This is a genomic window from Mesorhizobium sp. WSM4844, assembly GCF_055811775.1.
The window spans coordinates 1-44729 of record NZ_JBVVQB010000052.1 but is presented as its reverse complement, the minus strand read 5'-3'; the positions used below and the strand labels follow the sequence as shown (position 1 = coordinate 44729).

At 58.6% G+C, this 44729-nt stretch carries 28 protein-coding genes and 20 pseudogenes; 18 read left to right on the top strand and 30 right to left on the bottom strand.

The window, feature by feature from the left end:
• The 3 genes and pseudogenes from AC0L2A_RS28815 to AC0L2A_RS28805 all read right to left on the bottom strand — a co-directional run.
• Positions 1–181 (bottom strand): annotated as a pseudogene (locus AC0L2A_RS28815) (transposase); the annotation flags it as partial.
• 147 nt (positions 182–328) lie between these two features.
• Complete coding sequence (locus tag AC0L2A_RS28810; protein WP_473611671.1) at positions 329–946, bottom strand: GNAT family N-acetyltransferase; 618 nt, start codon at positions 944–946, stop codon at positions 329–331.
• A 762-nt stretch (positions 947–1708) separates the two neighbouring features.
• Positions 1709–1893 (bottom strand): annotated as a pseudogene (locus AC0L2A_RS28805) (transposase); the annotation flags it as partial.
• A 536-nt stretch (positions 1894–2429) separates the two neighbouring features.
• Between AC0L2A_RS28805 and AC0L2A_RS28800 the strand changes: the two are divergent.
• Positions 2430–3662, top strand: a complete 1233-nt coding sequence (locus AC0L2A_RS28800; protein WP_473611670.1) for an ATP-grasp domain-containing protein — start codon at positions 2430–2432, stop codon at positions 3660–3662.
• Positions 3663–3960: 298 nt separating this feature from the next.
• On the opposite strand, the gene AC0L2A_RS28795 is transcribed toward AC0L2A_RS28800, so the two are convergent.
• The 3 genes and pseudogenes from AC0L2A_RS28795 to AC0L2A_RS28785 form a co-directional block, all read right to left on the bottom strand.
• Positions 3961–4350, bottom strand: a complete 390-nt coding sequence (locus tag AC0L2A_RS28795; RefSeq protein ID WP_473611669.1) for a transposase — start codon at positions 4348–4350, stop codon at positions 3961–3963.
• Between the two features lie 691 nt (positions 4351–5041).
• Positions 5042–6070: an IS110 family RNA-guided transposase gene (locus tag AC0L2A_RS28790; RefSeq protein WP_473611668.1), complete on the bottom strand. Its 1029-nt coding sequence runs from the start codon at positions 6068–6070 to the stop codon at positions 5042–5044.
• Positions 6071–6155: 85 nt separating this feature from the next.
• A pseudogene (locus AC0L2A_RS28785) lies at positions 6156–6439 on the bottom strand (IS110 family transposase); the annotation flags it as partial.
• Positions 6440–6653: 214 nt separating this feature from the next.
• On the opposite strand from AC0L2A_RS28785, the pseudogene AC0L2A_RS28780 reads away from it, so the two are divergent.
• Positions 6654–7659: pseudogene (locus AC0L2A_RS28780) on the top strand (IS110 family RNA-guided transposase).
• Between the two features lie 226 nt (positions 7660–7885).
• Positions 7886–8415 (top strand): annotated as a pseudogene (locus AC0L2A_RS28775) (transposase family protein); the annotation flags it as partial.
• Positions 8416–8667: 252 nt separating this feature from the next.
• Here AC0L2A_RS28775 and AC0L2A_RS28770 read toward each other — a convergent pair.
• The 3 pseudogenes from AC0L2A_RS28770 to AC0L2A_RS28760 all read right to left on the bottom strand — a co-directional run.
• A pseudogene (locus AC0L2A_RS28770) lies at positions 8668–9108 on the bottom strand (transposase); the annotation flags it as partial.
• Between the two features lie 103 nt (positions 9109–9211).
• A pseudogene (locus tag AC0L2A_RS28765) lies at positions 9212–10315 on the bottom strand (IS3 family transposase).
• 125 nt (positions 10316–10440) lie between these two features.
• Positions 10441–11177: pseudogene (locus AC0L2A_RS28760) on the bottom strand (integrase core domain-containing protein); the annotation flags it as partial.
• 65 nt (positions 11178–11242) lie between these two features.
• Here AC0L2A_RS28760 and AC0L2A_RS28755 point away from each other — a divergent pair.
• Positions 11243–11958, top strand: a pseudogene (locus AC0L2A_RS28755) (IS110 family RNA-guided transposase); the annotation flags it as partial.
• Positions 11959–12035: 77 nt separating this feature from the next.
• Here the strand turns inward: AC0L2A_RS28755 and AC0L2A_RS28750 are convergent.
• The 7 genes from AC0L2A_RS28750 to AC0L2A_RS28720 form a co-directional block, all read right to left on the bottom strand.
• Positions 12036–13400, bottom strand: coding sequence for a CapA family protein (locus AC0L2A_RS28750; protein WP_473611666.1), 1365 nt, complete (start codon positions 13398–13400; stop codon positions 12036–12038).
• A gap of 99 nt (positions 13401–13499) precedes the next feature.
• Positions 13500–14528: an ABC transporter ATP-binding protein gene (locus tag AC0L2A_RS28745; protein ID WP_473611665.1), complete on the bottom strand. Its 1029-nt coding sequence runs from the start codon at positions 14526–14528 to the stop codon at positions 13500–13502.
• Positions 14525–15532, bottom strand: coding sequence for an ABC transporter ATP-binding protein (locus tag AC0L2A_RS28740; RefSeq protein WP_473611664.1), 1008 nt, complete (start codon positions 15530–15532; stop codon positions 14525–14527). The genes AC0L2A_RS28745 and AC0L2A_RS28740 overlap by 4 nt, the downstream gene beginning before the upstream one ends.
• A 1-nt stretch (position 15533) precedes the next feature.
• Positions 15534–16415, bottom strand: a complete 882-nt coding sequence (locus AC0L2A_RS28735) for an ABC transporter permease (protein ID WP_473611662.1) — start codon at positions 16413–16415, stop codon at positions 15534–15536.
• A gap of 1 nt (position 16416) precedes the next feature.
• Complete coding sequence (locus AC0L2A_RS28730) at positions 16417–17358, bottom strand: ABC transporter permease (RefSeq protein WP_473611661.1); 942 nt, start codon at positions 17356–17358, stop codon at positions 16417–16419.
• The gene (locus AC0L2A_RS28725; protein WP_473611673.1) at positions 17358–18962 is read right to left on the bottom strand and encodes an ABC transporter substrate-binding protein; all 1605 of its coding nucleotides are present in this window, start codon (positions 18960–18962) and stop codon (positions 17358–17360) included. The genes AC0L2A_RS28730 and AC0L2A_RS28725 overlap by 1 nt, the downstream gene beginning before the upstream one ends.
• A 275-nt stretch (positions 18963–19237) precedes the next feature.
• Complete coding sequence (locus AC0L2A_RS28720; protein WP_473611660.1) at positions 19238–19366, bottom strand: hypothetical protein; 129 nt, start codon at positions 19364–19366, stop codon at positions 19238–19240.
• A gap of 484 nt (positions 19367–19850) precedes the next feature.
• Between AC0L2A_RS28720 and AC0L2A_RS28715 the strand changes: the two genes are divergently transcribed.
• A complete protein-coding gene (locus AC0L2A_RS28715; protein WP_473611658.1) occupies positions 19851–21023 on the top strand; it encodes an IS110 family RNA-guided transposase in 1173 nt (390 codons plus the stop codon).
• Positions 21024–21653: 630 nt separating this feature from the next.
• On the opposite strand, the gene AC0L2A_RS28710 is transcribed toward AC0L2A_RS28715, so the two are convergent.
• On the bottom strand, positions 21654–22898 hold the full coding sequence (locus AC0L2A_RS28710) for a serine hydrolase domain-containing protein (RefSeq protein ID WP_473611657.1): 1245 nt from the start codon (positions 22896–22898) through the stop codon (positions 21654–21656).
• 405 nt (positions 22899–23303) lie between these two features.
• Here AC0L2A_RS28710 and AC0L2A_RS28705 point away from each other — a divergent pair.
• Positions 23304–23503: pseudogene (locus AC0L2A_RS28705) on the top strand (transposase); the annotation flags it as partial.
• A 351-nt stretch (positions 23504–23854) separates the two neighbouring features.
• Here the strand turns inward: AC0L2A_RS28705 and AC0L2A_RS28700 are convergent.
• A pseudogene (locus tag AC0L2A_RS28700) lies at positions 23855–23971 on the bottom strand (IS110 family transposase); the annotation flags it as partial.
• 304 nt (positions 23972–24275) lie between these two features.
• Between AC0L2A_RS28700 and AC0L2A_RS28695 the strand changes: the two are divergent.
• Both AC0L2A_RS28695 and AC0L2A_RS28690 read left to right on the top strand, forming a co-directional pair.
• A pseudogene (locus AC0L2A_RS28695) lies at positions 24276–25281 on the top strand (IS110 family RNA-guided transposase); the annotation flags it as partial.
• Between the two features lie 393 nt (positions 25282–25674).
• Positions 25675–25794 (top strand): annotated as a pseudogene (locus AC0L2A_RS28690) (IS110 family transposase); the annotation flags it as partial.
• Positions 25795–25804: 10 nt separating this feature from the next.
• On the opposite strand, the pseudogene AC0L2A_RS28685 reads toward AC0L2A_RS28690, so the two are convergent.
• The 6 genes and pseudogenes from AC0L2A_RS28685 to AC0L2A_RS28660 form a co-directional block, all read right to left on the bottom strand.
• Positions 25805–25933: pseudogene (locus tag AC0L2A_RS28685) on the bottom strand (transposase zinc-binding domain-containing protein); the annotation flags it as partial.
• A pseudogene (locus tag AC0L2A_RS28680) lies at positions 25919–26470 on the bottom strand (transposase); the annotation flags it as partial. The pseudogenes AC0L2A_RS28680 and AC0L2A_RS28685, both read right to left, overlap by 15 nt.
• Before the next feature lie 354 nt (positions 26471–26824).
• Positions 26825–27040 (bottom strand): hypothetical protein, encoded by a 216-nt coding sequence (locus AC0L2A_RS28675; RefSeq protein WP_473611656.1) that lies wholly within the window; start codon positions 27038–27040, stop codon positions 26825–26827.
• Positions 27037–27528: an aspartate/glutamate racemase family protein gene (locus AC0L2A_RS28670; protein WP_473611654.1), complete on the bottom strand. Its 492-nt coding sequence runs from the start codon at positions 27526–27528 to the stop codon at positions 27037–27039. Before AC0L2A_RS28670 ends, AC0L2A_RS28675 begins: the two co-directional genes overlap by 4 nt.
• A 176-nt stretch (positions 27529–27704) precedes the next feature.
• The gene (locus AC0L2A_RS28665; RefSeq protein ID WP_473611653.1) at positions 27705–28703 is read right to left on the bottom strand and encodes a succinylglutamate desuccinylase/aspartoacylase family protein; all 999 of its coding nucleotides are present in this window, start codon (positions 28701–28703) and stop codon (positions 27705–27707) included.
• A 251-nt stretch (positions 28704–28954) separates the two neighbouring features.
• A pseudogene (locus AC0L2A_RS28660) lies at positions 28955–29149 on the bottom strand (ISL3 family transposase); the annotation flags it as partial.
• A gap of 521 nt (positions 29150–29670) precedes the next feature.
• Here AC0L2A_RS28660 and AC0L2A_RS28655 point away from each other — a divergent pair.
• Positions 29671–30704: pseudogene (locus AC0L2A_RS28655) on the top strand (IS481 family transposase).
• Positions 30705–30956: 252 nt separating this feature from the next.
• On the opposite strand, the gene AC0L2A_RS28650 reads toward AC0L2A_RS28655, so the two are convergent.
• Together AC0L2A_RS28650 and AC0L2A_RS28645 are read right to left on the bottom strand one after the other, a co-directional pair.
• Positions 30957–31352 carry a transporter substrate-binding domain-containing protein gene (locus AC0L2A_RS28650; protein WP_473611652.1) on the bottom strand — a complete coding sequence of 132 codons (396 nt, stop codon included), beginning with the start codon at positions 31350–31352 and terminating at the stop codon, positions 30957–30959.
• Positions 31294–31521 (bottom strand): hypothetical protein, encoded by a 228-nt coding sequence (locus AC0L2A_RS28645; protein WP_473611651.1) that lies wholly within the window; start codon positions 31519–31521, stop codon positions 31294–31296. Before AC0L2A_RS28645 ends, AC0L2A_RS28650 begins: the two co-directional genes overlap by 59 nt.
• An 878-nt stretch (positions 31522–32399) precedes the next feature.
• Between AC0L2A_RS28645 and AC0L2A_RS28640 the strand changes: the two genes are divergently transcribed.
• Positions 32400–32543 carry a hypothetical protein gene (locus tag AC0L2A_RS28640; RefSeq protein WP_473611649.1) on the top strand — a complete coding sequence of 48 codons (144 nt, stop codon included), beginning with the start codon at positions 32400–32402 and terminating at the stop codon, positions 32541–32543.
• A 268-nt stretch (positions 32544–32811) separates the two neighbouring features.
• Positions 32812–32952 (top strand): hypothetical protein, encoded by a 141-nt coding sequence (locus tag AC0L2A_RS28635; RefSeq protein WP_473611648.1) that lies wholly within the window; start codon positions 32812–32814, stop codon positions 32950–32952.
• Positions 32953–33282: 330 nt separating this feature from the next.
• Here AC0L2A_RS28635 and AC0L2A_RS28630 read toward each other — a convergent pair whose 3' ends face one another.
• On the bottom strand, positions 33283–33567 hold the full coding sequence (locus tag AC0L2A_RS28630; protein WP_473611647.1) for a DUF5372 family protein: 285 nt from the start codon (positions 33565–33567) through the stop codon (positions 33283–33285).
• Between the two features lie 24 nt (positions 33568–33591).
• On the opposite strand from AC0L2A_RS28630, the pseudogene AC0L2A_RS28625 reads away from it, so the two are divergent.
• Together AC0L2A_RS28625 and AC0L2A_RS28620 are read left to right on the top strand one after the other, a co-directional pair.
• Positions 33592–33750, top strand: a pseudogene (locus AC0L2A_RS28625) (integrase core domain-containing protein); the annotation flags it as partial.
• A gap of 167 nt (positions 33751–33917) precedes the next feature.
• Positions 33918–34157, top strand: coding sequence for a hypothetical protein (locus AC0L2A_RS28620; RefSeq protein ID WP_473611645.1), 240 nt, complete (start codon positions 33918–33920; stop codon positions 34155–34157).
• 293 nt (positions 34158–34450) lie between these two features.
• Here the strand turns inward: AC0L2A_RS28620 and AC0L2A_RS28615 are convergent, their stop codons facing one another.
• From AC0L2A_RS28615 to AC0L2A_RS28605, 3 genes and pseudogenes are all read right to left on the bottom strand, one after another.
• Entirely contained in the window at positions 34451–35812 is a 1362-nt protein-coding gene (locus tag AC0L2A_RS28615) for a serine hydrolase domain-containing protein (RefSeq protein WP_473611644.1), read from the bottom strand.
• Between the two features lie 193 nt (positions 35813–36005).
• Positions 36006–37590, bottom strand: a pseudogene (locus AC0L2A_RS28610) (ABC transporter substrate-binding protein).
• A gap of 533 nt (positions 37591–38123) precedes the next feature.
• A complete protein-coding gene (locus AC0L2A_RS28605; protein ID WP_473611643.1) occupies positions 38124–39524 on the bottom strand; it encodes an MmgE/PrpD family protein in 1401 nt (466 codons plus the stop codon).
• Positions 39525–39734: 210 nt separating this feature from the next.
• Here AC0L2A_RS28605 and AC0L2A_RS28600 point away from each other — a divergent pair.
• The 5 genes and pseudogenes from AC0L2A_RS28600 to AC0L2A_RS28580 form a co-directional block, all read left to right on the top strand.
• A pseudogene (locus AC0L2A_RS28600) lies at positions 39735–40502 on the top strand (ISNCY family transposase); the annotation flags it as partial.
• 464 nt (positions 40503–40966) lie between these two features.
• Positions 40967–42295, top strand: a complete 1329-nt coding sequence (locus tag AC0L2A_RS28595; protein ID WP_473611641.1) for an ATP-grasp domain-containing protein — start codon at positions 40967–40969, stop codon at positions 42293–42295.
• 110 nt (positions 42296–42405) lie between these two features.
• Entirely contained in the window at positions 42406–43338 is a 933-nt protein-coding gene (locus tag AC0L2A_RS28590) for a 2-oxoglutarate and iron-dependent oxygenase domain-containing protein (protein WP_473611640.1), read from the top strand.
• Positions 43339–43545: 207 nt separating this feature from the next.
• A complete protein-coding gene (locus AC0L2A_RS28585; RefSeq protein ID WP_473611639.1) occupies positions 43546–43959 on the top strand; it encodes a DUF2267 domain-containing protein in 414 nt (137 codons plus the stop codon).
• A gap of 215 nt (positions 43960–44174) precedes the next feature.
• The coding region (locus AC0L2A_RS28580; protein WP_473611637.1) for a GMC family oxidoreductase N-terminal domain-containing protein at positions 44175–44729 on the top strand (555 nt) is incomplete at its 3' end.

Below are 44729 nucleotides of genomic sequence, written 5' to 3'. Positions count from 1 at the left end.
GCCGACCGCGTCCCACAGAGCCTTGATGGTTTCTCGGCCCTTTGCCGCAGTGGCGCCTTGATTTTGGCGAAGGCGTTCTCAATTGGATTGAAGTCGCGACTGTAGGCGGCAGGTAGAGCAGGCTCGAGCCTGCCGCCTCAATCGCGTCGCGCACGCCGGCGGCCTTGTGGGCGGGCAGGTTGCTGGGGTTGTCTAATCGCCCCGTGGGGACGTCAATTGTCTTCGCTCTTGGGATGCGTTTGCCGGGTATACGGTTGTCTTCGCGATCGACATCGGTTGCCGCATGATGGAGCTTCGCGCTAAGTTCGTCGAGGGGTAAGCAGCGCCCCTAACACTTCGGTTTGGTCGCAGACTCTTGATTTCGAACAGACTTCAGATCTTTGTAATCAAAAACACGTAAATTATCGGCTTTTACAGCCGTCGCCGGAGAAATCTCAAAACACATCATCGCCTTATTTTTGTATATTGTGTCACTTACGTAGTAACAACCGACCTTTATGTTCTTTACAAGCGAACGCACGTTATTTTTAAAAATGAATACATTCACTTTCTCAAGTTTTAACTGCTCGAAAGCAAATTGGACCACTGCCCTGCTGGCCTCGACCCCGATCCCCTTCCCGGAAGCCGCAAGGTGGAGGCAGGTTATGCTTTCCACGTTGTTCGGATTTTCGGGCAAATACGGGTCTCTGCACTTCAATCCAGAGTAGCCAGCGAATTTCCCGCCTTGGCCTTCATCTTTGACGAACACCATCCATAAGCCGAAACGATTCTGCTGCCAATGATTGATGAACTGAAGCAGCTCAGCTTTCGACTGCTCTATCGTCGGATAGACTCCATCCCCGAAAGCGTTTACTACGAACGGATCGCTATGAAGTCCATGCAAAAGAAGCTCATCGCTGTGCGACGGCGGCCTCAGGATTAGACGAGACGTTTCTAGGATGGGCATGAGAAAAGTCCTTTTCTGAGCCGGAGACAATCGAGCGCACCCACAAAAAACGTGGAACTATTATCTACTAAAATGCGCACTCCTTCGGTTAAAGTTCTAAGAAATATCTGCTATAATCTTGTTTCCGGGATGCTGAAGGTTCTTTAAAACCGCAGAGTGGCGTGGCCCTTGGACGCTGAAGATGTTGCTTAAGTGACCTAAGGAGGTCGCATACCTTGCCTGGGTGCGTCGAGAATCACACCCTTGGTGCAGGCCCATAGGCAAGCAGAGTTCTTCCGGGAGCTGACCGGCGACGCGGTTCAGCTCGCGCTGAGGCAAGATCGCTAGGTAGGTCGTCTACATGAAGCGCTTGAACAGGCGGCACCGAGAGAAGCAATTACTTTCCCTTCCACTTGGATACCGTGTCTACCAGCCGTCTGGCCGAGCCCCTAGAAGAAGCCGAATCTGCGGAATACACGCCACACCATGCCGACATAGTTATCCGCTGCGTTGAGGAGGAGTCCGGTAATGCCCCCTATGCCTGGCGATGATCCGCCACCTGCCCCCCCGGACCGGTTTGACGATATCGACCGCATTCCGGTCACCTGGCACGCCTGTTGGCGAGCTGACCTTGAAGGTCTTTAACCCGTCGACCGGCAAGGTGCTGGCAGATTTCCCGACATGAGCGTAGAGAAGACGCGTCGCAGAAGCCGGATGGGCGGCGTTGAACGCCCGCGAGCGCAGCGACATGCTGTGGCCGCTGGCATCGTTGTACGCCGACGACCTCGCCGCGTCGCGCTCGGCCTTCTTCACCCATTCATGCAGCGTCTGCGCCGTGCGGCTGATCTTGGCGGCGATCGACGAGACCGCCGCACAGCGCGAGGCATGCTCGCCTTCGTGATCCAGAACCAGCCGCACCGCACGGTCCTGACCTCCGGAGAGAACTTGTTGGTCGCCTTACCTGTCATGGCTCCGCCTAACCCAGGAGCGGTTTCACGGCGGTCCAGAGAATGGTATCAGAGCAGCGTGAACAGAACTAACTTATGAACCTTACATAAGGCAGCACGTCACGCCTTGGCGGCCCTCAATCGTAACCATCTATCTGAGCAACGTTCCGAGGCATTCGCAAAGATAACGGCGGCTCAAATGCGACTGACGGAAGGAACGCCAGTCGATCAAGACGTTATCGCACTGATTGACGATGCGGCGGCTGGGCTCTCAGAAACGACGCAAGAAACGATAGGCGAGGTAAGCCTCCAATCCAAATCCCTCCCATCCCCGAGCGTTTCTCCGATTTACGGCCTGATCAGCAGGTCGCCAACTTTCTTCACGTGCAACTCCAACCGTTGCAACAGATCCTTCAAATAAATTCACAGGATCTTTGCGGCCGCAAATCGCTGACGATGATACGCTCACGGCAAGGTCGGAGTCAGGCACGGATGAAGAAACAAATACCGATTTAGGCTCGAACCGCCACATAGCACGCAATGTCGGAGTTAAGCCTATGGCAAAAAGAGCGCTCATTATGGTTGGTGGGTCAAGAGGTAATGGTCCGCCACACATCCAAGCGGCCCAGCGTCTTGGTCTTCATCCAATCACCCTGGCGGCGGATCCAACTGAATACGACTATCTTGCGGCAGGAGGGATCGAGGCAAGCCGTATCGATACAGGCAATCTCGATGCGCTGATCCACGAATGTTCCCGGCTGCGTGCGACCTATGACATTGCAGGCATTATCGGGTTTGCGGGCCTCGACGAGTCGATCCCTGCGACAGTTGGCAAGCTCTGCAGGCATTTCGGTCTACCGGGACCGAACTCCGCATCCGTTGAACGGTGCTGCGACAAATTCACTCAACGTCAGCTGCTCGCAGAGGCCGGCATTCCAATGCCTGTTTATCGTTTAGCAGCGAATGCGACGGAGGTGGAAAGCTCTGCCGCAGAGATCGGCCTGCCTGTGGTGGTTAAGCCAGCCATGGGCTGCGGCAGCGTCGGTGTCCGATTGTGCCGCAACGTCGATGAGTTGACCGAACATACGACCTATCTGTTAAGTGGGAAGCATGTGTGGCGCTCTTCGCCCAGGATACTGGTCGAAGAATTCGCAGAAGGCCCCCTTTATGTCGCCAATTTAATGGGAAATGAGCTCATTGGAATTACCGCCTACGAGTTCGGCCCGCCACCGTATTTCGTCGTTCATGAGTGCGCTAGTCCGGCCCCGCTGACTGACGAGGAGCATCAACGTATCGCAGATCTTTCAGTGAGCTGTTTGCGAGCTCTCGGCCTTGGCTGGGGGCCATCGAATATTGAATTCCGGTGGACAAAGCTTGGCCCAGTGGTCATCGAAGTCAATCCGCGTCTTGGCGTTGGGGAACCTGAACTGATCCGATTGGCTTATGGTATCGATCTCGTCGCCGAACACATCAAGATTGTCGTCGGCGAGGAATGGGATTTGCGCAAAAGGCATTCGCAAACTGTGGCCCAACGGAACTTAGTCCCTGATCGCGATGGCATTCTCGATTGGAACGGTGGCGACTGTCGGGCGGCGGCTGTACCAGGTGTCGTCGATGTCAAATTTTATATTGAATCCAAGAGGCCGATAGTCAGGAAAGGCGACGGCGGAGACTCTATGGGATACGTTACCGTCGTTTCACCCAGCCTCGCTCAGAGCAAGGCGATCCTTCAGCGTGCCGTCGACTTAATCAGTTGGTCGATCACACCATTTCCGGGGCTCGGCGAATAGATGTTTGATCCCAGGCTTTGAGGGGGCATTCTTGTCCTTCGAAAAGGATGCGTTATGGGTCAGGTTCTTCATGGGAGCGTCAGGACGACTGAGGCAGTCCCTCGAGCGGCCGGCGCCCGCTGATCAAGGGTTTGTTTCAGCGATGGGATGGTCGCGGGCGCGGTCATGTCTCCGGCCTGTTGCTGGGGTCTTGTTACCGCTGGCCCTGATGGTATCCGCTGATCCTTTGGCCTGATCAAGAGAACGAGCTCGAAGCTCCGACTGTGCTGCAGGCTTTCAGGATCTGTCCACGTTCCCATCACGTCATTGTCACCGCCCTCCATTCCGGTTCGCGGCCTTTGCCGATACTGTTCTTACGCCCGTGGGGCGGCATAGTGTGTTGCGTCGCGCATGAGTGCGAAAACGATACGGGCGAGCTTGTTGGCAGTCGCCACGGCGACAAGCTTGAAGGCTTGGTCTCCAGCAGGCGATCCGCCCAGTTTCTCAACGTATCGCTGGAACGCTTGGGATGGAACAGAACGGCATCAGCGCCGACTACGAGCAGCTTGCGCAAATATCGGTTACCCATCTTGGAGACGCGTCCCAGCCGCTCCTTTCCGCCGGAGGAGTTCTGCCGTGGCGTGAGCCCTAAGAAGGCGGCGAATTCGCGCGACCTGAGAAGACCGAGATATCCTGGATCTCGCCCCAAGCGCGGAGGCAGTAATGGGGCCGATCCTGGGAACGGTCATAAAACGGCGTGCCATTTCATCCGTCTTGGCGAGGACCAGAATAGCCTGATCGCTCCGCCTGATCTCGGCATCGAGTTCGCTCAGTTGGCGCACCAATGGCAACAGTGCCGAACTCACGGTCGCCGGGATCATGTCGTTGCCCTCGATGACGAGGGTAGCCAGGGCGCGTGCGTTGTTCGTCCCTGGGCGGCGATGATCCCGATTTCGGCCAGATGGCTGCGAAGGGCATCGAGCAGTCGGGTGCGTTGGGCCACCAGAAGTTCGCGTAGCTTGGGATGCATGACCGCCGCCTGATCCCCGACCGATCGACAGCAAAACGCATCGAAGGGCGCGTCACCGCCTCGCAGATGGCTGCTGCATCAGCGGCATCGTTCTTCTCTGGTTGCCGCCCTTGATGCAAAAAGCCTTCCAACCTGATGTGCCGGTGATCGAGTGCGTTCTTCTCTCAGGCCTTTCGTTGCGGCCTTTCAAGAAGCCGCGGGCCGGTATGGTGATCTGCGGATCGGGTCCAAATCTTCTGCAAGAGCTTTCAAGCTCGGGAACGACGGCTGGTTTTCCCAATCCAGATCTTTTCGATCATTGTGCCCATTCAGGTCATCGACTTCCTACACCTTCTTCACCGGCGCCAGTTTGAGTGGTGATGCATATGCGTCATGCAGCCACAACTCGCGCCGGATTTCGATAATCCTCTTTCTTTGTCATCATCGCCCAGATCGCCCGCGCCATCTTGTTCGCAAGCGCGATCGCGACCAGCATGAGCGGCTTGCGACGCAGCATCCGTGCCAGCCATGAACCCTCGACGATGGATTTGCGGGCCAGCACTGTCAGGCGTGACATGGCGCCGATGATCAACAAAGACCGGATATCGGTCTGGCCAGCCTTCGACACGCGTCCAAGTCGCTCCTTGCCGCCGGAGGTGTATTGACGTGGCACGAGCCCAAGCCAGGCCGCAAAGTCCCGCCCGCGTTTGAAGCTCTCCATCGGCGGAGCAAAGCCGCTGATCGCCAACGCGGTCTGGGGCCCGACACCAGGCATTGTCTGCAGGCGCCGCGCTGTATCGGTCGCCAGGGAAAGGGCTTTGGCCTTTGCCGTTTTGACGTCGATCCGGGCCGTCTTTTCAGCAATCTGTTCGAGCAGATCAAAGCATTCCTCGCGCACCAGAGCAGGCAGGTCACTGTTCGGCTCCTCCAGGATACTCTCAATCCGCTTGATATGGGCGATCCCTTTCGGAATGATGTGGCCATATTCGTACAGCACCGAACGCAGAGCGTTCACAAGCTCGGTGCGCTGATGGAGGAGGCGCTCCCGACCTCGGAACAACACAGCGCATGCCTGCTGATCTTCCGACTTCGGCTGTACAAAACGCATCTCCGGGCGCTGTGCTGCAACGACGATTGCTTCAGCATCGGCAGCATCGTTTTTCTGCCGTTTGACAAAGGGCCGCACATATTGAGGTGCGATCAGCTTCACCTCGTGGCCAAGCTTGACCATTTCTCGAGCCCAGTAGCTCGCGCTGCCGCATGCTTCCATCACAACCACAGCAGGCGGCTGGCATGCCATGAACTGCCGGAACCGTGACCGCGTCAGCTTCTTACGGAATCTCAGATGCCCCGTCATTGTCGCGCCGTGAAGCTGGAAAACGTTCTTTGCCAGGTCCACCCCGATCATAGTATCTTTCATTTGCCGTCCTCTCCTTCTTGTGGCGTTGAACACCACGACCATGGCACATTGCGATGCCGTCTGGGGAGGGCGGCAACCATCCCATCTTCTGTCGACGCACGTAAGCCTTCACATAGACTGGCGGCATCAGCTGCACGTCATGGCCGAACTTCATGAGTAAGCGAGCCCAGTGATGGGCGGAGCCACAGGCTTCCAAGCCAATGAGGCAGCATGGTCAGGATTCAAAGAATGTCAGAACATCCTTCGTCGCAGCGCCCGGGTCGTGACGACGCGGCCTGCGGCATCGATCGCGTGAACCTGGAAGACATGCTTGGCCAGATCGAGGCCAATAGTAGCAACAGCGCTGAGATCGGTGGTAATATTGCTCATGGACGGTGCTCCTTCAGATGAGTGCTCGACAGCAGCCATCTTGGCACGCCTCTCACGAGGATGATGCCGTTGCGGGGGCCGTCCACATGGGGTAATCGCGGGAGCGAGTCGCCCAGAGAACCAATCATATCCTTGAAGGTGGCTGTTCCCCGATAAGATGGAAATACGGGCTCACGACCTGACGCCGGGCCCAAGCATCTGAGGGAGAACAGCCATGGAAGAATATATCGGTCTCGACGTGTCGATGAAAGAGACAGCGGTTTCCATTCGACGTGAAGGCAAGCGCGTCTGGCGTGGGAGGTGCGCCTCTGATCCAAAGGTCATTGCCGAGCTTGTCCGCAAGCGGGCGCTGGCCGCAAAGCGCGTCGTGTTCGAAACCGGCCCCTTATCCGTGTGGTTCTATCATGCGTTCCGCGCAGAGGGATTGCGTGCGATCTGCATCGATGCGCGCAATGCCAAAGCAGCGCTTGACATGGCTGCGAACAAAACCGACGCGAATGATGCGGACGGTTTAGCGCATCTTGCAGAAGTAGGGTTCTTTCGTGAGGTGCGGGTGAAAGGGTTCGACAGCATGCTGACCCGCACCCTGGTGGCGGCACGCACGCGGCTGGTCAGGATCACCACCGAGCGGGCGCTCATGAAGACATTTGGATTGCTCGTTCCCGCGGGCATGGGAAGCACGTTCGAGAAGAACGTCCGCATCCTCCTTGTCGATCAGGAAGGGCTCGCTCCTATGGTGCTGCCGATCCTGGAAGCTCGGCGCAGCATGCGCATCCGCGCCGCTGAGCTAGGGCGTCAGCTCGTCGCCGGCGCGCGCCAAAGCCAAGCGTATCAGATCCTCATGTCGATCCCCGGCGTCGGCGCGATTCCGCGACTTCGCGACCGCCAATGAGGATCCCGACAACTTCAAGAGGGCCCGCGCCGTCGGTGCCTGGCTTGGCCTGACGACCCGGCGATACCAATCGGGGGAGGTCGACGATGATGGCCACATATCCCGACGGGGCGATCGTCATCTCCGGGGGCTTCTCTACGAAGCCGCGACGGTCATCCTGACCCGCAGGTCGGCCGAAAGCGGCCTGCGGACATAGGGCCTCAAACCCAGGGAGAGAGTTGGCTTCAAGCGAGCTGCCGTTGCCGTAACACGCAATCTGGCGGTGACGATGCACGCGATGCTCGAAACCGGCGCGCTCTTCGATCGGACCGCCGGAGCCACCGAATGATGGCTTGACAATAGCGTTCGGTTTCGAGCGCGCTGAGCCGTCCCTGCCGGGACGTGGGCAGAGCCATTCCGCTTGTTGGGGTGCACCGCTGGCTCAGCAGAGTGCGTCGTCCATATTTGAAGGCTCCTCCCGCGAAGCTCCATCATGCGGCGACCGATGTCGACCGCGAAGACGACCCTGCACCCGGCATACGCGTCTCACAAAGGTGCTTGACTCTGCCACCGCGATTAGACGACCCCATCAAGAGAGCTTGAGGGCGCTGGCCAAACGTTACGGGCAACCAGAAGACGGTCGCCAAATGGCGGGAGCGGACCTCGGTGGCCGATCTGCCGACCGGTCCGAGGGAGCCGAGATCGACAGTGCTCTCGCTTGAGGAGGAGGCCGTCATCGTCGCCTTCCGGCGCAACACTCTGTTGCCACTCGATGACTCCCTCTACGCCTTACAACCCACGATCCCGCTCCTGACGCGTTCGTCATTGCGTCGGTGTCTGCAGCGTCACGGCATCGGTCGCTTGCCGGACATGGAGGGCGACAAACCAGCTAAGAAGGAATTCAAGAGCTGTCCGATCGGCTACTTCCACATCGACGTTGCTGAGGTGCGCACGGAACGGGCAAGTTGCATTTGTTCGTCGCCAACGACCGAAGTTCGCCTTTGTCGAGCTGCATGAGAAGGCCACCACCGCTGTCTCGAGAGACTTCCTGCTGCGCCTGATCGCGGCTGTTCCCTACAAGATCCACGCTGTGCTCACCGACAACGTCCTAAGAGCGGAAGGAAATGGAGCAGACGGTCAACGTCTCTCTGTTCGCCAGCATGCTCTCGCCGCATGACGCTCGTGAAGTTTCATAATCGAACCAGGCGACTTCCACTGGCAAAGGAAAAGGTCTCGTCCATAGCAAACACAGGGTACGCACGATGGCGGCCCTCACCGTCCTCAAAACGAGCTTCTGATCGAGGTCGAAGACCCAAGCATTATCTACAGGGTCATCGAAAGCGATGCCATTGCGGCCCTAGCTGACAGAGGTCCTTCCACCTGGCACCCGCCCTTCGACGAAGGGCCGGTAGACGGAACCGCTCTTAACGACCCCGCGTGTACGACGCGTGCCATCTTGGCGGTAATTGCGGTCATCGCCTTGCGGCGCAGATCTGGATTGTCGCGATCCCGCGCGATGTAGCGTTCGAACTTGTGCTGGAATCCGTTCTCACGCTGTCGGATGGCGACTTGCCCGGCTATCCACAGGGTGTGTCGAGAGGTCCAGCCCGCTGAATGTTAGAAACTGGCGATGATGACCCAAACGGCGAAGATCGCCGGCTTCGGCAATGATGGTCAATGCGTTGATCGGTCCGATGCCCGGGACTTGTCGCAGGAGCTGGTGATCCTGGCTATGCCGCAGCAGATCGTCGGCCTGTGCTTCGATCTCATTGCTTTGCCGGACCAGGCTGCGTACTTCGTGACCTGAGACCCTTGTTCCCTCCATTTCAATGGAGAGTCCGGCGCTTCATTGATCCGATACCATTCTTTGGACCGCCGGAAGGTGGAGTTTTCCGGCTGTTTCACGATGGCGGGCTGACGGCGCCATCGGGATTGATCAACGAGATCGGAACCTTGTGCCCGATTGCGCCATGTGGGCGCACCTCGTTGTAGTATCTGCGCCAATCCTCCAACTTTTCGGCCGCGTCGGCAAGCGTCAGGAACCAGTGGGCGTTCAAACATTCCGCCCTGAAGCGGCCGTTGAAGGCTTCGATGTAAGCGTTGTCCGTTGGCTTTCCCGGTCGCGAGAAGTCGAGCGTGACGCCCCTGGTGTAGGCCCACAGATCGAGGTCGCGGGAGACGAACTCCGAGCCTTGATCGACCCGGATCGTCTTTGGATAGCCGATCTTGGGGCAGACCTGTTCCAGCATCCTGACCACATCCTCGGCTCGGTAACTGAAGGGTGGGTCGAGCACCGGCACGTAGCGTGAGAACGTATCTACGACCGTCAGGACCCGGATCTTCTTGCCCGTCGCGAGCTGGTCGTGAACGAAGTCCATCGCCCAGACGTCGTTGGGTTCGACGGCTGGCTCGGCGATCGTCTCGCAGCTTCGCCTTCACCCGGCGCTTCGGCGTCTTGTTCCTCAGTTGAAGGCCCAAGTCCCTGTAAATGCGATAGGTCCGCTTCATGTTGATGTCCCAGCCCTCCCGCGTGAGCATCACGTGCACGCGCCGGTAGCCATAGCGAACCCGCGTCGCGCAGATGTCTTTGATCCGAGCTTCGAGGCCGGCCTGGTCACGGCGGCGGGACTTGTAGTGATAGGTCGAGGTGTCGAACTCCAGAACACGGCACGCTCGCCGGATCGACACGTTCCAATCAGCACAGGTATCGGCCACCAGCTCGCGTTTGCGACCAGGCCTCACAGTTTTCGGCGGATCACGTCCTGCAGCATCTCCTTGTCCGGCGACAGGTCGGCGACCAGCTTTCTGAGCTTGCCGTTCTCGTCCTCGAGCTGCTTCAGCCGCTTCATCTCTGTCGGCAGCAGCCCGTCATATTTCTTCTTCCAGTTGAAATAGGTCGCCTGGCTGATCCCGGCCCTCCGGCAGATCTCCGCCACAGGAAACCCATCCGCTCCCTGCTTCAGAATGAACGCCTCCTGCGCGTCCGAAAACTTCGATGCTTTCATCGCTTCCGCTCCTCTCCCAGCCGGGAAACTACAGCGGAAAACTCCAATTCTGAACGGTCCAGTTTCTGGGGATCAGATCATCATTTCTGGCCTCATGCGGCCTGTTTTTCCAGCGCCATTTTTATGGCGAATTCGATGGGCGTGATGTTGCCCAGGGCTGAGTGTGGTCTGTTCCGGTTGTAGTCCTCCTTCCATAGATCGATTGCTTCGCGCGCTTGCGAGAGGGTAGAGAACACGAATCCGTTCTGCATCGGCTTTCCGGGTGCGATGTAGTGCCATTCGACGCCGCTCTCCTGGCACCGTTTGAGGATCGCCATCGACGTCAGCTCGGTGCCGGTTTCCGAGACGATCGTGCAGGACCTGCCGCGGCGAGCGATGATGGCATCCAGTTCCCGAGCGACGCGGGCGCCCGACAGCGATGTATCCGCGACCAGCGCCAAGCATTCCCGCCTGAAGTCGTCGACGACGGCCAGAACCCGGAAGCGTCGTCCGTCCGTAAAGGCATCGCTCACGAAGTCCAGGCTCCAGCGCTCGTTCGTCCGGCCCGGCGCGATCATCGCCTTCTCGTTCCCAAGGCCCGCTTGCGGCCGCCACCCTTGCGGACCTGGAGCTACCGCCGCAGCTTCTTCTGGTTCATCACGATCCCTTGTCGTTCAAGGATGATGTGGATGCGCCGGTAGCCAAAGCGGCGGCGCTCGGCAGCCACCGTCTTCATCGCGGCTCGAACGATGGCATCGTCCGGCTGGATGCTTCGAACGCTCGAGCGATCGACGAAAAGAGCCTTGCACGCCCGACGCTGGCTCACCCCATGCTGCTCGCAGGCGTGGGCCACAGCGCATCGCTTGGCATCGGGCGTCACCATTAATGGGATGGTCCGCCCCGTCCTCCCGCAGCATCATCTGGGCAGTCAAACCAAAGCAGGTTGCAATGTCCCCACGCAATGCGCCGCGCCCTGCGGCAGTCTACGGAGTTGTTATCGGCAAGAACATCTTCCACGTCGTCGGCTTGGACAGCGGCGGCGAGCCGATCCAGCGAGTTCGCTTCCAACGGGACACGCTGCTGCAGTTCTTTGACCGAGCAGCGCCGGCGATCGTCGGAATGGAATCGTGCGCAGGGTCACAATGGATCGCAAGGAGATTGCAGGCGCTTGGACACAAGGTTCGCCTGATCCCGGCGCAGTTCGTGAAGCCCTACGTAAAGTCAAATAAGAGTGACATTATCGATGCCGAGGCCATCGCCGAAGCGGCCACTCGGCCGACAATGCGGTTCGCTGCGATCAAGAGCGAGGAACAGGCTGACCTCTAGGCTTGCATCGGGTGCGCGACCAGATGATCGGAACGCGAACTCGTCTCATCAACCAGATGCGGGCGTTTTGCCTGGAATACGGCATTGCATTGAGGACAGGGAGCAGGCCTGTTCAAGCTCGACTTGCCGCAGGTCCTCGAAGATGCGTCGCACGACCTCTCGCCGGCGACGCGTAAACTGCTCACGGATTTGTTCGCAGACCTGCGCCGACTGGAGCAGCGCATCGACGACGTGACGAGGGAGATCGCTGCGGTTGCAGATCGAGAGGATATTGCCCGCCGGCTCATGACGATCCCGGGTCGGTGCACTGGGCGCTACGGCCCTTCTTGCGGCGGAGGCAACGAACGTCACGCGGCTGTGTTGGACGTCGGACGGCCTGTGGCTCGGGCTACTAAGGTTCAATGCATCATCGTCATCATCGCAGCGAGTTGGGCCGCAATCTGATCACACCGACGTCGTTCTCGATGGCGATCTCGGTTCCATATGGCTTCGAGAGTGCCTGTAGACGCACGAGAATGGCTGTTGCTTGCTGCGAGGGTGCGAGAGTTGGAACTCCGCGGTTTGCAAACCTCTTCGAGTGACCGAGTTCGATCGGATATAGCCACAATTCGGCAAGCTGGTTCAGCTCGAATCGGCTGACGGTGACAACGCTTTCATAGAAGAGCGGGTGTGTGAATGTTCCCGCCATCTCGGCGACTTTCACCTCGGCATCCGTGTCGACCCGTGGGTCCTTAGCATATTCGTCGAACATGTCGGCGCCGGACGGGGTCCCGAGGTCGTCCTCGAAGAAGTTACCAAGGCCATAAAAGATCGGTCGGCCCTTGTAGATCTCTATGCCCCGTAACTGGTGCGATCCATGCCCGATATAAGCATCGGCCCCGGCATCGATCATGCGATGCGCAAACAATGGTTCGTAATCAGGGACTACCTGGCGACAATTATCAGGCTCATGCCCGTGGTTCGTTAAAATGCAGAAGTCGGAGAACTGCTTGCCCCGTCGAATGTTTCGTAGAATGTCGGTGATATCATGCTGGTTTGGTTGATAGCTGACTCCGGCGGAGTCGCCCGCTTTGAATGTCGTTCCCTCGATTGCGACCACGTTGGGATCTTCACCACCAGGCCAGTGGCAGGGCAAGATAGCACGTATCTGTCTCAAACTCTCGAGCATCTCGGGAGGAACCACGATGGTTTTCGCCAAACGAAGGGGGTTGAGACCTGGTCTGCCAGGCGCTTCGCCCGCGGGATCGCCCGCACGAGCCATAGGCATGAAGGTTGTAGCACAGGAAACCAACGCCACGCGACCGCGTCCGGTCTCTAAGAACCGAGCGGCGCCGGCTTGTGCACGATTTTCGCCCACGCCGGCATGGATGATCCCACTCTGATCGAGCACCCGGCTCGTTTCGCGCATGCCTTCAACGCCCCAGTCAAGCGAATGGTTGTTAGCGCGACCGACGATGTTGAACCCCATCGCCTTCAAATCAGGACCGACCTCCGGCAGGCTGAGGTGATACGCACCGCCGTATTCAGCCTGCGGGTATCCATTGAACGATCGGATATCGACGATGTTTACTTCCAGGTTGCCAAACGTGACATCAGCATCTTGAAGAATCCGAACGACGGCGCCGAAGCCAGAATCCTTTGATTTGGTCACCGCTCGCGACAAGATGAGATCACCAACTGCTACCATCGTGAAGCCGTCCGCCACGTTCGTTGCAATCGAACCGACTACATCAAAGCCAGCGTCTCGCTGGGCAGGACGACCTTTGTCCTCGTTTTCCATGGACCTTCCCTCATCTCTTCTTTTGCGGTACTTGGCATCGTGTTCAGTGTTCGTCAGCACCGCGCTGGCGATCTTCGATCGGGGTGAAAGGCTCCGCAGCTATGTCCCAATAAAAGAAACATTGGCCGCCACAGGCGGCTGGGCCGGAATTGCCGTGGCCGGCGCGCGCACATGACAGGCTACGACGCGCCCGTCGGCTATTGGCACTAGAGGCGGCACTTCGATGCGGCACCGCTCAACCGCGAGTGGGCAGCGGGGGTGGAAGGCGCATCCGCTCGGCGGATTAATGGGACTTGGCACCTCGCCTTCAACAGGTGCCTCCAGCCGAACGCGCATCGGATCCGGCACCGGAGCTGCCGCGATCAGCGCCTCGGTGTAGGGGTGGACAGGCTTGGCGAAAAGCACCTCACTCGGGGCGAGCTCCACGATCCGCCCCAGGTACATGACCGCCACGCGATGCGCGATATGCTCCACGACGCCGAGGTCATGCGAGATGAAGACGAAGGCGATGCCCATCTGCTGCTGGAGATCTAGAAGCAGATTCAGAATCTGCGCCTGCACTGAGACGTCAAGGGCTGACACCGCTTCGTCGGCGATGATGAGCGAGGGCTGGAGGGCCAGCGCCCGCGCTATCCCGAGCCGCTGGCGCTGACCGCCCGACAATTCGGAGGGGAGTCTGTGCATCATCTCAGGCGACATTCCGACCTTTCGGAGAAGACCCGCGGCAAGTGCCTGACGCTGCTTCCGGCTGAGACGCTCAAAGTTCTCGACAGGCTCCGTAATGATCTGTCCAGCGGTAAGGCGTGGATTGAGCGACGAGTAAGGATCCTGAAACACCATCTGCATCCGACGGCGCCAGGCATGAAGCGCGCGCTTCTTGAGGCCCGCAATGTCGGTCCCGTCGATCAGCACGCGGCCAGCCGTCGGTTCCACGAGCCGCATCAGGAGCCGCGCGACAGTCGACTTACCGCAGCCGGACTCACCGACGATGCAAAGCGTCTCCCCCGCCTCGACGGAAAAGGATACAGCCTCCACCGCCCGGATCACCGGGATGGCCTTCTTCAGGAAACCGGCGCCGAGCGGATAGTGCTTGGTCAGGTTCTCGACTTTCAGCAAAGGACCACTCATGCGCCCATCACCTCTTCGGCTCGCCAGCAAGCTGCCGTGTGGCCCGCCCTAACATCACGTAGGACGGGTGTCTTCTCGCGGCAAATATCGACCGCGAACGGGCAGCGTGGCGCAAAGCTGCAGCTCACAATGGGCTCGCGCAGACTTGGCACGATCCCCGGAATTTCTGGAAGGCGGCGCTGTCGGCCGCGCCGGGGATCAGGCATCGATCGCATGAGGCCCTGAGTGTAGGGATGCGCGGGACGCGCAAACAGATCATTTACGCTCGCTTGCTCCACGATCCGGCCGGCATACATGACAATGACGCGTTGGCACGTCTCGGCTACGACGCCCAGGTCATGCGTAATGAACATGACGGCCGTTCCCGTGCGCTCTTTTAGATCGACGATGAGCCGGAGTATCTGCGCTTGGATCGTGACGTCAAGCGCAGTCGTAGGCTCGTCGGCGATCAACAGTTCCGGCGAGCAGGCAAGAGCCATGGCGATCATTGCGCGCTGGCGCATGCCGCCCGACATTTCGTGGGGATAGTTACTGACGCGCCGTTCAGGATCCGCGATTCGGACGAGACGGAGCATCTCTTCGGCCTTCGCCATCGCCACCAAGTGGGACGCTTTCGTATGGATCTGCACCGCCTCGGCAATCTGGTGGCCGATCGTATAGACCGGGTTCAAGCTCGTCATCGGTTCCTGGAAGATCATGGCGATCTGGTCGCCGCGGATCTTTCGCATCTCCCGATCGGACAGCTCAAGAAGGTTGCGTCCATGAAAGCGGACCTCGCCGCCGACAGTTCTGGCGCTCACCTTCGGCAGCAGCCGAAGGATTGATAGAGCGGTGACGCTCTTCCCGCATCCCGATTCACCGACGACCCCAAGCGTCTCGCCTTTCATCACCTGGAAGCTGACGCCGTCCAAGGCGCGGGTGACGCTCTCTTCGCCGTAAAATCGCGTCTCAAGGTCTCGAACTTCGAGAAGCACGTCGTTCCGTGCAGTATGATGCATCCGCATGTCAGCGCCTCCTCTTGGCGCGGGGATCGAACAGGTCGCGCAGACCATCCCCGAGTAAGTTCACGGCAAGGACCGTGACGGCAAGGCAGATTCCAGGGGCGAAGATCGTCAATGGGGCGATGGTGAGATACAGGCGCGAACTGGCGATCATGTTGCCCCAGCTCGGAATCTCGGGCGGCACGCCCACGCCCAGGAAGCTCAGTCCCGCCTCCGTCAGGATCGCGCTGGCGCAGACAGTGGCGCCCTGGACCATCAGCGCCGGAATGGTGCTCGGCAGGATATGCCGCCACAGCACCTTGGGCAGGCGCGCACCGCCGCAGAGCGCGGCCTCCACGTAGGGACGCTCGCGAACACCGAGAACGACCGAACGAACCAGCCGCGCGACGGCTGGCGTCTCGGGGATCGCGATCGCGACAATGAGGATGCCGATTCCGGGTCCTGTCAGAGAGATGAGTGCAATCGCCAGTAGAATCGTCGGGATCGACATCAGGCCGTCCATGACCCGCATGACGACGTTGTCGAAGCTGCGGCTGTAGCCGGCGATGACACCGATCAGAAGCCCAGCAAGAGCCGCGCATGCTGCCGACATCAATCCAACCATAAGGGAGACCCGAGCACCGAAGATGGTTCGCGCAAATACGTCTCGTCCCAGATTGTCGCTTCCGAACCACATTTCGGCGGAAGGCGGCTGGAGGCGCTTGAACGGATCCATGTTCACCGGATCGCCAGCGTAAAGTGGGGCAGCGAGCGCCAGAATGATGAGGAGCGCCAACAGGCCGCCGCCGATCATGACCAGCGGATGACGCCTTGCCAGACGGGGAAGGTCAGATATCCGCAGGCGGCGCGTGGGGACGTATTCAACTGGTGCGGACAGAATCGTCATATCAATACCGTATGCGGGGATCGATTAAGGTGTACGCCAGATCGACAACGAGATTGATAAGGACGTACAGACCCGAAGTCAGGATGAGCACGCTTTGAATGATGGGATAGTCGCGGTTGTTGATCGCAACCGCGACCAGGCGACCGATACCGGGTATGTTGAACACTGTTTCCGTGAGGACGACTCCGCCGATCAGATAGGCGAAGCTTATGCCTATGACGGTCAGGATGGGGACGCCGGCATTCTTCAAGGCATGGCGGAAAAGCATGGCATAGGACGAAGCGCCCTTGGCAGCGGCCGTTCGCATATAGTCTTCCGACAGGACCTCAAGCATGCTCGCCCGCGTAACCCGGGCGATGAATGCAATGTACCCAAGCCCTAAAGCCACGGTGGGAAGGATAAGGTGCACAAACCAAGGCCCGAGGCCCTGGTTGAAAGAGACGTATCCCTGGACCGGTAGCCAGTGTGTCCTGATGGCGAAGAAGTATATGAGAAAATAGCCGATGACAAAGACCGGGACGGAATAACCAACTGCCGAAAAGGCCGCGAGGAGGCGGTCGACGAGCCCGCCAGTTCTCCACGCTGCAAGGATGCCGAAAGACACCCCGACCGTCACCGAAAGGATCATCGTCAGGATCGCTAGGGAAAGGGTCGGCTCAAGCCGCTGCGAGATCAGCTCCAGAACCGGTCGTCCGGCAAAGATCGAGGTGCCGAAATCGCCGCCGAGCATGTCGCGCACCCAACGCATGAACTGAACCGGCATGGGGTCGTTTAGGCCCAGCTGTTCTCGGATACTGGCGATCAACTGCGGAGCGGCATTTTTGCCGGCGATCATGGCCGCCGGGTCGCCGGGAGCCAGCCTGAGAAGCAGGAATATGAAGATCCCGACCATCGCCATGACAGCGATGGTCGAAACGAATCTGCGCAGGATGTAGGCAGCCACTAGGCGGGAACCTTCTGCATGTTCCACATCGCTGTGAGCGACGGCATTTCGATCAGCCCAGTGAGCGTCTTGCGGCGCGCGATTGGCGAGAGAACTGATCCCAGTAGAACGGTGCCCGCGATGTCCCATTGTATACGTTGCATCTCGCGCGCCAGTGCCTGGCGCTCTTCGAGTGTTTCGACCTCCGCCCATTTGGCCCGAAGAGCCTCATATTCATCGCTCTGCGGCCAGCCCCACCAACCCTGCTCGCCATTCGCGGTCAGAGTGGGATTACTGAGCGTAGTGCTGCGCTCATAATCGGACTCGGACGTGATGAAAATGCTCCAGCCGTCGTTCTCAACGGAGCCCTTGTTCCTTAGGCGGGCGCCATCTAAGGCCGAATCGCCCGGCGCAAGCTCGGCATTGACCCCAATCTTGCGCAGAGTGACCGCCAAGAGCTGCGCACAATTGCCGGCCTCCGCCCAGTCCGTGCGCTGCAGGATGACGATTTTCTCGCCCGCATATCCCGCCTCCTTGAAGAGCTGCTTGGCTTTTTCCGGATCACCGCCCTTCTTGTACCACCCCGTATTTTCGTCGTTGGTATAGGGCGTTTGGTTTCCGAAAAACGAAGTGATGTTGCGGGTGTATTCTGGGGGAAACGAAGTACGCATAAATGCCTCCTGATCGATCAGGTGAAGCATTGCTTGGCGTGCCTTGACGTTGTCGAACGGCTTCTGCAGGCAGTTCATGCGCATGAAATATACATCGCCCGCCTTGTTAAGAACCTGCAGTGCAAGGTTGGTATCGCTCTCAATGGCTGGGTAAAGATCGGCGGGTGGCAATAAGTGAAAATCGACCTCGCCCGACTGCAAGGCCGCAAAGGCAGTCTGCTGATCAGTGATATTTTCCCAGACAACGCGATCGACGTTGACGACCTTCCCGCCCGCGAACCCGTCTGTCGGCTCGTGGCGGGGTACATACTTTTCATTGCGGTCGTAGGTGAAGCTGGCGCCCGGCTTAGCAAGGGCATGGTTAAACTTGAACGGCCCAGATCCGATGTTCGCGGTCACCTGCTCTGCGGCGGCGAGACTCGCGTCCTTTTCGCGCATGATGTACAAGACCGGCGTGACCGCTCCCGCTAGGATTTCGATAAGAAGCCCCATCGGTTCCTTGAGTGAGATGACGAAGGTTTTATCGTCCTGCGCCGAGATATCGCTGGCCCGTTCCATGATCAGCTTTCCGCCAGAAGGCACCTGGCCCCAGCGACGGATCGAGGCGACACAGTCGGACGCGGTGACGGGGGTGCCATCATGCCAGCCCAGACCATCCCGCAGCTCGAACGTATAAGCTTTCTTGTCATCGGAAACGGCCCACTTCCCCACCATTTGCGGTTGTGGAATCAATTTGGAATCAAGCGAAAATAGCATGTCGTAAATCGCCAGGCCATGATTGCCGGTCATGGTAGCCGCCGTAACGATCGGATCGAAGCTGCTGAGGTCGCCCATCACCATGCGGACCGTCCGCGCGTCGGTTGGTGCTGCTTGTGCCCTCAGGACTGAGGGGATCGATATAGCCGCTCCGGCGGCCAAACCCGCCTTGATCATTTCACGTCGAGAGATCATGATTCATTTCCCCTTTGCCATAGCGCCGTTTATCACGCCTATCGGTTAGTTGATTACCGAGAGAAGCAATTATGCGATTTAATGCTCCGTCGCGCGATCTATGCTCCGTCGCGCCGCGACCAACGTCAAATTCAGTTTGGGTATCGTTGCCATCTGGTTTTGCGATAACTCAGAGCGATCTGGATTGTTGATACGAGGTATCCTGGGCCTTTCCTCTGCTGAAGACCTCCGTGCTCGCCCGTCCTGAGATTGCCGCCAAAGGAGCGCCTGCCGAAAGGTCAGCCGGTTCTAGCCGGGTAACCGCGCTCGATCACCGCGCCCCACAGGATCAGGATGTTGATGCGGAATAGTTGCGGCTGGTGGCGGCGTTCTTCGGCAGGTCGAAGGCCGCCTTCGCCCTGCCCCAAGCTTTACGCCTGGCACGCAGCCCCCCAGATCGGCGATGATGCGAACGGTGATTTCGGAATGAACGCTCGCCCTTGGTGGCGCACCGGTCTTTCCATCAGCCTCGCCACGGGCACAGTTTGCCGTTCTTGCGCATGACACTCGCCTCCGCTTCGCGCGTCCTTCCCCGGAAGATCCCATGGGCGGTGGAGGCAGCGCTCGATCCCGATCTCGCGTGCCTGCCCCCGTGAGTGGGGTGGGCGGCAGAACGCGACTGGCTTGGCCCGCTGAACGAGGCAGGCCGCACCCGAAGGGCCGGAACGGAGTGGAGGATGTGAGCGGAGCGAACATTGCGGCCTGCCGCAGCGGGCCTAGAAAGGAGCGTCGCCCACCCCGCGAGCGGGGGCAGGCAACTACCAAAACCACATCGCGAAGCGATGACCGCAGCTGCGATCAACTCGCTTTGGCCGGCGTATTGCTCATGAACAACTTGGAGGGATAGAACACATGAAAGCTGAAAACGTGACTGAGATTGAAACCGATGCGGTCCATACGACACTCGGCGCTATCTTCATGTCCCTGGAACTCAGTCGCTCGAGCTGGTTGGTGACAAGCTTGTTGCCGTGCAACGGAGAGAAGATGTCAAAGCGCGTCGTCAAGGCAGGCGACACGGCCGGATTGTTCGATCTTATCCGCCAGTTGAAGGCGACGGTTCGGCGCAGAACGGGCTGTGACGTGCCGGTGATCGCAATCCAGGAGGCTGGCCTGGACGGCTTCTGGATACATCGGATCCTTGAGCGTGACGGTATCGAAAGCCATGTGGTTGATGCTGCATCCATTGCCACGTCACGCAGGAAGCGCCGGGCGAAGACGGACAAGCTGGATGGCGAGACCCTTCTTCGCGCCCTGCTTGCCTACAAGCGCGACGAGCCGCGGGTATGCGCCATGGTCGTTCCGCCATCGCCCGAGCAAGAGGACCGAAAGCGCAACAGTCGTGAACGACGCGCTCTCATCGCAGAGCGGATCAAGATCGTGAACCGGGTCAAGGGGCTCTTGTTCTCGCAGGGCATCGTTGGATTTGAGCCGCTGAAGCGGGACCGCCGCACTCGACTGGAAGAACTCAGGACCGGAGACGGTCGTGAACTACCTTCGAATCTCAAAGCGGAGATTGTCCGTGCACTGGACCGGATCGAGCTCGTGCTTCGGCAAATCAAGGACGTGGAGGCAGCGCGTGACGAAGTGGCTCGCGATGAATGCGACCCATCAAAAGTCCCCAATGGAATGTCGATGCTCAAGCAACTGCGCGGCGTGGGAGCGGACTTTGCCGAGGTGCTTTGGTCCGAGGGTCTGTATCGCGAATTTGCGAATCGAAGGCAGCTTGCCTCCTATGCCGGTCTGACACCGACACCGTGGCAAAGCGGATCGAACAGCCGGGAACAGGGCGTATCGAAGGCGGGAAATCCGAGGCTGAGGACCGTAATGGTGCAATTGTCGTGGTTCTGGCTCTTGCATCAACCTCGATCGGCTTTGGCACAGTGGTTCCAGGAGCGGGTCGCGCTCGACGGTGGCAGGCGCCCCAAGCCGGCTATCATTGCGCTCGCGAGAAAACTTCTGATCTCCCTGTGGAAATATGTCCATCAGGGTGTTGCCATTGAGGGCGCTGCCATGAAGCCGGCATGATCAGCGTGCTCTTTTCCATCCGCCGGGATTGATCCCTCCCGGCTGATCCAGGGCGAACGAACCTCCCACCCCACTTGGCCTAAAATGCCGTCCGGAAGATTGGTCGCGTTCCCCTGAGCCTTACCGACGAAAGCGGGATGTTGGTGCAGCTGCCACAGCGCAGCGACCGTATGTGAGTTTGGACCGGTGTTGTCACCGCGCCAAGACGACAGGCTCAGACCTTGGATCACAACGCATTGAGGTTGATATGCGAAGACAGCCTTGACGACAAAGTCCCCATGTGAGCGGGGTGGATCGGAAGGCAAAGGCCCGCCGTCAGAGGCGGCCGGCATCCGCCGCGGCGGGCCTAGAAGGAAAGTGCCGCCCACACCGCGCCACCGGGAAGGGCCACCGACAAAGCGTGCTGCCGGCAAGGGCAGCGGCGTGTCACAGCCCAATAGTCTGCCTGCTCCGAGGGGCGAAGCGTATGGCCGAGACCGCTGAGCCTGTCGAAGAAAAGCGGGCTTGGTTTACGAGCACCTGGTGCGCGCCGTCAAGCCGTAGCACCGGCATACCCGATTGAACCAGCACCTCGTTCCTGATAGCATTTCGTGAATAACGCGCGTCCCAACGGTCACGGCGGAAACGACGTTAAAGGGTGCTGGCATTGCAGAAAAGGCTTTCGATAAGGACCTCTCTGCTGTCACCAATGTCGTCCCCATTGAAATAGAGGATTGCGCCAGTCCCGTCCTTTTCACGAAAGCCCATAAAGGTTCTGACACCAGGATCGCTGCCAGTGTGTCCCCAAATAACATCACCATTTTCAAGGATGAATTTGTGCCAGCAGAGGGGCCGACCATCGTGGACTTGAGAGAGCATCAGGTTGATGGTTGACTCTTTCAGCAACTGATTTCCGCCTCGGTTTCCATAGGTGGCGAGAAAGAGCGACAGTTCCTCAATGCTCGTGCGCGCTAGTCCCTCCATATAGGTGGGGTAACTGTAGAGGCAAAGCTGCATGCGCCCCCCCGGCGTAAGCCCATCAATTGTCAAGCCAGGAACTGCAAATCGGGAGGAAAAGGCTTGCCCGCCCCCCTCCCACTTTTCTTTGGTGCCCCTGCTATACAGAACTGCATGCTGGTTAATATTAATATCGCGCACATACCAGCCAGTGCTGTTCATGCCCAAGGGAGTGAAGATGTGGTCGGCGCAATATTCGGTGAAGTGCGCGCCAGCTACGCACTCGACAAGGTGGCCGAGCAGGCCATAAGCAACATTGCAATACCCGCCGGGGTGATCCGGATCGAGTTTGCCGGGCGCCCACCCGTGGAAATTGTCGTTGTCGTCAAAATAGACCCCTCCTGGCGTTAGGTATGCCTTGAGCCAGTCCCCAAGAGCAACCGTCGGATCGCCGCAGGCGTAGCTGTCCGAGTAAGACTTCCCGTCCCGGATTGACGAGCGATGATTCAAGAGCCGCCGTGCTGTGATGGCCAGCGATGGGTGTTTCGGATTGACGACCTGATAGGGAAGATACCTACTGACATCCGCATCCAGGTCAATCAACCCTTGTTCCCAAAGCTGCATCACGGCTGTTGCAGTAATAGTCTTGGACACGGAGCCGATATTCATGATGGTTTTGGGCGTCATCGGAACGTTGCGTGTCACATCTGCCAATCCATAACCCTTCGCCCAAACAAGCCTGCCATCTTGCACGATCCCAACTGCCGAGCCTGGAATCGAAAATTCCTCGAGCTTGCCCTCGATGATCGCATTAATAGATGATTGCATAGATCTTACTCCTTCACGAGAATCGCCAAATCCTAAAAGGGACGCCTCTATGGAAATCGAGGTACCGAAATCGCCGCCGAGGAAGTGCCAGCGGTTTGCCAAAACGCTCATCCTCCCGTCTGCGATTGGCTCCTATTTGGTCAGTTGATTCTCAAATGCCGCGGGGGTTTACGTCAAATTCAGTCTGTGTATTGCGGCCATCTGGTTTTCAGATGAAACTCAGATTGTCGTAGGGCCGGAATTTGGTCGCCCTTAGCACAGCATCCCGGCGCTAAAGCACCGGCATCTCTGAAACGCGGTTGTCGAGGCTGGTCACTCACGGAATGCGGCGCGGCACATTTTGGGGGTCGGTTTCGTTCGCCGTGATTTGATGAGGACTATCGAAAGACCGAGAGCTGGCGCCCAAGGTCAGCGGCGCCCGTCGACATTCCAAGCTCGACCCGCATTGTGCGTTCCTGCTTGGCCTTGTGGCCGATGTCCTGCCACTGAAGTTTCATCCAACGGCGATTGGAGCCTCGGCTCATGACCATTCCCCGCATTGGGCCGCTTGGCGCCACTGCGCTGCTCGCTGACGCAGTCGACTGCCGTCAGTTCAGACGGCACGTGACCTCGCAGCATGGCTCGCCCTGGGCGGCAGGAACACTCGACCGGCGGAAAGGCCACACTCCTTGGAATCAGCAAACGCGGTGACCGCTACATCCGGCGGCGGCTGATCTACCGGCACGCTCCTGCGGTAAGCTCTGTTCAAAAAGCCGTGCTCCTGCACGAACCAACATGCGCGCGGATCTCATCAAGGTGCCAAAAAAAGCATCGGCGAATTCATCGAGCGGGCCTGCAACAGGCAGCGCCAGCATTCCGCGCTCGACTATCTCTCGCCGGATGAATGCGAAGCCGGCCTAACGCGATTGCGCCAGCTCCCCCGACCGCAATCTAAAACCTGGAGAACTGTCCCTAATTGGCGTCTCACCGAAGGGTGCAGTCCACTTCGTAAACGCTTCATCGCCAGCGCCTGTGATGCCAAGCCGGTTCCGTTCTGGCCGAGAAGTGTCGTTCGGATTTGAACAGCTCGGCTCAAGCGTTTTCATCATCAGCAGTGACGCACCGATCAGGCCGACACGAGGGATCTGCGCCAGACGCCGGCTGCACTCGTCAGTGCGGTGCCAAGCCGTCAATTTCAAATCGATGCCACCAATTCCTCATGCAACTGCTGTTATTCCGGCCGTCGCGCGAAGGGGAGCATAGGGAAGGATAGGGTCTTGCCCGCAGGCGACGATTGTGTCCCGCTGCGTGGTGTAGCTGGCGGCATTGGTCGCCGTGCTCTCCGGCATGGACCGGGCTGATCAGCGCGCCACGGCTGGCAGGCTGATGAGGGGATCATCGCTCATCTGGCTGATCGTTTCCAGATGGGGTGGATGCCAGCCTTCTCCGACGGCATCGCAATGTGCCAAGTTTGTGGTGCTTAACGCCACAAAATGGAAGGAGGCATCCGTGGGAAAAGTTACCATCATTGGGATCGATCTAGAGAAGAACGTCTTTCAGCTGCATGGAAGCCGCGGCTGACGGAACTGTCGTATTTCGCAAGAAGCTGTCGCGCCTACAGTTTTGCAGGTTTATGGAGGGTCAGCCGGCATGTGTCGTGGCATGGAGGCGTGCGCCGGCTCCCATTATTGGGCTCGCGAGATGGTCCAGCTTGGCCATCAGCCGAAGCTGATTGCACCTCGGTATGTCAAGGCGTTCATCAAGCGGCAGAAAAACGACGCAGCGGATGCGGAGGCGATCGTCGAGGCAGCGCAACGGCCAACGATGCGCTTCGTCGAAATGAAAACCGAGGAGCAGCAGTCTCGGTCCATAATGTTTCGCACGCGAGAACAGCTGGTCAATCACCGCACTGAGTTGGTCAACGCATTGCGTGCGCACCTCTATGAATTCGGCCACATCGCGCCGCAGGGAATTCGTTATCTGAGCCGACTTGAACGTTTCGTTGAGGTCGAGAACGCCAATTTGCCTGATCTGGTCCGCGAGATCTGCCGCGATCTGCTGGACCAGATCTATCAGCTGACTGGCCGGATCGACGCACTGAAGAAGAAGATCGATGCCCTATCGAGGGATAGCTGAGGCATCTCGGCGCTTGCAAACCATGCCCGGCGTTGGCCCCATCGCCGCACTGGCGATCGAAACTTTCGCGCCGCCGATGGAGACGTTCAAATGCGGCCGTGACTTCGCCGCTTGGCTTGGGCTCGTCCCGTTGCAGAAGTCGACTGGCGGCAAGCAAGGACTAGGAAAAACCTCGAAGATGGGCCAACGCGATATTCGACGGCTGCTCATCATCGGCGCCATGGCTGTGGTCCGATGGGCATCCCGGAAGGGCGCGCCCGAGAGCTCCTGGCTCGCCCGTATGATGGCGAAGAAGCCGCGCATGCTTGTGGCCATCGCGCTGGCCAACAAGATGGCGCGTGGCATCTGGGCCATGGTGACAAAGGAAGAGGATTACCGGAATCTGGCAATGGTGCCTGCAAGAGCATTCAGCAGCACACCAAGCCGGTCCGTCGGGGAATGTGAGGAAGGCCTGAATCGCATGGGCAAATGATCGATCAGATCGGGGTCAGGAAAACCAGAATGACGCACCGACCCTCACGCTCGCTTTCTAGATTTGGACCTGATCCGCGCATCACCATACCGGCCCGCAGCACGTCATGGCCGCAACTCAAGGCCTGACACAAGACCGCACTCGATCACGTGTTCAAAGGTTCAAATCTTCCTTGCAAAACGGCTGGCATCCACACAAGGGTCATATATCTGGCCCGCTGCACTGCCCATTTGATGGCATGGACCGCCAGTTCCGAACCGTGGAGCGTGTTTTATCTCTATAGCTCAAGGGAAGCCTGCCATGCCTGTTGTCACCATCGGAATCGATATCGCCAAATCCGTCTTTCAGGTCCACGGTGTGGACGCATCCGGCCGTGCGGCTCTCCGGCGACGCCTCGGGCGCAGCCAGTTGATGAGCTTTACGCCGGGCAGGCCACGCGGATCGCCCCACAGGACCGGCAGCCCTCCACATGGCCGCCCAGTTCGGCGGTCCGGCACAGTTCGATGGCGCTCATCGTGCGGCGCTCGACGCGTCCGAGATGGCTGCCGACGGCGATGATGACGGCGACCGAGACGATCGGGCCACCGCGGCGCACCTTCAGGTAAGTGGCGTCGATCCACAGGTATGGCCAATCGCCTTCGATCGGCCGCTCGAGGAAGGCCTTCACCTTGCCGTCGATCGCCTCGCACAGCCGCGAGACCTGGCTCTTGGAGACTTGGAGATGCCGCTCATCCCCATGGCCTTGACCAGGTCGTCAACCGACCGGGTCGGGATGCCTTGCACATAAGCTTCCTGGATGACGGCGGTCAGCGCCTTCTCGGCCATGCGCGGTTCGAGGAAACCCGGGAAGTAGCTCCCCTTCCTGAGCTTCGGGATGCGCAGCTCGACCGTGCCGGCCCGCGTCTACCAGTCCCGGTCGCGGTAGCCATCGAGTTGGGCAAGCCGCAGTGGGTTCTTCTCGCCATAGGCGGCGCCGGTGGCCGCGGCCACATCCATTTCCATCAGCCGCTCGGCGGCAAAGCCGATCATCTCCCGCAGCAGATCGGCATCCGGGGTCTTCTCCACGCGTGCGCAGGTTCATCATGTCGTCGGTCATCGGTGGTCCTTCCGAAATGGGTTGCGTCAACAACCAAACCCACCGGAAAGCGCCGATGACCACTGACACGCCGCTCACTCGCTACAGCGCCACTAACGGCACGCTCGCGAGCGGCTTCGTAACCGCCGAGCTACACCACCTGATGGGACACGACCCAGGCGACGCCCATCGCATAGCTTTTTTCGGCGCCGGGCGATTGCCCATGTCGCCATGTTGCCTGATCGGAACCAGGAGCAGATAGGTCGGAGCCCGAGTGGCTCCGATGCTCTCGCCTGTCGCGAGCGGATATGGACATAACCTTTCGGCCGCCCTTTCTGCCTATCGATGGGATCACGCTCTGCCAGTAAAAAATTCCTATGTGATCGACGCGATCATCATCCGGCACAGACTTGTGATATCGTAGACTGGCAGGTTGGTGAGCCGACGGATTGCCGGCGCGACCACCGGGAATCCCGCACACTCGAAAAGGATGGCTGCAATCTCCGGATGCGCAGCTCTCAGCCTGGTGATGCAAACGCCGACATCCGCTTCCATCGCGGCGACGTCGGGCGGCGGCGCAGGAATTTTCAACTCATCATGCCAGTACTTACTGCCTTCAACTCCGCTACCACAATTCTCGACCGCTCGGTCGGATCGCTAAGTTCGAGCATATCTTCGCCGAAGGCGTTAGAGTCATAAGTCAGAACGGCGATCTTGGCCGATAGCGGCAATTGACGGATGAGCGTCGGCAAAAGCAGCATGCTCGACATTGCCACTGGTACTTCTACAGAAGCTGCTACAACCGCCTGGTATCGGATCAAGAAGCCGCAGTTTGAACTGATCACGACAGCTCCTCGTTTGACCAATCGCTGCGCCGCTGCAACATAGCTGCGCTCGAGAATTGGATCGCCGGGCGGCGTTCTTCTACCCAGTGTTCCCTCTGCGATTTCCGTGATGACAGGAAAACCAAGGGTCGCTGGATTTTCGATCGCGCCCGGTTCGGTACCCCTCTCAGAGTTGGGCAACTGCCCTTGGTCGGAAGTTAGTATCCCGAGAGATGCTTGGGCTCGCAATACCATGGATGTCAGTCCTTATAAGTTACACCAGGCAGAACAGCGGCCAGAACGAGCACGGTTGGCGGGCCAGTAACCTCAATAAATAGCCGAAATCAGAGTATAGACTTTTAACCGGACCATTTCCTAGCGGATACTTAGACGCTGTACATTTTCTTTGGCTATCTAATCGGGGGTCGCTTTCAACCATACACGGGACGCGCAAGGAGCGCTAACCACTCGTCGACCTGGACATAGCCTCCGGACCGAATGCCGCAGATGATGGAAGGTGCAGGCGAGCGGATATCAGCGGAATTGGCCGAGGAAGAATCCATCGGATGCAGAATGCCGATGAGATCTCCCTGCTTCACTTCATGGAACATCGAGCACCGAGGTTCGAAGATACCCCGCCCCGGCGATTTCAGTTCATCGGCCGGACGCTGGGTGTGCAATGTCTGGCTGGACTTCCGTTGACGGTACATCGGATACTCGGCTTTTCCCTCGACGAGTCCGAGCGAAATGAGTGCGTTGCGAATTCCAGCCTCGTAGATCGCGAGAGCTTCGGCACCAATGGTGCCCCCGCCGAGTTCAGCACAAACGAATACCTTGCCCTGGTTATGGGCCGAAATGTCGAACATTCCAGGCGTATCTGGATGATCCCACACCAACGTCATTGGTAATTTGAACGCCTCAGCCATTCTGATCGTCTTGGCCATGAGATCGGGATCAGCAATGGGATGTGTCGTGGTCGATGGTGGAAAATCCCACGTTGGTCCGAAACTGTGCAGATCAAACACAGTGTCGGCCGTCGGCAACAACAGCCGCGAAACGGCATCCGCGATTCGTTCGGTTACGGAACCGTTGGCACGGCCCGGAAACACTCGGTTAAGGTTCAATCCGTCGATCGGCGTATTGCGCCTGAATGCCTGCACGGCCGGTGGATTGAGCACGGGGACGATGATGACCCGTCCACAGGTTTGCGCTTCGGGCAGCCACTCGACAAGCCGTCGCGCAACAAGAGGCCCTTCCAATTCATCGCCATGACATCCGCCAGTTATAAGGAGCCGTGGACCATCGCCTTTGTTGAGACTGATGACCGAGAGCGAAAGAGCTTGGCAATCGGCGCCTTTTGGAACAATAAGATGCCCTTTGCTGACGCCGGGCGTGTCGAGATCAAACGTAAGATATGGTACTTCGTTCATTTTCAGCCTACTGTCAGTATTCCGGCAACTTGGCGCCGGGTGAGTTTGCGCGCTGCAAGTATGCGTCGAGCTGCCTTCAATTCGCCAATATAATGTCCCGGGCGGTGCCATCGCGTTTTCAGATGGCCGCCTTGGGGGAGCGACCGAAGACAGTGCGCCGGCTGTCAATGATCGTGGAATCCGTTTGTGCGAAAATCACCCCTCAAACAGGGTTCTCATTCGGGTCTGACGCACTCTCGATGAAGTTTGGGTCATGCCACGCCGATCAATCCGGCTTGCAGGAGGTCGATCTTTCCGCGCCCATACATGTGCCGTTTTACAAGCTTGAGCTTGGTTATCTGGCCATCCGTACGGCCATTCGACCATGGCTTGGTCATCGCGGCACGGACGGCCGCATGATCACGAACGTTGCCGTCAGCGAAGGAGGCGACGAGACTTCTGCTGGCGGCGGCGATCCACAGTGCGAGATCATCGGCACCTTTCTTACGGATCATGGAATGGAACCGGTCGATCAGACTGCCACGAGCATGGGTACGCCACCTCGATGGCGGCGATCATGACCGTGTCGGTTTTGCCTAAATGATCGCGGGCTGTGGTCATCAACCGCATGATCGTTCTGGCTGACGGTACCTTGTGGAGTTGCTGATCGGATGCCCGCTCGACGCGTCGGCGTCTCGAAGCCTTCAAAGACTCCGAACGTCGTTGCTCACGCAATCGACGACATCATCATGCGGCACAGCACGGTGATGTGGTAGACCGGCAGCTTAGTGAGCCGGCGGATAGCGGGAGCGACCGTCGGAAAGCCTGCGCACTCGAATAAAACTGCCGCGATATCGGGATTTGCGGATCTCAGTCGCGTGATGCAAAAGCGCCGACCTCAACCTCCAAAGCGGGAATATCGGTTGGCGGGGCTGTTTGATCCCGGGCTTTGATGGGCATCCTTATCCTCCGAATCAAGGGATGCGCTATGGGCCAGGTTCTTCATGGGAGCGCCACGACGACAGAGGCGATCCGTAGAGCGATACAGCATAGTCAAGAGAGCCTGAGGGCGCTGGCCAAACGCTACGGGATCAACCAGAAGACCGTCGCCAAATGGCGGGAGCGGACCTCGGTGGCCGATCTGCCGACCGGTCCGGAGCCGAGATCGACAGTGCTCTCGCTTGAGGAGGAGGCCGTCATCGTCGCCTTCCGACGCTACACTCTGTTGCCACTCGATGACTGCCTCTACGCCTTACAACCCACGATCCCGACGTCGGTCATTTAGGTTTTGGGATCGTCGCACCTGACGCGTTCGTCATTGCATCGTTGTCTGCAGCGTCACGGCATCGGTCGCTTGCCGGACGTAGAGGACGACAAGCCAGCGAAGAAGAAATTCAAGAGCTATCCGATCGGCTACTTCCACATCGACGTTGCTGAGGTGCGCACCAAACAGGGCAGGTGCATATGTTCGTCGCCATCGACCGAACCTCGAAGTTTGCCTTTGTCGCTGCATGAGAAAGCCACCACCGCTGTCTCGAGAGACTTCCTGCTGCGCCTGATCGCGGCTGTTCCCTACAAGATCCACACCGTGCTCACCGACAATGGCATCCAGTTTACCACCCCTGGTGCCGGCGGCTCGGCCGTGCCACTGATCAAGGAGGCCATAGCAAACGGCGAACTCTTCCGCGCCCATGCCTTCGAATACGCCTGCGCTAGGAACGACATCGAGCACCGGACGACCAAGCCAAGGCATCCGTGGACTAACGGCCAGGTCGAGAGGATGAACCGGACCATCAAGGATGCGACCGTCAGGCGCTTCTACTATGAGAGCCACGACCAACTCCGCCAGCACCTTTCCGACTTCGTCTCGGCCTACAACTTCGGACGCAGGCTCAAGACTCTCAAAGGCCTCCCCCCTATGAGTTCATCTGCAAGGCTTGGGCCACACAGCCCGAACGTTCAAGCTTTTACTCATATGCCCTCCCCACTGACGCCAGGGCCGGGGAGCGGTCAGACGCATAGCTTCAGCCCTTGCAAAGATCAGCGGTCTTGCTGCCATCCGGGAGATCGCGTTTGGTGTAACCATATTTGCCGGCCGAGGCCATCATTTCGTCAGAGCCAATGTAGTCTTTCAGCACAGCGTTGAACGCGTCTACCGCAGCCTGTTCGCTTAGAGAGAAGGCGATGCCAGGATGTTCGTTGGGCGCCGGCGGGGTGAATGGGAGGGCCACCTCAATACTGGGATCGTTCTCGGAAAGAGTAGTCGCGCTCAGACTATAGAGGTCGCCGGCGGCGGCGGCCGGCCTTTACAGCCTGTACGACCTCCGGCGGTCTTGCTACCTGCATGACCTTGTCGGCGGCGAAGCCTAACTTCTTCGCATACTCGACTCCGGTGGAGCCTGTCATGAGGGCGAGAGTAAGTCCCTTGTCAAGCAGATCCTGAAAAGAATGCGGTGCTTCTGGATTGCCCTTCGGCACTACGAGCCGGTCATTGCTCGTGGCGATCGGCTCACTGAACAGCACATTGCGGCAACGCTCTGGTTTAATCCACTTGCCGCCCGTGATGATGTCAAAGCGCCCAGCCTGGATGCGCGGGACAAGGGAGCCCCAATCAGTGACGACCGGCTCGATCTTGGCCGTCCCCATCTTTTTTAAGACGTCCAGGGTCATTGGTGAAGCCAAGACGGATTGTTTCTCCATTCTTGATCCTCTCGAGGAGCGACCCCGCCGAGGCCGAACCGACAAAGGACGAGATTGTCATCGCCGCCAGGCCGAGCGCGGCAATCCCCTTCAAGATTGCAGTTTTAAAGCTGTGTTCTTCATGTTTCAACTTGACCATTGGTTAGTCTCCGTTTTCGCTTCGCCGATTGTCTCCCGATATGCCTCGGGAAAAGCATTGCATTATTTTCTGAGCTTTTAGTCCGGCGGTTCCCATCATTATGTAGGTTGCAGAGCCCCCTCGTCAGTATCCTGGGTACGCTTCATCCAGCCAAGCAGCCCATCCTTTGCTGCTCCCAGCCGCTTGTGCAGCTTCATGAGCGTAGCAGCGCAGCACGGGCGCTTTATGCGAGAATCGCAATACATTTGCAGAAATTCGCCGTTTTCGGCGCTTGCACTGGTTTCCGTCATAAACTTGGTTCGTTGAAAATGAATAAGTTCAAGTTGTGATATGGCCAGCTGAGGCGCACCACGTCCGGCATGTTTCCTGCCTACCGTCCTCGATGAGAGGGCAGGTGCCAGCCATGACGGCCTCCCGGCGGTAATATCGACGTAGCCGAGTGCATGATCGGTGGCTCATGCGGGGGCGCAGGCCGACATCGCGTCCGCGGTTCGCCGGGTACGGCGGTCACGAAGCGCTGCCCGACTTCCTCTTCAACGCTCATGATTGCCGGAAAGGGTATCGGTCAGTTTGCGAACAAACGCCTTGGCCTTTTCCTTGCGTATCATCGTGACGACGGACATGTGCCCGTTCGACCCTCGCTTGCGAATGATCCGATGCCCGAAAGACGAACTCGTCATCGACGTGGGTGATATACCTTCGCCTCGTAAGGATTGCCTCTGCGGCCCATCGAGCCCGTCATCGATCACTTAGCCCATATTGTCGCTGCTTGCTCTCCGCCGCCTTGCCCGGTACATCGCCCCCGTCGGCAGGCGCGATCGCCCCAGCGAGCTCACCTCATCCTTGCCAGCCGTCACGCTAACCGCGGAGCAAGCACATTGCCTGACCTCAAAGTCACCGCCGATCAGCTGCGGCGCGACGCCTACCTCTACATCCGTCAGTCGACGCTTCGACAGGTCGCCGAGAACGGCGTAAAGTTGGGTGTTGTCGTTGCGGCCTTGATCCAGGCGACCATGCCCTGACGGTGCAGGGTTAGGAGTCCTATCCGGTGATCAGCCGGGCGCTGAGCACCGCGGCGCGCAGTTGTTCGTATGTGCCGACGAGGCTGGTCGCGCGGACGGTTAAGGCTGATCGAGTCGTTTTCTTGGGCGCCATGGCCCGCTCCAGACTTCGCCGGTGCACCCTGACGCCAAAGCGTCTGGCGATAGCGTCTACACATTGCGGCACCGTGAGGTCGGGCCGCGTCGTCCTGATTTGGTCGATGTAAGCGAGGACCGCGGCAGAGATCTTGTGTCCGCCGTTTGGACCCCACTGCCGGGGCACCAGCCCGTCGAGGCCCTGGTCGGCCAAGGCGCTCTGAGCTTTGTGAAGGTCGGCCGCGAGACCCCGAAGGCGCTGGCGACGTCGCTGATCGGCACGCGATCGGCCTGATGGCGGCGCACCATCTCGTAGCGGACCTGCACAAGGTCCCTAGCATCGAAGAAGAGATTGGCGGCAACAGCGTGTCGCGCACGGCTTCGGGGTGGGGGTTGAGCGCGCCGTCGCGGGCCAAGGCCTCGGCCCTTGGGTCTCGTCGTCTTGGCTTTGGCTTCGCCGACCATCATCCAAGCTGATTCGTAATATAAATACGCCTTATACGATGAGACGTCAAAGAAGACAACTCCACGACGCTCAGGGAAATTCCCGCAATACTGGGCGTATCTCTGGTATCCGAGCAGGCACTGCGGCGTAATTTGCCTAACACCAGCGGCGTATTTTACCTTACTCATCCTCCGCCTCCACCGGCGCAGCGATCCGATTCAGCAGCGTGAGCAAATACAATAGGTCGACCGTCCAGATCGCCGCGCGCCCGGCCGCGACGGGCCGGAATGCGTCAGGCTGCTCCATGTCCGACATTGCGGCGGCAATCGTGGGCAAGGTCCCGTCCGCCGCTCGGTAGATCACCCGGTCGTCGCCCCGGGGCTGCGGCTGATCATGTCGAGGTCTGGCCTTTAAGCGGGTGGAATGGGTGACTAATGCGGACCGTGAGGCCGGTCGTCCCCACATGGGCTGCAGTTGACGGCTTTATCCAACGCCAAGGCGGAGAGCTTCATGAAGACCCTGAAGGTCGAGGCGGCCTACCCGATGGCCTTCGAAACCTTCGACGACGTCATTGATCACCTTCCCCGCTTCATCGAGGAGGTCTATAACAAACGCAGGCTCCATTCGGCGCTCGGATATCTGAGCCCGCGAGGATCAACACATCCGGCAGACTGGCAAATCAGCAGCCTGATATCTGTCACCCCTCAGGGGCGCACTCCAGAAACACGGCTAAATCAGCAGATCGGTCGCCTTGCGCGAATTGATCACCAGGAACGCGGAAAGCTGCGTTTTCTCGACTCGAACGCGCAAACTCGATGACTGCTGTTGAAAAGTTATCTTGCTACATGGCGATCAACCAGGATCGTGAAAGCCTCTATCGCAGGATCCACGTCATGCTGGACCGGCAGGGCATCGTAATGAACCAGAAGAAGCTGATGGCGCCTCTACCGGAAGGAGAAGCTGCAGGTGCGCAGGCGTGCGACCGCAAGCGGGCACGGGGCCACGCCCAGGCCCATGCTCGTGCCCGATCGGGCCAACATCCGATGGAGACTTGACTTCGTCCCCGACACTATCCGCCGCCATGAAATGCCAGTGACTATTGTGTATTGCGAGGAGCCAAAATGATGGAGTGCTTCAGAGCCATACCATGGGCGCAAATAGGAATGGAACTGAAGTGCGACTCCATCTTCTGAAGCTGGCCGACAGTGCGTATGCCGGCTCGCTCCAGCGCCGCGTTGACGAGTCCCCAATCGCGACTGGGAGGTACGGTGGATGCGACAGGATTGTACCGGCTTAGGCGGTCGACCTACCCGTTGCCTCGGACAGTAGCGCATGTTCGTCACAACTTTTAGCTTTCCAATTCATCTCGGATAGCGCGGAATGCCGCGAATGAATTAAAGGGAAGGGGTCTAGCGGGCTCACATACTTGGTCAGGCCACTGTGCGCGTTTCAGAGGTGTTTGCTCAGGCCGGTGGGAGAGTTTCACCACCGCGAAATCCGCCTCGGGATCAATATAGATCAGTTGGCCAGCATGTCCCCACGCGATATAGGCTCCTCTCTTCTGGTCCTCGATCCAGAAAGTATTGTGATAAGCACCGTTTGGCAACTCTGGGCTCGCATCTCCGAATAACTTGAACAAAAAAGGCTTAGGACTTCGTATAGCTTCGATCCATTCAGATGGAACGATCTGCCTCCCATTCAGTCTGCCGCCGCGCAGATGGAGCAGTGCGAAGCGCGCAAAATCACGGAGCGTGGCTTGGAATCCGCCAGACGCCAGGGAGAAACGCGATTTGTCTATGATTTGGAAGGCATCCTCTTCCGCCCCCATCGGCCCCCATAATTCGCTGCTGTACAGTTCCGGAAGAAATTTGCCGGATACGCGTTGCATAATGAGCCCAAGCACGTCAATGTCAGCGTCAAAGTACTTGAAACGTGCACCGTGGGGCGCCTCCAGCTCCGTTATCCGCAGAATGCCCTGCCATATGTTAGCTGGAGCGTCTGGATGTCCCTCCGGCGGGCCGAAATATCCTGAAGCTACGCCGTAATTGAAGTTATCGGAATGCGGCACGTACCATAACCCGTCGAGTGTCGCGCAAGCAGTCATATCCAGCAGGTGCTGCACGGTGGCGCCCTGATAGGAGGTGGCCTTAAGTTCGGGCAAATACCGCGTTACCAGACTCTCGGGATCGATAAGTCCCCCATGGACGAGTATCCCGAACACCGTCCCCGTAATGGATTTCGAACACGATCTTCCAATGTGCTGAAAATGAGGTTCCATGCCATTCATATATGTCTCGAACACGATCTCGCCGCGATGCAGAACCAGAAATCCGGCAGTATAGTCCTTCTCGAGATATTCACGGATTGTTGCGCGCCGGCCGTCTCTGGAGGCAACCTCGATGTCACCAATATCCCTTAGCCGCTGTGGAAGCGGCAGGACCGGCCCTGGTCCCCGCCAAACCCGGGCGGTTCGCGTAGATTCGCTTACGTGCGAAAACGTCCACCTGCTGTAAGGCCAAAAGGACCACTCATCCGCCGGGATCATGGGCGCGCCCAGCGTCGGATCGATCTGCCACGACTCGGGATCGGACTGCGGTGATTTGTCGGCAGTTGCAGCGACGGGCGTGGATTGCGCCTCTCCCAATTCTGAAAGGTCAGGAGTGGGGGTCGTGGCTACATCCTTCTTCAATAAATCTTGCTTACTTTTCATACATCATCCCTACGCCAAGCATTCCTGCGACAGGCAGTTGCGTCCAAAAGTCGATCCAACCCGCCGTTAGGCGCGTCTTGGAACGTCAGTCCCTAGGTAGGAAGGCCCGTTACCCGCAGTCCGATTCACCAAATTGCATTGACAATTTTTTGTATTAAGTCCGTTTGGTAGGTTTACATCAGGCGGCACCGAATCACGCCGTCAACCAGCATTTGGCGAATGCGCGATCGCCCATCAGGTCGCGGTAACCGACATAGCCACCGACCTTGTCGGAGATGGCATTGATGAACTGGGTGAACATTGGAACGATTGCCCCGCCCTCATCCCGAACGATGATGGCCATCTCGCGATAGAGGTTCTTGCGCTTGCTCTCGTCGAGTTCAGCGCGCGCCTCGATGAGAAGCCTGTCGAACTTCTCGTTTGAGAAGTGCGTATCATTCCAGGGCGCCGCCGATTGATAGGTCGTCGAGTACACCTGGTTCTGCGTCGCGCGCCCGGACCAGTAGGTAGCGCAAAAGGGCTGCTTGTTCCAGACCTCTGACCAGTAGCCGTCGTCAGGCACGCGCCTGACGTCGAGGCTGATGCCAGCCTTGGCGCAGCTCTGCTGGTAGAGCTGGGCGGCGTCGACGGCACCTGGAAAACCGGCCTCGGCGGTCCGGAGTAGAATGGATCCGCTGTGACCAGATTTCTTGTAGTGGAAAGCCGCCTTGTCAGGATCAAAAGTTCGCTGCTCGATGTCTTCAGGGAACAGCGGATAAGAGGCATTGATCGGGAAGTCGTTGCCGACCGCGCCGTAGCCGCGCAGGATCTTGTCGACCATCTGCTGCCGATCTATCGCGAGCTTGAGCGCAATCCTGAGATCCTTGTTGTCGAAGGGCGCCGTGCCGCAATGCATGACGAAACAGTAGTGCTCCGGGCCTGGCATGACCTCGACCTTCAGGTTGGACGCGCGCTTGATGAGATCGACGACCTTGGGCTCGACCTTGTTAATCATGTGCACTTGGCCGCCCTGTAGTGCGGAAATTCGAGCCGTGGCATCGTTGATTGCGAGGATCTCTACCTGGTCTGCGAAACCCATCTTGTCGGGCTGCCAGAAATTGGCGAAGCGCTCGCCCACGTGGCGGACGCCGGGCTCATTGACAGTCACTCTATAGGGCCCTGCACTGATGCCAGCGGCCGGTTTGTCCTTGCCGCCGGCGGGCTGGATAATGAGATGAAAATCCGTCATCAGGAAGGGAAACTCGGCGTCCGGTTTCTTGAGGGTGATAACCACGTCGCGGCCGTCGGCCTTGAGGCTCTCGATGTTGCTCAAGATACCCAACCGCGCCGGACTGTGATTCCTTGTTGGAGTGGCGATCCAACGTTGCTACCACGTCTTCCGCCGTCACCGTTTTGCCGTTGTGGAATTCCACATCCAGGCGCACCTGGAAGGTCCACATCCTGGCGTCCTTGGAGGAGCCGAATTCTTCGGCGATACGGTTCTCCAATCCGCCGTCAGGCGCCTGCTCTACAAGATACTCGCCCCAGCAAGCACCGAATTTTGACGTTAATACTCCGAAGGCTCCTGCTGGATCAAGGCTTTGGGACGAGTCACCGCCGTGGAGGCCGCCCTTGATGATGCCGCCACGGACCGGTCCCTGGGCTCGCGTAGCGCTGGCCAGGAGGGAATTCGCGAATGTCGCTGAGACGCCGAGCGCCGCTGAGCGGCCGAGAAAGTCACGTCGGCTCAGCCGGCCCGCTGCGACGCTGCGGCTGAGAAAGTCGAGCTCCTGCGACATTAGGATGTTCCTCCGAGGATATGCAGCCTTTGGCCGACTTACTAGGCTCCGTTAACGTACCAACGTCTACGGGCCGCCGTGCAGGAATTGTCCAGTCATCAACGCAGGAAATCTGCGTATTCTGGCTGACTCCGGGCACATGCGACGAACCGGAAGGCTTTTTTCCTCGACAAATCAAAGCGCATCGGGGGTCATGCTGGAAACGGGAGCCGTCGCGTTCGGAGCTGCCAGGCTAAGCGGCATCCGGCAGGTTTGAGGCAAAGTCGCCCGCACGACAGCGTCAGCCCGAGATGTTGTCCAAGAGCTTACCGTCGATCGTCAATCAACGTATCGCAATGCTCGCCCCTGGCGGTCTTTTCTCCATCACGGCCTAGGAACACCCGGTCAGTCAGTTGGCATGGAACCTCGGGGACCATTGGAGCGAACGCAGGACTAAGTCCAGATCGGCTCGGGCTCCGATGTGCCAATCTTAACTCTCACCCTGCTCAAATCATCGCGGTGGTCGAGATCCTCACCATCAGCAATGCCCTCGACTACTTACCGCCAACAAGCAGCTCGAACAGGGGAGTCAGCGTGGGTCGCCTGTCAAGGTCGTAGACGAACTCACCGATCAGCCCCAGCCGTCTATCGGAGAACGGCAGCACGGACGTCTGCGCGCAGGTCTTGAGCTTCCGCATGCCGTCCGCGAGCGATGCCGGGTTTTCCGGATGTCCGAATGGCTTGTAAATACGAATGAAATGTTCTGCCCCACCTTTTAACTTGACTTTGACGGATGTCGGGGAATTCCCATACTGACCGTGAGTGCGGTCGATCTCTGGATCAACCTCGATCTTGGTAGCAGCCATAATCCTTTGCACCGCCGGGTCCAGAAGCGCCTCGGTACGAAAATCGTTAATTCCTACTCTGCCGTGTTGCGCCGCGACAGAGATGACGTAAGGTAAGCTGAAACGCGCTTCGACCGGGCCCTTTGGCCTCCACTTTTGGGCGCGCGGCTGGACCACATAACCTTCTTCAGCAACGACACGATTCACCCCGAGCTCAAGTGAAGCAATATCGTCGCCCACAAATTTGTGCTTCTCGCGCAATTGCAGCAGTCCGTCGATCCCCGGATGCATAGCCCTACAGGCCGGCCAGGCCTTGAAACTAATCAAAGCGTTCAAGTAGTCGTAGCCGAGTTTGTCTTTAAGCAAGTCAAGGTCGTGATCAGGTTCGAATGCTTTGTAGAAGCCACACTTCCCGAAGAACGGCTCCCGCGGGCCCTTGAAGCCCACCATAGCTGAAAGGGCCGACTCAAGACCTGACCGGGCCCGCAATCCCTGCTGCAGCGACACGGTGTCGGCGCTTTCTTCGTACATCTGCACTTCGCCGGCGGCGTGGGCGTAAGCGATGCCGAACGCATTGCGGGTTTTCTCTTCGTCGAGTCGTAGCAACTTGGTACCAACCGCAGTCGGGCCCCAGACAGCGACCATGTTGTCCCGACCGGTATTTACAGAGAGAGAGGTAACGCTACGCGCAAGACGCAAGTGCAAGTCCATTGCCGTCGCGAGCGCGGCCAGCAATTCGCGTCCGGTGATAGTTGGATCGCGTTCGGCAAGGGCGAGCGCCGGCGGCACGTTGTATGCGCTTGCGTGGCAACCGTTGATACAAAGCTCGTAGGTTTCATCAAAGTCGACGGCCCTAGCTGTCGTGGCATTGATAAGGGCCGCCGAGCACGCCGGAAGCTTTTCTCCGGAAACCCAGACTGTGCAATCCGCCTTGCCACCGGACAATGCACCAAGTTGGCGAGCCGAGTGCGCAATCGGGTCATTCGATCCGCCGATCGCGCTCGCAAGCGTGTCGAGTATGGAGAGCTTCGCCCGCTCAATCGCCTCCTTAGGTATTTTCTCAACACGACAATCGAGAACGTGCCTAATGATTCGCGTGGTCAAATTCATCGCCAAACCTTCCAATTGGAGCAATGCAGTACTGGTATTGTCAAAGACGGTCCCAGCCTGAATTACGATGGATGTGCCCACCGAGGCAACGTCACCCCGCGAAGACTACACCCTGCTCATGAACTTAAGCGTCCAAAGTCAGCCTTTTGCGCAAATTGTCGTGAGCGCGCGCAGGAAATCGGCGTTTCTCGCTGCCGCTCAGATTGGCAGCGGCTGGACAGCACTGTGACCTCAGTAATCATGCACGAACCGAGCGACAGCAGCCTGCTGTGGGACACTGTCCGGGTCATGGTGCGCCTGTTGAAGCAGCTGATACCTTGATCGGCAGCGCAGGTTTTGGCATGGCGAGATCATTGCCGCGCGGCCAAGAAGCGTGCCCGGAAGATCCCGTTCACACGCGGTCGACCCAACCGCGGCGAACTCTACCGTGAGCTGATCGGGATCACCCGCGTCACACTGGCTTATCTGCAGCAGGCAGCGGCGCGGTTGGCGGTGGCGACCACTCCGTTGGTCGAACTTTGGCAAGGTCAGATTTGCCACTATCGGCCGCTGATCGAGCGCATCATCACACAGAGCGAAAGGCGAGTGTTGGCCGGCGAACCGGTGCCGGCCAGCGAGAAACTGGTCAGACTGTTCGAGCCCCATGCCGATATCATCGTCAAAGGCAGCCGCGACGCCGAATACGGCCACAAGCTCAATCAGACCACCCGCAGGAGCAGTACGATCCTCGACCTGGTGATCGAGGCGGCAACCCACGACAGCCATCGGTTGCTGATGCTGGAGCGCCACATCGCCATCTACGGCCAGTCCTCGCGGCAGGCAGCGGCCCGATGGCGGCTTTGCCAGTCGCGGCAATCTGGCCACAGCGAAGCCTTGGGCGTTTGCGACATGGCATTCCACAAGAAAGCCGGCCTCAGGATCGAGGACATGGTCCGCAGCAATTGGGTCTATCGCAAGCTACGCAACTTCCGTGCCGGCACTTCAAGCGCGCCTTGTCCTCGGTCGTGGCCTACAACCTCGTCCTCTTCGGCGCGCCTAAACTGATACCACCGACCCGGCATCGCAACTGCGTCGCACCGGCCAAGCCGGCCTCGTGGCGCGCCCTTCAGCGCATCAACAACGCCTTTCCACCGATACCATCGTTCTACATCCCACCTTCGTCCATCAACGGCCTCTCCCGACGATCGACAAGTGTTTTCAAATACTCGCAAAAAGAGACGTTTGTGGACGGGAACTAATCCAGTCCCGCCGCCAGACCAGCAACACCAGACGCCCCTTGGGCGCTAGCCCAGCGTCGCAGATCCTTCGCATAAATATACACAATCTTTGCAACCGGAAATCGCCGGCGATGGTACTCTCACTTCTGAGGTAAGGCACAGCCGAACGGCCCTGATGCCGACTTTGCTTCTGTAGATCGCAGGGACACAACGTAGGAGACAGCCATGGCAAGGAAAGCGCTCATCCTGATCGAAGGTCATAGGGGTAATGGTCTGCTCTATGTCCAAGCGGCTCAGCGTCTTGGTCTACATCCAGTTACACTGTCGGCTGATCCGACCCAGTACGAATATCTTGCAGCGAAAAACCTTGAGACAATCCGTGTCGATACAGACAATCTTGATGCGCTAATCCAAGAATGTTCCCGGCTGCAGGCTACGTTTGGCATTGCCGGCATTACCGGCTTTGCCGGCGACGACGAGTCGGTCTCTGCGACAGTTGGTAAACTCTGCCGGTGGTTTGATCTACCCGGACCCAACCCAGCCTCGATTGAACAATGCTGCGACAAATTCGTTCAACGTCAGCTCCTCGCGGAGGCCGGCGTTCCAATCCCTGCTTATCGCTTGGCAGCGAGCGCGACGGACGTAGAAAGCTCGGCCGCGGAAATCGGCCTTCCGGTGATTGTTAAGCCAGCCGTAGGGAGTGGCAGCATGGGTGTCCGATTGTGCCGCAGCCTCGATGAATTGGCCCAACATACGGCCTATCTGTTCGAGGGGAAGCACATATGGCGATCTCCGCCGAGGGTACTGGTCGAAGAATTCGCACAAGGCCCGATGTACTTCGCTGCAGTAATGGGACATGAGGTCGTTGGGATTGGCGCCGCTGACTTCGGTCCCCAACCGCATTTTGTCTATCGTGGGGGGACCTTTCCCGCTCTGCTGACTGATGAGGAGCGTGAGCGTATTGCCGATGTTTCGCTGAGCTGTTTGCGAGCTCTGGGCCTTGGCTGGGGGCCAAAAAGCATCGAACTCCGGTGGACCAAACGTGGCCCAGTCATCATTGAAGTCAATCCGCGTCTTAGTGGTGCGCCGACTCCTCAACTGGTTAAGCTGGCTTACTCTGTCGATCTCATTGCCGAGCACGTCAAGCTTGTCATCGGCGGTGAATCGAACTTGCGAAAAAGAGAATCGCAGATTGCGGCTGTTCGATTTCTTGTTGCTGATAGCGATGGCACCCTCGATTGGATTGATGGGGGCTGCGGGGCTGCCGCTGTAGCAGGTGTCGCCGAGGTCAGATTGTACGTTGGGTCCGAGACGCCGATCGTCAGGAAAGGCGATTACCGAGACTGCATCGGACATGTCGTCGCCGCTTCACCCAGCCATGCTCAGACGGAAGCGATACTGCAGCGTGCCGTCGCCTCAATCGGTTGGTCGATAAAACCATTGCCGACTGTTGACGAACGGGAAAAGCCTGCGGCCCCCTCACCTCCCCAACCCAGCGCAGATGACGCGAAATCGTCGCCGAACATTGGCGCAATTGAGTGCAAACCGGGTTGATGCACGGCGCTGAACGTCAAAACCAGAGTTTAATACTAATGATGGTTTCGATAGCCCTAACAATAGCAATTGAAAAGAATTACCGGACTAAAGCACAACGGAGTACAACAATGACCACGCTACCGCAAATTTCTCTCGCGAAACTGGCAGCCGATGCAACGCAGCACGACGAGCGCGAACGCCTACGCATAGCCTGCGAAGAGTACGGGTTCTTCTACCTTGTCGAGCACGGCATCCCGAAGGAACAGATCACACAAGCCATCGAGGCTTCCCGCCGATTTTTCGGCTTGCCACATTCGATTAAGGAACGCTACGGTCACGCGTTTCAAGACGTGTACCCCGCTGCCGCCCGGGGATACAGTCCGTTGAACGGCGAAATGCTACATCCGGAGGCCGGCTTCGATCCAAAGGAGGTGTTTGATCTCGGAATCGAGAACGAAGGCGACCGGCGTCCGTTTGCCGGACGCACGCGCCTTCCAGACGACGCCTTGGCTCCTGGTTTCGCGCTAAGCCTGCTCGCTTTGCAGGCTACCGTGCTCACGGCGGTTGTCCCGCAGATCGGGACCGCGCTTGCCGACTTGATCGATATGGAACAAGACTGGTTCCAACGCCATTTCAGCCCGCCAACGCTCGGCCAACGCGTGATCCGGTATCCGGCTCGCGGCGGCACGTGCGCCAAGCACACCGATCATGGCTTCTTCACGCTGTTGCTGCAAGAGGAACTCCCCACGCGCTCTTTGCAGGTATGGTTCCGCGAGCGATGGATGCCGGTGCCCAGCCTTCCCGACAGTCTGGTAGTTAACCTAGGCGACATGCTTCAGACTATGAGTGACGACCGCTTCAAGAGCACTCCTCATCAGGTCGCGCATAATGGTCCGACTGACCGGATTTCGCTTCCCTTCTTTGTCTATCCCGACATCGACGCTCGCCTGAGTTCGCGGCAAGGGCAGCACCCCATTAGTGTTGTAGAAACGATGCTGCGCAACGTGGAGGCAATTTGGGTTACCGGGAAAGGCGCCGGACGCGCGCGCGAGCTCCAGTGAACCTCCGGTCTCTCAAGCCACAGCAAACTATGGCAACGGCGAAGCGCACTTCGGCGTAGTGCGCTGGAAGCACTCTTCCAGAAAGCTACCCTCTCCGCATCGGAGCGATAATTAGTGCTCCCTTGTTCATGGCGCATGAGGTTCACCCGGTACTTTTGAAGCAAGCTGCAGCGCCTGTTCTGACAAGCTAAGGAGAATTCTATGTGCATGAGCCGTGATCTCAACCACTCGCTGCACGCAACCCAAGATTGGATTGGTGATCTGGCGCGGAGACTTCGCTGGCATGATCGCGAGCAGGTCTACCAAGTCCTGATTGCGGCACTGCACGCCCTCCGCGACTGCCTGGATCGCGACCAGGCCGTTTACATGGGCGCGCAGCTGCCAGCCGTGCTGCGCGGCTTCTACTACGAGGGCTGGCGTCCCGGCCGGCGCGCTATAACCCAAAACCGAAATTCATTTCTCGACAGGGTACACGACGGCGTCCACCGGGACCCGGCGGTTGATCCGGAAGAGGTTGCCCGCTCGGTGCTAGCCCAATTTGCGGACCGTTTGCGGGCAGTAGGGGTTGAAGACCCCAAGGCCTCCATTCCAAGAGTGCTGCATAATCTTTGGCCAGCCTGAGACAGACGTGTGCTCTATGGGCATACCGACGAAGCCACCACTGGAGGCCTTTCGACCATGAACCGAAGTGATCGTCATGCGCTCGAACCTCCTCTGGTGCTCGGACGGGCATAAGCCGACCGTTCGAGGAACGGGGGTGCACTCCAGAAACCAATTTTACATGCTTGCTCCACTTCTTAACAGAGCCCCATGCGGCTCGCCAGCGGAGGACCATATTGAACTTGGATTACATTGTCGTGGGTGGCGGTTCCTCCGGATGCGTGATGGCGAACAGGCTATCTGCCAATGGCGCACGTGTGCTGCTCATTGAAGCCGGCCCGGACACGCCGCCGAATGCCATTCCTGACGAAATCCGGGATGGCGACCCGACGCGGGCTTACCTTAATCCTGATTATCGCTGGCAATCACTCCACGCCAGAACTGTGCGAGATGGACGCAAGCCTGTCCATTACGAACAGGCTCGTGTCATGGGCGGCGGCTCCAGCATCAATGCCCAGGTCGCCAACCGCGGTGGCCCCGGAGATTACGATGAGTGGGCCTTAAGCGGTGCAACGGGCTGGGCATGGGAAGACGTGCTGCCCTACTTCCGCCGTCTGGAATGCGACCTGGATTTCGGTGGCAAATTTCACGGCAAGGACGGCCCCTTGCCAATCAAACGTGTGCGTCAATCAGACTGGTCGGGCTTCATCCGGGCAATCTCCGATGCGTACGATGCTCTGGGGCTTCATTTTAGGCCAGACTTCAATGGTGCATTCGGTGATGGCTATTCA

Coding starts and splice junctions, on each gene's coding strand:
- AC0L2A_RS28810 (WP_473611671.1), bottom strand. CDS start 946: ATGCCCATCCTAGAAACGTCTCGTCTAATCCTGAGGCCGCCGTCGCAC.
- AC0L2A_RS28800 (WP_473611670.1), top strand. CDS start 2,430: ATGGCAAAAAGAGCGCTCATTATGGTTGGTGGGTCAAGAGGTAATGGT.
- AC0L2A_RS28790 (WP_473611668.1), bottom strand. CDS start 6,070: ATGAAAGATACTATGATCGGGGTGGACCTGGCAAAGAACGTTTTCCAG.
- AC0L2A_RS28750 (WP_473611666.1), bottom strand. CDS start 13,400: ATGGAAAACGAGGACAAAGGTCGTCCTGCCCAGCGAGACGCTGGCTTT.
- AC0L2A_RS28745 (WP_473611665.1), bottom strand. CDS start 14,528: ATGAGTGGTCCTTTGCTGAAAGTCGAGAACCTGACCAAGCACTATCCG.
- AC0L2A_RS28740 (WP_473611664.1), bottom strand. CDS start 15,532: ATGCGGATGCATCATACTGCACGGAACGACGTGCTTCTCGAAGTTCGA.
- AC0L2A_RS28735 (WP_473611662.1), bottom strand. CDS start 16,415: ATGACGATTCTGTCCGCACCAGTTGAATACGTCCCCACGCGCCGCCTG.
- AC0L2A_RS28715 (WP_473611658.1), top strand. CDS start 19,851: ATGAAAGCTGAAAACGTGACTGAGATTGAAACCGATGCGGTCCATACG.
- AC0L2A_RS28710 (WP_473611657.1), bottom strand. CDS start 22,898: ATGAGCGTTTTGGCAAACCGCTGGCACTTCCTCGGCGGCGATTTCGGT.
- AC0L2A_RS28670 (WP_473611654.1), bottom strand. CDS start 27,528: ATGGTATTGCGAGCCCAAGCATCTCTCGGGATACTAACTTCCGACCAA.
- AC0L2A_RS28665 (WP_473611653.1), bottom strand. CDS start 28,703: ATGAACGAAGTACCATATCTTACGTTTGATCTCGACACGCCCGGCGTC.
- AC0L2A_RS28650 (WP_473611652.1), bottom strand. CDS start 31,352: ATGACCCTGGACGTCTTAAAAAAGATGGGGACGGCCAAGATCGAGCCG.
- AC0L2A_RS28645 (WP_473611651.1), bottom strand. CDS start 31,521: ATGGTCAAGTTGAAACATGAAGAACACAGCTTTAAAACTGCAATCTTG.
- AC0L2A_RS28630 (WP_473611647.1), bottom strand. CDS start 33,567: ATGTGGGGACGACCGGCCTCACGGTCCGCATTAGTCACCCATTCCACC.
- AC0L2A_RS28620 (WP_473611645.1), top strand. CDS start 33,918: ATGACTGCTGTTGAAAAGTTATCTTGCTACATGGCGATCAACCAGGAT.
- AC0L2A_RS28615 (WP_473611644.1), bottom strand. CDS start 35,812: ATGAAAAGTAAGCAAGATTTATTGAAGAAGGATGTAGCCACGACCCCC.
- AC0L2A_RS28605 (WP_473611643.1), bottom strand. CDS start 39,524: ATGAATTTGACCACGCGAATCATTAGGCACGTTCTCGATTGTCGTGTT.
- AC0L2A_RS28595 (WP_473611641.1), top strand. CDS start 40,967: ATGGCAAGGAAAGCGCTCATCCTGATCGAAGGTCATAGGGGTAATGGT.
- AC0L2A_RS28590 (WP_473611640.1), top strand. CDS start 42,406: ATGACCACGCTACCGCAAATTTCTCTCGCGAAACTGGCAGCCGATGCA.
- AC0L2A_RS28585 (WP_473611639.1), top strand. CDS start 43,546: ATGAGCCGTGATCTCAACCACTCGCTGCACGCAACCCAAGATTGGATT.